This window comes from Bacillus sp. PK6-013 (genome assembly GCF_054161445.1).
The window spans coordinates 3,113,624-3,170,336 of sequence record NZ_CP096417.1; the positions used below are offsets into that span (position 1 = coordinate 3,113,624).

General features: G+C 45.7%; 58 protein-coding genes and 1 pseudogene (2 of these 59 cut by a window edge). 25 read left to right on the forward strand and 34 right to left on the reverse strand.

What is annotated here, in order from left to right:
- Positions 1–759: the 5' portion of an allantoinase AllB gene (gene allB / locus M1E03_RS15760; RefSeq protein ID WP_059231173.1), read on the reverse strand. Its footprint begins 606 nt before the window's first position; the window shows 759 of its 1,365 coding nt (coding positions 1–759); it begins with the start codon at positions 757–759; the stop codon falls past the left edge of the window.
- Between the two features lie 602 nt (positions 760–1,361).
- Here allB and M1E03_RS15765 point away from each other — a divergent pair.
- Entirely contained in the window at positions 1,362–2,975 is a 1,614-nt protein-coding gene (locus M1E03_RS15765) for a PucR family transcriptional regulator (protein ID WP_458110502.1), read from the forward strand.
- A 40-nt stretch (positions 2,976–3,015) separates the two neighbouring features.
- Here the strand turns inward: M1E03_RS15765 and M1E03_RS15770 are convergent, their stop codons facing one another.
- Positions 3,016–4,257 carry an MFS transporter gene (locus M1E03_RS15770; protein ID WP_020450834.1) on the reverse strand — a complete coding sequence of 414 codons (1,242 nt, stop codon included), beginning with the start codon at positions 4,255–4,257 and terminating at the stop codon, positions 3,016–3,018.
- A 423-nt stretch (positions 4,258–4,680) separates the two neighbouring features.
- On the opposite strand from M1E03_RS15770, the gene M1E03_RS15775 reads away from it, so the two are divergent.
- The gene (locus tag M1E03_RS15775; RefSeq protein WP_458110503.1) at positions 4,681–6,456 is read left to right on the forward strand and encodes a S8 family serine peptidase; all 1,776 of its coding nucleotides are present in this window, start codon (positions 4,681–4,683) and stop codon (positions 6,454–6,456) included.
- Positions 6,457–6,587: 131 nt separating this feature from the next.
- Here M1E03_RS15775 and lepB read toward each other — a convergent pair whose 3' ends face one another.
- Both lepB and M1E03_RS15785 read right to left on the reverse strand, forming a co-directional pair.
- Positions 6,588–7,106, reverse strand: coding sequence for a signal peptidase I (lepB, locus tag M1E03_RS15780; RefSeq protein ID WP_020450832.1), 519 nt, complete (start codon positions 7,104–7,106; stop codon positions 6,588–6,590).
- Between the two features lie 12 nt (positions 7,107–7,118).
- Entirely contained in the window at positions 7,119–7,730 is a 612-nt protein-coding gene (locus M1E03_RS15785) for a TVP38/TMEM64 family protein (RefSeq protein ID WP_020450831.1), read from the reverse strand.
- A 207-nt stretch (positions 7,731–7,937) separates the two neighbouring features.
- On the opposite strand from M1E03_RS15785, the gene M1E03_RS15790 reads away from it, so the two are divergent.
- Entirely contained in the window at positions 7,938–8,303 is a 366-nt protein-coding gene (locus M1E03_RS15790) for a hypothetical protein (protein WP_105980857.1), read from the forward strand.
- Here M1E03_RS15790 and M1E03_RS15795 read toward each other — a convergent pair.
- A complete protein-coding gene (locus M1E03_RS15795) occupies positions 8,297–8,875 on the reverse strand; it encodes a competence protein ComK (RefSeq protein ID WP_026579946.1) in 579 nt (192 codons plus the stop codon). The genes M1E03_RS15790 and M1E03_RS15795 overlap by 7 nt on opposite strands.
- Before the next feature lie 272 nt (positions 8,876–9,147).
- Here M1E03_RS15795 and M1E03_RS15800 point away from each other — a divergent pair, with 272 nt between their 5' ends.
- Entirely contained in the window at positions 9,148–9,381 is a 234-nt protein-coding gene (locus M1E03_RS15800; RefSeq protein WP_020450828.1) for an IDEAL domain-containing protein, read from the forward strand.
- A gap of 68 nt (positions 9,382–9,449) precedes the next feature.
- On the opposite strand, the gene M1E03_RS15805 is transcribed toward M1E03_RS15800, so the two are convergent.
- On the reverse strand, positions 9,450–10,307 hold the full coding sequence (locus M1E03_RS15805; protein WP_020450827.1) for an SDR family oxidoreductase: 858 nt from the start codon (positions 10,305–10,307) through the stop codon (positions 9,450–9,452).
- Between the two features lie 120 nt (positions 10,308–10,427).
- On the opposite strand from M1E03_RS15805, the gene M1E03_RS15810 reads away from it, so the two are divergent.
- From M1E03_RS15810 to M1E03_RS15825, 4 genes and pseudogenes are all read left to right on the forward strand, one after another.
- The gene (locus M1E03_RS15810) at positions 10,428–11,978 is read left to right on the forward strand and encodes an FAD-dependent oxidoreductase (protein ID WP_051303784.1); all 1,551 of its coding nucleotides are present in this window, start codon (positions 10,428–10,430) and stop codon (positions 11,976–11,978) included.
- A gap of 220 nt (positions 11,979–12,198) precedes the next feature.
- Positions 12,199–12,570: pseudogene (locus M1E03_RS15815) on the forward strand (protoglobin family protein); the annotation flags it as partial.
- A 9-nt stretch (positions 12,571–12,579) separates the two neighbouring features.
- Positions 12,580–13,377 carry a methyl-accepting chemotaxis protein gene (locus M1E03_RS15820; protein ID WP_458110807.1) on the forward strand — a complete coding sequence of 266 codons (798 nt, stop codon included), beginning with the start codon at positions 12,580–12,582 and terminating at the stop codon, positions 13,375–13,377.
- 291 nt (positions 13,378–13,668) lie between these two features.
- The gene (locus M1E03_RS15825; RefSeq protein WP_020450824.1) at positions 13,669–14,241 is read left to right on the forward strand and encodes a histidine phosphatase family protein; all 573 of its coding nucleotides are present in this window, start codon (positions 13,669–13,671) and stop codon (positions 14,239–14,241) included.
- Between the two features lie 30 nt (positions 14,242–14,271).
- Here M1E03_RS15825 and M1E03_RS15830 read toward each other — a convergent pair whose 3' ends face one another.
- The 4 genes from M1E03_RS15830 to M1E03_RS15845 form a co-directional block, all read right to left on the reverse strand.
- On the reverse strand, positions 14,272–15,294 hold the full coding sequence (locus M1E03_RS15830; protein WP_458110808.1) for a FecCD family ABC transporter permease: 1,023 nt from the start codon (positions 15,292–15,294) through the stop codon (positions 14,272–14,274).
- Positions 15,294–16,292, reverse strand: a complete 999-nt coding sequence (locus tag M1E03_RS15835) for a FecCD family ABC transporter permease (RefSeq protein ID WP_026579951.1) — start codon at positions 16,290–16,292, stop codon at positions 15,294–15,296. Before M1E03_RS15835 ends, M1E03_RS15830 begins: the two co-directional genes overlap by 1 nt.
- An 82-nt stretch (positions 16,293–16,374) precedes the next feature.
- Positions 16,375–17,352, reverse strand: coding sequence for an ABC transporter substrate-binding protein (locus tag M1E03_RS15840; protein WP_026579952.1), 978 nt, complete (start codon positions 17,350–17,352; stop codon positions 16,375–16,377).
- A gap of 109 nt (positions 17,353–17,461) precedes the next feature.
- On the reverse strand, positions 17,462–18,391 hold the full coding sequence (locus tag M1E03_RS15845; RefSeq protein WP_035339432.1) for a DMT family transporter: 930 nt from the start codon (positions 18,389–18,391) through the stop codon (positions 17,462–17,464).
- Positions 18,392–18,775: 384 nt separating this feature from the next.
- Between M1E03_RS15845 and M1E03_RS15850 the strand changes: the two genes are divergently transcribed.
- Positions 18,776–19,912, forward strand: a complete 1,137-nt coding sequence (locus M1E03_RS15850) for a S8 family peptidase (protein ID WP_023856571.1) — start codon at positions 18,776–18,778, stop codon at positions 19,910–19,912.
- Between the two features lie 57 nt (positions 19,913–19,969).
- Here the strand turns inward: M1E03_RS15850 and M1E03_RS15855 are convergent, their stop codons facing one another.
- From M1E03_RS15855 to M1E03_RS15870, 4 genes are all read right to left on the reverse strand, one after another.
- The gene (locus M1E03_RS15855) at positions 19,970–21,226 is read right to left on the reverse strand and encodes a M48 family metallopeptidase (protein WP_458110504.1); all 1,257 of its coding nucleotides are present in this window, start codon (positions 21,224–21,226) and stop codon (positions 19,970–19,972) included.
- A gap of 71 nt (positions 21,227–21,297) precedes the next feature.
- The gene (locus M1E03_RS15860; protein WP_025811755.1) at positions 21,298–21,609 is read right to left on the reverse strand and encodes an AzlD domain-containing protein; all 312 of its coding nucleotides are present in this window, start codon (positions 21,607–21,609) and stop codon (positions 21,298–21,300) included.
- On the reverse strand, positions 21,602–22,318 hold the full coding sequence (locus M1E03_RS15865; RefSeq protein ID WP_003180314.1) for an AzlC family ABC transporter permease: 717 nt from the start codon (positions 22,316–22,318) through the stop codon (positions 21,602–21,604). The genes M1E03_RS15860 and M1E03_RS15865 overlap by 8 nt, the downstream gene beginning before the upstream one ends.
- Before the next feature lie 12 nt (positions 22,319–22,330).
- Positions 22,331–22,882, reverse strand: coding sequence for a helix-turn-helix domain-containing protein (locus M1E03_RS15870; RefSeq protein WP_003180313.1), 552 nt, complete (start codon positions 22,880–22,882; stop codon positions 22,331–22,333).
- 127 nt (positions 22,883–23,009) lie between these two features.
- Between M1E03_RS15870 and M1E03_RS15875 the strand changes: the two genes are divergently transcribed.
- The gene (locus M1E03_RS15875; RefSeq protein ID WP_020450817.1) at positions 23,010–23,456 is read left to right on the forward strand and encodes a hypothetical protein; all 447 of its coding nucleotides are present in this window, start codon (positions 23,010–23,012) and stop codon (positions 23,454–23,456) included.
- On the opposite strand, the gene M1E03_RS15880 is transcribed toward M1E03_RS15875, so the two are convergent.
- The 3 genes from M1E03_RS15880 to M1E03_RS15890 form a co-directional block, all read right to left on the reverse strand.
- Positions 23,427–24,968, reverse strand: a complete 1,542-nt coding sequence (locus M1E03_RS15880; RefSeq protein ID WP_059231183.1) for a fatty acid--CoA ligase family protein — start codon at positions 24,966–24,968, stop codon at positions 23,427–23,429. The two genes, M1E03_RS15875 and M1E03_RS15880, sit on opposite strands and share 30 nt — an antisense overlap.
- 159 nt (positions 24,969–25,127) lie before the next feature.
- Positions 25,128–26,117: a lipoate--protein ligase LplJ gene (gene lplJ / locus M1E03_RS15885; protein ID WP_003180306.1), complete on the reverse strand. Its 990-nt coding sequence runs from the start codon at positions 26,115–26,117 to the stop codon at positions 25,128–25,130.
- 18 nt (positions 26,118–26,135) lie between these two features.
- Positions 26,136–26,870, reverse strand: a complete 735-nt coding sequence (locus tag M1E03_RS15890) for an MBL fold metallo-hydrolase (protein WP_458110505.1) — start codon at positions 26,868–26,870, stop codon at positions 26,136–26,138.
- A 156-nt stretch (positions 26,871–27,026) separates the two neighbouring features.
- Here M1E03_RS15890 and yhfH point away from each other — a divergent pair, with 156 nt between their 5' ends.
- The 3 genes from yhfH (at position 27,027) to M1E03_RS15905 (ending at position 29,109) form a co-directional block, all read left to right on the forward strand.
- Entirely contained in the window at positions 27,027–27,161 is a 135-nt protein-coding gene (yhfH, locus tag M1E03_RS15895) for a protein YhfH (RefSeq protein WP_003180302.1), read from the forward strand.
- Positions 27,162–27,469: 308 nt separating this feature from the next.
- A complete protein-coding gene (locus M1E03_RS15900; protein WP_003180300.1) occupies positions 27,470–28,756 on the forward strand; it encodes a cation:dicarboxylate symporter family transporter in 1,287 nt (428 codons plus the stop codon).
- Positions 28,757–28,911: 155 nt separating this feature from the next.
- Complete coding sequence (locus tag M1E03_RS15905; RefSeq protein WP_003180298.1) at positions 28,912–29,109, forward strand: hypothetical protein; 198 nt, start codon at positions 28,912–28,914, stop codon at positions 29,107–29,109.
- A gap of 78 nt (positions 29,110–29,187) precedes the next feature.
- On the opposite strand, the gene M1E03_RS15910 is transcribed toward M1E03_RS15905, so the two are convergent.
- Entirely contained in the window at positions 29,188–30,225 is a 1,038-nt protein-coding gene (locus M1E03_RS15910; RefSeq protein ID WP_458110506.1) for a M42 family metallopeptidase, read from the reverse strand.
- 106 nt (positions 30,226–30,331) lie between these two features.
- On the opposite strand from M1E03_RS15910, the gene M1E03_RS15915 reads away from it, so the two are divergent.
- Positions 30,332–31,327 (forward strand): ketoacyl-ACP synthase III, encoded by a 996-nt coding sequence (locus tag M1E03_RS15915; protein ID WP_268461578.1) that lies wholly within the window; start codon positions 30,332–30,334, stop codon positions 31,325–31,327.
- A 57-nt stretch (positions 31,328–31,384) separates the two neighbouring features.
- On the opposite strand, the gene M1E03_RS15920 is transcribed toward M1E03_RS15915, so the two are convergent.
- The 6 genes from M1E03_RS15920 to M1E03_RS15945 all read right to left on the reverse strand — a co-directional run bounded on the left by M1E03_RS15920 (position 31,385) and on the right by M1E03_RS15945 (position 40,153).
- Complete coding sequence (locus tag M1E03_RS15920) at positions 31,385–33,547, reverse strand: YhgE/Pip family protein (protein ID WP_458110508.1); 2,163 nt, start codon at positions 33,545–33,547, stop codon at positions 31,385–31,387.
- Between the two features lie 71 nt (positions 33,548–33,618).
- Complete coding sequence (locus M1E03_RS15925) at positions 33,619–34,191, reverse strand: TetR/AcrR family transcriptional regulator (protein ID WP_003180287.1); 573 nt, start codon at positions 34,189–34,191, stop codon at positions 33,619–33,621.
- A gap of 196 nt (positions 34,192–34,387) precedes the next feature.
- On the reverse strand, positions 34,388–35,800 hold the full coding sequence (gene hemY, locus M1E03_RS15930) for a protoporphyrinogen oxidase (protein WP_023856566.1): 1,413 nt from the start codon (positions 35,798–35,800) through the stop codon (positions 34,388–34,390).
- Between the two features lie 15 nt (positions 35,801–35,815).
- The gene (gene hemH / locus M1E03_RS15935; protein WP_039072633.1) at positions 35,816–36,754 is read right to left on the reverse strand and encodes a ferrochelatase; all 939 of its coding nucleotides are present in this window, start codon (positions 36,752–36,754) and stop codon (positions 35,816–35,818) included.
- A 73-nt stretch (positions 36,755–36,827) separates the two neighbouring features.
- Complete coding sequence (gene hemE, locus M1E03_RS15940) at positions 36,828–37,889, reverse strand: uroporphyrinogen decarboxylase (RefSeq protein ID WP_186439805.1); 1,062 nt, start codon at positions 37,887–37,889, stop codon at positions 36,828–36,830.
- A 125-nt stretch (positions 37,890–38,014) separates the two neighbouring features.
- Positions 38,015–40,153, reverse strand: a complete 2,139-nt coding sequence (locus tag M1E03_RS15945) for a transglycosylase domain-containing protein (RefSeq protein ID WP_023856563.1) — start codon at positions 40,151–40,153, stop codon at positions 38,015–38,017.
- 132 nt (positions 40,154–40,285) lie between these two features.
- Between M1E03_RS15945 and M1E03_RS15950 the strand changes: the two genes are divergently transcribed.
- From M1E03_RS15950 to M1E03_RS15960, 3 genes are all read left to right on the forward strand, one after another.
- On the forward strand, positions 40,286–40,789 hold the full coding sequence (locus M1E03_RS15950) for an antibiotic biosynthesis monooxygenase family protein (RefSeq protein WP_023856562.1): 504 nt from the start codon (positions 40,286–40,288) through the stop codon (positions 40,787–40,789).
- Positions 40,790–40,896: 107 nt separating this feature from the next.
- Positions 40,897–42,273, forward strand: a complete 1,377-nt coding sequence (locus tag M1E03_RS15955; protein ID WP_023856561.1) for a membrane protein — start codon at positions 40,897–40,899, stop codon at positions 42,271–42,273.
- A gap of 140 nt (positions 42,274–42,413) precedes the next feature.
- Positions 42,414–43,574, forward strand: coding sequence for a M20 family metallopeptidase (locus M1E03_RS15960; RefSeq protein ID WP_165395396.1), 1,161 nt, complete (start codon positions 42,414–42,416; stop codon positions 43,572–43,574).
- Between the two features lie 27 nt (positions 43,575–43,601).
- Here M1E03_RS15960 and M1E03_RS15965 read toward each other — a convergent pair whose 3' ends face one another.
- The 3 genes from M1E03_RS15965 to M1E03_RS15975 are packed head-to-tail and all read right to left on the reverse strand — an operon-like array spanning position 43,602 to position 46,323.
- A complete protein-coding gene (locus M1E03_RS15965; RefSeq protein WP_429717299.1) occupies positions 43,602–44,315 on the reverse strand; it encodes an EcsC family protein in 714 nt (237 codons plus the stop codon).
- A gap of 48 nt (positions 44,316–44,363) precedes the next feature.
- Positions 44,364–45,590 (reverse strand): ABC transporter permease, encoded by a 1,227-nt coding sequence (locus tag M1E03_RS15970; protein WP_020450803.1) that lies wholly within the window; start codon positions 45,588–45,590, stop codon positions 44,364–44,366.
- Positions 45,583–46,323 carry an ABC transporter ATP-binding protein gene (locus M1E03_RS15975; protein ID WP_020450802.1) on the reverse strand — a complete coding sequence of 247 codons (741 nt, stop codon included), beginning with the start codon at positions 46,321–46,323 and terminating at the stop codon, positions 45,583–45,585. Before M1E03_RS15975 ends, M1E03_RS15970 begins: the two co-directional genes overlap by 8 nt.
- A 524-nt stretch (positions 46,324–46,847) precedes the next feature.
- Between M1E03_RS15975 and M1E03_RS15980 the strand changes: the two genes are divergently transcribed.
- From M1E03_RS15980 to M1E03_RS15990, 3 genes are all read left to right on the forward strand, one after another.
- On the forward strand, positions 46,848–47,267 hold the full coding sequence (locus M1E03_RS15980) for an HIT family protein (protein WP_020450801.1): 420 nt from the start codon (positions 46,848–46,850) through the stop codon (positions 47,265–47,267).
- Between the two features lie 198 nt (positions 47,268–47,465).
- The gene (gene serC, locus M1E03_RS15985; protein WP_458110509.1) at positions 47,466–48,539 is read left to right on the forward strand and encodes a 3-phosphoserine/phosphohydroxythreonine transaminase; all 1,074 of its coding nucleotides are present in this window, start codon (positions 47,466–47,468) and stop codon (positions 48,537–48,539) included.
- A gap of 143 nt (positions 48,540–48,682) precedes the next feature.
- Complete coding sequence (locus M1E03_RS15990; protein WP_020450799.1) at positions 48,683–49,210, forward strand: tryptophan transporter; 528 nt, start codon at positions 48,683–48,685, stop codon at positions 49,208–49,210.
- A 92-nt stretch (positions 49,211–49,302) separates the two neighbouring features.
- Here M1E03_RS15990 and M1E03_RS15995 read toward each other — a convergent pair whose 3' ends face one another.
- Positions 49,303–49,494, reverse strand: a complete 192-nt coding sequence (locus M1E03_RS15995; RefSeq protein WP_020450798.1) for a hypothetical protein — start codon at positions 49,492–49,494, stop codon at positions 49,303–49,305.
- Between the two features lie 161 nt (positions 49,495–49,655).
- Between M1E03_RS15995 and M1E03_RS16000 the strand changes: the two genes are divergently transcribed.
- The gene (locus M1E03_RS16000) at positions 49,656–50,012 is read left to right on the forward strand and encodes a YtxH domain-containing protein (RefSeq protein WP_039072586.1); all 357 of its coding nucleotides are present in this window, start codon (positions 49,656–49,658) and stop codon (positions 50,010–50,012) included.
- Positions 50,013–50,205: 193 nt separating this feature from the next.
- Complete coding sequence (locus tag M1E03_RS16005; protein WP_020450797.1) at positions 50,206–50,826, forward strand: HTH-type transcriptional regulator Hpr; 621 nt, start codon at positions 50,206–50,208, stop codon at positions 50,824–50,826.
- Here M1E03_RS16005 and M1E03_RS16010 read toward each other — a convergent pair.
- Positions 50,823–51,170 carry a YhaI family protein gene (locus M1E03_RS16010; protein ID WP_023856555.1) on the reverse strand — a complete coding sequence of 116 codons (348 nt, stop codon included), beginning with the start codon at positions 51,168–51,170 and terminating at the stop codon, positions 50,823–50,825. The genes M1E03_RS16005 and M1E03_RS16010 overlap by 4 nt on opposite strands.
- Before the next feature lie 213 nt (positions 51,171–51,383).
- On the opposite strand from M1E03_RS16010, the gene M1E03_RS16015 reads away from it, so the two are divergent.
- Both M1E03_RS16015 and M1E03_RS16020 read left to right on the forward strand, forming a co-directional pair.
- Positions 51,384–51,899: a DUF3267 domain-containing protein gene (locus M1E03_RS16015; RefSeq protein WP_458110510.1), complete on the forward strand. Its 516-nt coding sequence runs from the start codon at positions 51,384–51,386 to the stop codon at positions 51,897–51,899.
- Positions 51,900–51,977: 78 nt separating this feature from the next.
- Complete coding sequence (locus M1E03_RS16020; protein WP_003180249.1) at positions 51,978–52,193, forward strand: hypothetical protein; 216 nt, start codon at positions 51,978–51,980, stop codon at positions 52,191–52,193.
- A 54-nt stretch (positions 52,194–52,247) separates the two neighbouring features.
- Here M1E03_RS16020 and M1E03_RS16025 read toward each other — a convergent pair whose 3' ends face one another.
- Both M1E03_RS16025 and M1E03_RS16030 read right to left on the reverse strand, forming a co-directional pair.
- The gene (locus M1E03_RS16025) at positions 52,248–52,346 is read right to left on the reverse strand and encodes a YjcZ family sporulation protein (RefSeq protein ID WP_020450794.1); all 99 of its coding nucleotides are present in this window, start codon (positions 52,344–52,346) and stop codon (positions 52,248–52,250) included.
- Positions 52,347–52,473: 127 nt separating this feature from the next.
- Positions 52,474–52,560 (reverse strand): YjcZ family sporulation protein, encoded by an 87-nt coding sequence (locus tag M1E03_RS16030; RefSeq protein WP_003180245.1) that lies wholly within the window; start codon positions 52,558–52,560, stop codon positions 52,474–52,476.
- 163 nt (positions 52,561–52,723) lie between these two features.
- On the opposite strand from M1E03_RS16030, the gene M1E03_RS16035 reads away from it, so the two are divergent.
- Complete coding sequence (locus M1E03_RS16035; RefSeq protein ID WP_020450793.1) at positions 52,724–53,584, forward strand: peptidylprolyl isomerase; 861 nt, start codon at positions 52,724–52,726, stop codon at positions 53,582–53,584.
- 44 nt (positions 53,585–53,628) lie between these two features.
- Here M1E03_RS16035 and M1E03_RS16040 read toward each other — a convergent pair whose 3' ends face one another.
- The 3 genes from M1E03_RS16040 to M1E03_RS16050 form a co-directional block, all read right to left on the reverse strand.
- Positions 53,629–53,862, reverse strand: coding sequence for a sporulation YhaL family protein (locus M1E03_RS16040; RefSeq protein WP_020450792.1), 234 nt, complete (start codon positions 53,860–53,862; stop codon positions 53,629–53,631).
- A gap of 68 nt (positions 53,863–53,930) precedes the next feature.
- On the reverse strand, positions 53,931–54,875 hold the full coding sequence (gene yhaM, locus M1E03_RS16045; protein WP_020450791.1) for a 3'-5' exoribonuclease YhaM: 945 nt from the start codon (positions 54,873–54,875) through the stop codon (positions 53,931–53,933).
- 49 nt (positions 54,876–54,924) lie between these two features.
- Positions 54,925–56,713 carry the 3' portion of an AAA family ATPase gene (locus M1E03_RS16050; protein WP_458110511.1) on the reverse strand. The gene runs 1,172 nt beyond the window's last position, so 1,789 of the gene's 2,961 nt are visible here — the last part of the coding sequence; its start codon lies off the right edge, out of view — the gene reads right to left on this strand; the stop codon is at positions 54,925–54,927.

The following is a 56,713-nucleotide window of genomic DNA, read 5'->3' on the forward strand; positions in this document are numbered from 1 at the left end:
TACGCCCTCTTCACAAGCTATATGAACGATGTGTACACGACATCCCGTTTCTTTCGCAAATAGAATTATTTTTCTAATCGGTTCTACTTCAGTAAATACGGGTCGAGAATCTACATAAGCACGTAAGGAGGTTTCACCATTTTTAGATGCTATTTCCCCTAACTTGTCCGTAATTGCAGCATTTTCAGCGTGTATAGATAATATTTTGCCTGTCTTCGCAATTTGTTTCATACCTTCGTAAAGGGAATAGTCATCCACATTCATGAAATCTCCTTCTATAGAACGGTCACCACATGTTGCTAAAAAACATTTATATGCAACAACACCATTGTTATCTAACTCTTGAATACCCCCATCCAAGTTAAATGGTACTAAACCGCCGTAACTCGCAACGTCTATAGATAATTTTCCTTTCCCAGCTTTAAATTTTACTTGAATAGATTCCTCATCTACCGTTGCTGGCACTTGATTTAATGGCATTTCGATGATCGTCGTGACACCGCCTTTTGCAGCGGCACGTGTTCCTGTGTCATAGCCTTCCCATTCATCACGATAGCCGCCGCCCGGCTCTGTGATATGAACATGTGCATCAACCATACCCGGAGATACAATCGATCCTTTTGCATCGATAATTTTTGCACTTTTACCCAAATCCTGACCGATTGCTGCGATTTTGCCATCTTTAATCCCTACTTCGACTTCTTGTTCACCATTTTCCAGAATGACTAATCCATTTTTGATAATTGAATCAAAATTCATTAAAATCATCCTCCTCTTTTAATGGTTGGATATAAAATACTGCCTTTCGCAACCGCCAGCATTAATCCCCCGGATAGCCAAACCACCAAAAATGCAAATCATTAAATTTAAGATAGCACTTATTTAATGTTTCACCGATAGCAAAGTTAATGATCAAGAATAATAAATGGCAACCCCGCCCCACTATCAATGAAAACGGGACGCCATATTTTGAACCTGTGTATCCGTTTGCAACAAGTCATAAGGCTATCCGACAAGTGATATCGTTGCTTGAAACGGTGATATAAAACATCACCAACAGCTATATAATCCGGAATATTATGCACTAGTCCCACCCCCAACGTTAAAAAAAGTAAATGAGGATGAAATTCTTTGTTCAAGTGATCTTCGGCATGATATCTTTGTTATAATCACACTTTTCAAAAAACGAAGAATCATGTTCAAGCATTAATGATTCTCCTTTAATATTTTTAACTAAAGGATTATACGTATAATTACCTTCAAAAACAGTGTACGATCAGATTGAAAAGTTATCCTTGTAACATCTGACATATTTCATTTTTATTTTATCTTTTTCTAACAAAGATAAGGAGGCAGCCTTTATGACAACATTAAAAGAAATATTATCTGTACTACAATTTTCAGATTTAACATTGCTGAATGAGCAGGGCGATTTGGAACGAGTGGTAGAAATGGTTGATATTACAGAAACGCCTGATATTAAAAATTTTACAACGCCGCACTCACTTATCGTCACAACAGGAATGAGCTATCAGGATGATCAATCCGGACTAATCAGTCTTATTAGTGAGTTAAATGATATACAAGTTGCTGGTCTAGGTATCAAGCTATCCCGATTTTTAAAAAAATTAGATGATGAGGTTATTGCATTTGCAAACAAATTAAAATTCCCAATTATTGAAATTCCGGAAAGTTGGAATTTAGGATCCATTACTCATCATATATCGTCATTTATCCTGGATGAAGAAACAGAAAAATTACACTTCGCATTAGATATCCAACAAGAGTTAAATGCTATGCTTATGCAAGGGTTAAGCCTGAACATGATGATTGAACGTTTAAGTAGACTTATAAAGGTTCCTGTCATGCTGCTAAATTCTTTTCATCAAGTTGAGTCAGCGAGTCATCACTTTCATCAACACTCAGAACATGTTCAAAAAAACCTCAATTATTTCCGAAGATATTTAAATTCAGAGCAAATCGAACCAAATCACAATGGTGTTTTCCAGGAAGAATATGCTATATTTAAGGTTCCTGCATTTAAATATTTTCCGTATTATCTAATGATTTCAAATGTTAATTTGCTCAACTATCCGTTTAGTTTATTAACAATAGAACAAGCAGTTAACACACTTAGTCTCACAATTTACAAAAATAGTAAAATCAAAGAAGCAGAGCAGCAGGATACGAACCATTTTTTTACATCTCTGATGTCCGAACATCCTGATAACCTTGTATCACTAACACAACACACCGACCTTTTAAAAAAATATCACATTCAACCCTCTAAATTCTACCAAGTGATGATTTGCGGGATAGACAAAGAAAAGAATGTAGAAAATAGCGCCTACTTAAATGAGCGATATCAGATGACTTTTGAGTGGTTAACGCATAAGTTTACTGGGATTGACCCTTCCATTAGTATATATATGTCTCAGGGTGAACGCAGATTTACGATACTTTTACAAAGAAGACATCATTATTATTTGGAATACTGCAGATATATCCAAAAAGAGTATCAGCTATTTTTTAATAGCTCCCTTTCATTTGGCATTGGTAATGAGGTCTCCGAGCTTTCACAATTACCACTGTCTTTTTTCGAAGCGAATGAGGCTTATGATAATAAATATGAACAAGGCGAAATAGAATTTGTAGAGCCCTATAAATCTAAAAGCGTAGAAGAATTATTACAACTCATTCCAACGAATAAATTAAAACCATTTATCATTTATACACTCGGTCCATTAGCTTATCCCCAAACAACGAAGGAAAAAGAACTAAGGTTTACGTTAAATGTCTATATGGCAAACCAATGTGATCTTACAAAGACCTCAGAGGATATTTTCATTCACCGTAATACTGTGAAATATCGTATTAAAAAATGCGAAGAAATATTAGGTCAATCTGTAGAATCTCCTGATACATCCCTGAGCATTCGATTAGCATTATTTGCTTCAGAGAAAATATCGTTGTAAATCAAAAGTAGAACCACCGGAAGTTTTCTTTTCTATTTATTTAGTTAGCTACTGTTTTATTCTGTCTTAACATAACCACAAGGAAAAATAGCAACGCTGCTGCTGCGAGAAGGATGGTTGCAATATAGAATGCTAATACTTGCGAGCCGGTTACATCACCAATATAACCAGTAAGTGTTGGTGCAATAACAGATGAGCTCATTCCAAAGAAGTTAAAGAGAGTTAATGCTCTGGCCACTCTATCTCCTGATACGGAATCAGATACATAGGTTATTAAAACTGGATCAATCGCAAGTTTACCTAATAAGCCATATAAAATTAATGCAATATACAGCACTGCAGGATTTGGTGCAAATACTGTCAAACTAATTGTGATTGCCGCAGCAATTAATAGAAATAAAATTAAACGCAGACGCAAATGTGCATGTTTATCTATGTATTTAGTAAATATCAAAGCACCAGGCACTGCAGTGACTGCAACTAGTGCAGCTACATATCCTACTGAGCCTTGAGCAAATCCTTTTTCTGCTACAAGGAAGGATGGCAGCCAAGTGACAATCATATAATAGCCATAGCATGTTGCAAAATACACAAAATATACAACTAATTGTCTTGGAGAAAATAAGCTTTCATTTAGAATCTCTGTGCTTTGTACGGCGTCTTTCTTCTCTTCAGCCACTTCCTTGTCTGATGTTTTATCTTGTTTAATAAACAACACAAACACAAATGTTACAGCTACGATAACGATAGCTGTTATAAAAAGCATATAATTCCATTGAATTTCAAAACCGCCTACTAAAACCGATGATCCGATTAGTCCAATTACCATTCCTAATGCTGATCCGCTATTTATTATCGCATTGGAAAAGCTTTTTTTATCTTTTGGCGTATGTTTGGCTGATAAGGAAAAGGCTGCACCGTAATATGAACCAGTCGAAATACCAGCCAATAACGAACCAATGTATACTTGCATGATAGTTGAACTTGTGCCAATTACAAATGCAGCCAGCGCAAAGACGATAAATGCAGGAATTAACACCTTTTTCTGTCCAAATTTATCGACAAGTGCTCCTGACGGAATTTGCATACCCGTATAGGCAAAGAAATAAATAGAAGCAACCAACCCCATTTGTGTATCACTAATATGTCCTAATGATTCTTGAATCTGTGGATATATTGGCGTAAGGATTGTACGATAAATCCAAATAGCTACCCACCCTAAACACAATGCAATAATGATCTTTTTGTAATAATCGGGGTCATGTTTCTTTGTTTTTTCCACGGTATGACACACTCCCTTTTTATTATTTAATTAAATTGTAGGTTATAAGCCAGTCAATAACATTGTTCACTTTCAACAAAAACAAAAGTAACATTATACATTTTAGACAAAAGGCATCTGCTTAAAAATATCGATGAAAGATTCATCGATAGAAACTAGTCCTATTTTTCCCAGCTCTCTCATTTCTATAAAAGCAATCAGGTAAAAAAGATGGCTCTTTTTTAAACAAACCTACAATTTATTAAAAAAAGCACTTCCCAAATAAACAGGAAGGCTCCCCAAACGTTGATATAGCAGCGTTCTTAACATTTCAAGAACTGAGTTGCACGACGAGCGCCCTTAAGATCGGCTTTCTTTCTCTTTGAAAATCCAAAAATTCTCCGATATATATAGCGAATGCCGCTAAATAAGGAGGAGAGCCGGATGAGAAAGTTATGGAAAATCGCGGTGTCCGCTGCAATGTTCGTCGGTTTTTCCGCAAATTCACCCCGCATTCAAGCGGAAAGCAATAAGCAGGAAAACGAAGTCATTGTCGTATATAAAAATGCCAGCGGAAAAGAAAACGTCATCGATCAAGCAGACACGGTAGAACACGTTTACCGGCACATTCCCGCAGCTGCTGTTACTGCGGACGACAAAACAGTGCGGGAACTTGAACAAGATCCCGACGTCCTGTATGTCGAAGACAACCTCCCAGTAGCTGCTGCCGACAGCAACGTTCTAAAAGCTGTCTCCAGCAGCACAGCGCAAACCGCCTCCGCGTTTTCACAGTGGAACATCAAGCCGATTCAAGCCGCACTGGCTTGGAATAAAGGTTTGACCGGGAAACAGGTGAAAATTGCGGTTATTGACAGCGGGATTTCCCCCCATGAAGAGCTGTCAATCGCAGGCGGTGCATCGATGGTCGGCTATACCGCTTCATACCGTGATGATAACGGCCACGGAACACATGTTGCCGGAATCATCGGAGCGAAGCATAACGGACGGGGGATCGACGGCATCGCGCCCGGCGCGCAACTGTATGCCGTAAAAGCGCTGGACCGGAATGGTTCGGGGGATCTGAAAGGCATCTTACAAGGCATCGATTGGTCGATCCAGCACGGAATCGATATCATCAATATGAGCCTCGTCGTTTCAGGCGACAGTCAAGTTCTCCACGATGCAGTAGATAGAGCATACAAACGGGGAATGATTTTAGTCGGTGCAAGCGGAAATGCCGGAAACGGAAAATCCGTTTATTACCCGGCCGCCTACAGCAGCGTCATTGCCGTCTCGGCCACCAACGAAAAAAATCAGATCGCCTCATTTTCCAACACCGGCAGCGCCGTCGAGTTTGCCGCTCCCGGCACATCGATTATCAGTACATCTTCCGACCGCGGCTATGCAATCGGAAGCGGCACTTCACAGGCAACGCCGCACGTAGCCGGAATGTTTGCTCTTTTGAAACAGCTGTACCCAACCGCTTCAAATGCTGAGCTGCGCAAGAAAATGCAGATTTATACAAGCGACTTGGGCGCTCCCGGCCGTGATCATTTGTTCGGCTATGGATTAATCCGCTTCAAAGAGATCACACAGCCGTTGGAGAAAGCGCAAAAAGCAGTCGGACAAGCGGAAAAGACAAAGAAAAAAGCGGACATTCAAACCGCGCAAAAAGCGATCGAACCGCTGCCTGCAAACGCCGATAAAACCGCTTTGAAAAAGAGGCTCGATGCTGTTAAAGAGCAGCTTAAAAAGACAGCCGAAAGCAAAGTAAAACTCGCAGAGAAGCAAAAAAAGAAAAACAATGCCGACGCAGCCCAAAAAGCGGTCAATGAACTCGACAGCGGCACTTTCAAAACGAATTTGCAAAAACGGATCAACGCGGTCCGCTCAAGCCTCTTGAACACCGCAAAGCAGGCCGTTGCCAAAGCTGAAAAAGCGGCCACAGACTCAAACTTCGGCAAAGCGCAAAAAGCGATTAATGAGCTGCCTGCCGGAAAAGACAAATCAAATCTGCAAAAAAAGCTGAACACCGCGAAAATGCAAGCCGCGTCAGCCTATAACAAAAAAGTGGCAGCGGCGAAAGCCAAAGTTAAAACGGCCGAACAAAAGAGAACGAAAAAAACAAAATCGGCAGCGCAATCAGCGGTCAGCAAGCTGAAAGCATCCGCCGAAAAAACGAAGCTGCAAAAACGAATCAATGCGATCAAACTGAAATAGCAAGAAAAAAAGCCCGGAATCCCGGGCTTTTCTTGCGAATACGTCTTTTTTGATGCTGTTCTGCTCGGACACGACAATTGCGACATCGTATTCCTTTCGGCCGGGCGCTTGCTTTCCGCCGCATTCTCCAATCACTTTTTATCAATTCTTTCCGTCACAATCCCGACGATGTCCCGGTCTGAAACAAAGCCGAAATGGCGGCTGTCAAAGCTGTGGATCCGGTTGTCCCCGAGGACGAAGTACTCATTTTCAGGCACCTTTTCCTCTCCGGTCACTTCCTTCAGCGTAAAATCCCCTGTCAAGTCCCCTCCGGCAGTGACGGCCTTTAAATCGTCCAGATAAGGCTCTTTGATCTTTTCTTCGTTGATATACAGCTGATCATCTTCATACCGGAGGGTTTCACCCGGAAGCCCGATCACCCTTTTAATGAATATATCTTTGTCAGGTCCTTTAAACAGCACGATGTCAAATCGGCTGATTGTTTTAAAGTGGTGGGCGAACCTGTTGATCAAAAGTTCGTTGCCCTCCTGAAAGGTCGGATTCATGCTGACGCCTTCTACTTTATATTCAATGAAAACGGCATTTTTGACCTGAATTCCGACGACGATGACAAGCAGCACCCCGGCTATGACCAAAAAACGCTTTTTCAATTCTGTGTCCCCCTAGTCTTTCTCTCTCTGGCTGAATCTCACGTTCAGACGATGTTCAACCCGTTTTCCGGCGTACCATAAGATCAGCATGACGATGATCACGGCAGCTGTCCGCAAAGGCTGGGTAAAAAGCGCCTTCAGATCATGGCCGACAAAGCTCACCATAAAAATCATCACGAACTTGCCGCAAAGCACCGCCAGTGAAAAAGGCAGCAGGCTGACTCTCGAAAGTCCTGCCACAACATTTACCGCAGCCGAAGGCGTGAATGGAAAGCAAAGCAGGAGAAACAGCGGACCGAAGCCCCGTTTTTCCACCCAGATCATCAGTTTTTTTACGGATGGATGCCTGCGGATAAAACCGAGTGCTCTTTGCTGGCCGAAATGGCGGATAAAAAGAAAAACTGCTATAGAGCCTAAAGATGCCCCTATCCACGTCAACAAGAACCCCTGCCATAAACCGAACGAATTTACATTGGCGACAACAAACACGAGCAGGGGTAAAAACGGGAGCAGCGCTTCAATAAACGGCAGCAGAACGGCTACAAAAGGACCAAAAGCCCTGTAGCTCTGAAAAAACTCTGTTAAATTCTCTTCTGTAAAATAGCTGAATAATTGCTCCAACATTGATTCTCCTCAGGGCGGTTGTCTACTTCTATTCTACACTTTAAATCAAAAACTTTAAATCATCCGTCTCGGTGTTTTCTGTATTAGTCTGAAACAACTTGATCATTTTAGTCATTTTTTCCCGTTCTTGATTAAAAGGCCGTCTTTCGTGTAAAATAAAAACAGAACAAACGTTCCTTATCAACAAAAGAAATGAGGAGAAAAGCCATGACAAGAATTCCCGCTGAAGCCAGGGATATGATTGAAAAGGCGATTTACCTCCCGATGACCGTCAGCATATTAAACCGGGACATGAAAATCATCCAGCAGGGGCCATTCAAGCTGAAAGACCCCTATCAGCGTCTGATCGAACAGGCGTTAAAGCTTGCCCAGCGCGATCTGTACGACGTGAAAAATGAACTGCGCCGGCGGAAAATCAAGGTGCACGAAGTGTCACGGGACGAAGCCTTTACGATGTACTCCTTTATATATGAAGGATACGAAGAAGAGCATAACTATTTTAATCCCCGCATCCGCAATCAGGTATCCGCGCTTCTTGAGTACTATTTATTCAAAGCCGCTCCCGATCAATAGCGCTTTTTCAGCTCCCTGAGGATGAATTCGTATATCAGCTGATTCCGGTCTTCCTTCGGATAAAGCATAAATTCCTGTTTCTTCTGCATGGCGTTTCCTTCAATCCGGTCGATAAATTTTGTTCTCAGCCATGCCGTTCGGTAAACCTGGTTTTCAAAAGATGTGATGGATACGGGCAGCTCCAGCGTTTCCCCGTTGACAAACGTGACAAACGTGTTGTCATACTTTGCCGCGCAAAACTCGTGAACATGCGCATGGGAAAGCCACCCGCACTGAGGACGAGTTGAGGAAAATGTGGGAAAAAGAAAAATATTGTTTGAGTGATCTACCATGATCGGCGGTTTATGGGAAACTTTAATGACCTCATATGTGCCCGCTTTTCTCCCCGCATAGCTCGACCCGAAATAGCGGCAGCTTCTTTCGATGATCTGAAACGGCTTCATATTGACGCGGAAAGTCCTGTCGGTCTCGAGTATTTTTGAGGCGGGTTTCTCCCCCTCTCCCAGAGGCAGGACAGCCATTGTCGAACTGTTTACTTCATACGTATCTTTTGTCATATCCTCTGTGCTCATCATGATCCTCCTAATCGTTAGTAAATTTATACTATTAATCTAACATTATCCTTTACAAAACGACAGGATTTTTTCCAATTAATTTGAAAATATGTTTTTAAAATGGCATTTTTATGTTTTGTTCGATTAAATCCGTGTTTCTTTGTCTAAATATACAAACTTTTATTCTCATAAACACGCATCTTCGAATAATTATCTAAAAATTATAAATACTTATTGATTTTTTGTTGCGTAATCCATATACTATAAAAAAGGCATCAGGGGGAATCTTTATGAAAGAGAAAAAGTCGTACGCTGAGCTCATGAAGTCCCGCAATACCCAAAAGGTGAAAGAACTTGATGTAACCATCACGGATATCTACATTCAAATGGTCCTTGATGAATCGCTTTTTAAACGGCGTTTGCACACGCTGAACAAGAAGATTAATGAAGCATTAGACAAAGGAGATAAGCAATCTTTCCTTGAGCTTTCAAGAGAATATACAGCGCTGAAAAAGCACGCATGACGGCCAATCCCTCCCGGATTGGCTTTTTTACGCGGAAAAAGCCGGCTTATGAAATAGTCCCGGCCTTTTTATCCGTTAATAATCGTTCCGCCGTTGACATGGAGCACTTGGCCCGTCATGTAGGAAGAATCGTCGCTGGCTAGAAACAAATAGCTCGGCGCCACTTCAGCAGGCTGTCCGGGCCGTTCCATCGGCGTTGTTGAACCGAATATTTCGACCTCTCTCTCCGTAAACGTCGATGGGATCAGCGGCGTCCAAATCGGACCCGGCGCCACCCCGTTCACACGGATGCCCTGATCGACAAGCGACAAAGCGAGCGAACGCGTAAATGATGTAATCGCTCCTTTCGTCGAAGAATAATCGATCAGCCTTTCATTGCCTGCATAAGCCGTAATCGAAGTGGTATTGATGATTGAGCTGCCTTTTTTCAAATGCGGCAGCACAGCTTTTGTCAAATAAAACATTGAAAAAATATTCGTCTGAAACGTTCGGATCAACTGATGGCTTGTAATTTTTTCGATTCCCTTTTGCGGATGCTGTTCAGCCGCATTATTGACGAGTATATCGATCGTTGGGAATGCTTCCTTTGCCTGGCGCACAATATCGTTGCAAAAAGCCTCGTCTCCGATGTCTCCTGCGATCAGCTTGCATCCGACCCCTTCTTTTTCCACATACCCCTTTGTTTCTTCTGCATCGCGGTGTTCATTTAAGTAGACAATGACAATGTTCGCGCCTTCCTTCGCAAACAAAACGGATACGGCACGGCCGATTCCGCTGTCTCCTCCCGTAATAATCGCGGTTTTCCCGGCCAGTTTCCGCTCTCGTTTCGGCCGGTCAAAAACGGGCCGGGGATCCATCAAATACTCCAATCCCGGACGCTGCGTTTGGTGCTGGGGAGGCAGTACTTTCTTCGGCTGCTTGCTCAAAACGATTCCCTCCTTCACATCGATTCAACCTTACTATTTTATGAAAACGCCCCTTTTTTATGACAAGCCGTTTCACATGCATGAATATTTCTCAATTGGGAAAATTTAAGAACAAAACAGATGGATGATGGAGGGAACTTTGTGAGCAATCAAGAACAAAAACTGCCGGACTCGCCTGAATCGTATTGGAGAAACAGTACAGATCTTCCTAAGTTCGAAGAACTGTCTGAAGATGTCAAAACAGATGTCGCCGTCATCGGCGGCGGCATGACCGGACTGACGACTGCTTATTTACTGACGAAAAAAGGCTACAGCGTCATCTTGATCGAATCCGGGCGGATACTCGACGGAACAACCGGCTATACGACAGCCAAAATCACCGCACAGCATGATCTGATCTATGATGAGCTGATCGGGCACATCGGAATGCCGAATGCGAGACTGTATTATGAAGCAAACCTCAAGGCGCTGTCCTTTATCAAAAACCTCGTGCTTGAGCAAAAGATTCCGTGCGATTTTGAAGAACAGGACGCATGCATTTACACAACTGAAGAACAATCGGTACAAAAAATCAGAAAGGAATATGAGGCATACCAAAAGCTCGGGATTGACAGGGAATTCATCAAAGATCTCCCCGTTCCAATCGATATGAAAGCAGGACTTGTTATGAAAAACCAGGCCCAGTTTCATCCGCTCCACTATTTGAAACACCTTGCAGAGGCCGTCCTGGAAGCCGGCGGAAAAATTTACGAAAACACGGCGGCTAAAGAAATCAAAGAAGGCGACCGGCCAAAAGTGCTGACAAGAAACGGGCATCAAATCTTCAGCGATTATGTCGCGTGCTGCACGCACTTTCCGTTTCATGATAAAAAAGGCTTCTATTTTGCAAGGCTTGAGCCGAGCCGGTCATACGTGCTCGCCGTCAAGCCGAAAACGCCGTATCCAGGCGGCATGTATTTAAGTATAGATCAGCCTTCACGCTCGCTCCGTTCGGTGACGATTGACGGAGAAGAAATGGTTCTTGTCGGCGGTGAAAGCCACAAAACCGGCCAGGGAGAGGATACAATCAGGCATTATCAGGCGCTTGAATCATTTGCAGAAGGCGTGTTCGGCATTGAATCGATCCCTTACCGCTGGTCAGCGCAAGATTTAATCACGCTTGACAAAATTCCGTATATCGGGCCGATCTATCCGAAAGAAAAGCGCATTCTCGTCGCCACTGGCTTTCGAAAATGGGGCATGACAACAAGCACCCTCGCCGCGCAGCTGATGACAGACCATATCGCAGGCGAAGACAATCCTTATCAAGCCGTCTTTCAGCCGGCCCGTTTCCACCCGGATCCAAGCATCAAAAAAGTCATTTCCTATAACGCGGATGTTGCAAAACACTTTGCCGAAGGAAAACTCGAACAGCCGATCAGGAAGCCGGAAGACCTTGTCAACGGAGAAGGTGCGGTCGTGTCACATGCCGGGAAACGTGCGGGTGCTTATCGCGATGAAAAAGGCGAGCTTCATCTGGTTGACACAACATGCACCCATATGGGCTGCGAAGTCGAGTGGAACGACGGAGAAAAGACGTGGGACTGTCCGTGCCACGGCTCAAGGTTTTCGGTCGACGGCGATGTCATCGAGGGTCCTGCCGTAGAACCTTTGAAAGATCCGGAAAGCTGAGGTGTACAAGTTAAAAAGTAATGAAAAATTGCCGATAAAAAGATAAATGCTGGAAATTTCATAAAAACGGCAGTTTTATCATTAACGATTACAGGGGGATACGATCGTGTTATTCAAAAAGGATAGAAAGACAGAACGATCATTCTTTGCTGAAGAAGGTCCTGACCAAACAAAAAGAATCAGGCTCAATCAGCACGCAGAATTTAAAAAACAGCTAGCAATGGTCGATTTGACGGATGAGGATCTTTGGGTGCTGAGCAGGCTGAAGCCTTTAGTCACTGAACATATCGAAACCATCGTCACCCGGTTTTACCAAAACCTTGAGCATGAAAACTCTTTGATGGAGATCATCCATGACCACAGCTCAGTTGACCGTCTCAAAAAGACATTGACGATCCACATCCAGGAAATGTTTTCAGGTGTCATCGACGAAGCCTTTTTAGAAAAAAGGATCCGGATCGCCCACGTTCATCTTCGGATTGGGCTCTTGCCAAAGTGGTATCTGGGGGCATTTCAAGATCTCCTTCTTTCCATGCTGTCAATTTTTGAAAACGCATTATCCGATGAGGAATACAGGCGGTCAGTCAAAGCCGTCACCAAAATTCTCAACATCGAACAGCAGATCGTCCTCGAGGCCTTTGAAGACGAGCATGCAAGGCTCCGCAGACTTGATGAAGAGAGCAAAAATGACCTTCACCGGCAAATCAAAGATACTTCCGGTTCTTTGTCCGCTATATTTGCCGAAACAACGGGCGCTGTACAGGAATTGGTCGACAAATCGTCCGAAATCGCCGAAACGTCAAGAGCCGGAACGAAGACAGCTGTTTCTGTCGAACAAAAATCGATCGGCGGAAAAAAGGAGCTTGAGGAGCAGGAACAGCAGCTGAATCAAATGGGAAGCAGCATGACGCAAATCGAGCAGGAAATTAAAAAGCTGGAAGAAATCGCACTGCAGATCGAAAAGATTTTCGGAATCGTAACAGGCATTGCCGAGCAGACGAATTTACTTTCGCTCAACGCCTCGATCGAATCTGCAAGAGCGGGGGAGCACGGCAAAGGGTTCGCAGTCGTCGCAAACGAAGTCAGAAAGCTGTCCGATGATACGAAAAAAACCGTCTCCACCGTATCTGAGCTCGTCAATAACACAAACGCGCAAATCTCGATCGTCACGAAGCATATTACAGATGTAAACCAGCTCGTGAACGAAAGCAAAGACAAGATGTCGGAGATCAATCATCTATTCGATGATATCGTCTCCAATATGAAAACGAGCAAAGAGCAAAGCGGCCGAATCGAAGGCGATCTGCAGGCATTTTTAAGCGGCCTTCAAGATGTGAATGCCGCCGTGTCACAAGTCGCGGTTTCAGTCGATTCTCTCGTAGAGCTGACAAAAAAATAAATCATTCCTGTACACAGGTCAACTCATGGCCTGTGTATTTTGCTTTTGCAACCTGATTCTATTACGTTATTTGAAAGTCTGCTATGCAAGTCAAAGATATATTCACAGCCATAATGGCAACGCTCAGTGATGTTTTCAAATCCGCAGAATCGGCGCTACGCTCCTGTATGAAAAAATCGTGTAAATGTTGTTCTGTGCCAGTCATATTTCGTGGTTCTGTTTTTTAAATTTAGTATAATAGCCATATCACCGAAAAACGCGAAAGCCGACATCGAAAGGAGATTTTTCAGAATGACTGCGATTTGTTTGATCCGGCATGGCGAGACAGACTGGAATGCTTTAGGAAAACTGCAGGGAAGAACCGATATCCCTTTAAATGAAACCGGTCAAAAACAGGCAAAAGAAACCGGGGCGTTTTTGAAAGGGTCCGACTGGGACGTCATCATTACAAGCCCTTTAAGAAGAGCGAAAGAAACCGCTGAAATCATCAATCAATACCTGGGACTTGAAATCATCGAAATGGAAGATTTCATCGAAAGGAATTACGGAGATGCAGAAGGGATGCCATTCGAAGAAAGAACGAGGCTCTACCCCGATAAAGAATATCCGAATCAGGAATCAAAAGAAGCGCTTGCCGAACGGCTGATGGCCGGCGTTCAAAAGGTCAGCGAGCGGTATCCGGACAAAAAAGTGCTGATCGTCGCACACGGAGCCGCGATACACGCCCTTCTGTCAAAAATCTCAAACGGCGACATCAACCTGGAAAATACGAAGCTCGTCAATGCGTGCCTAAGCAACATCAAATTCCATGAAAATAAATGGCATGTGAAGGATTACAATCTTTCACACCATTTGTCAAATTAAAAAAAGACGGCAAGGTTGATGCCGTCTTTTTTATACTCTCCCCTGCCTCGCTTCGCGGCGCAGTAAATAGATAAAATACGGACCGCCGATAATGGCTGCGATCAATCCAGCCGGTATTTCAAGCGGCGGAACAAGGCCTCTTCCGGCGGCATCGGCTATCAAAAGAACGATGCCGCCGACGAGCGCTGAAACGGGAATCAAGATCCTCGTTTCAGCCCCTGCCAGCTTTCTTGCGATATGGGGCGCCATCAGCCCGATAAAACCGATTGTTCCCACGGCGGTCACAGCCGCAGCTGTCAGTAGGACCGCACCGGCAAGCAGCAGAAATCGCGTTCTTTCGAGCCGGATGCCGAGGCCGACGGCAATCCCGTCCCCTGATTTGATGATATCGAGCGGTTTTGCCGCAAACCATATCGGAGGAATGACCAGACAACACCATATGAAAAGAGACAGTACATCATCCCAGTCTCTCCCCCACAGACTTCCATTCAGCCAAATTAATGCGTTGTTGACATTCGGGCTCCCCCTTGAAATGAGTAGCTGAATACCCGAATGGCAAAAAGCATTGACCGCGATCCCGACAAGCGCCAGCCGCACAGGAGAAATCCCGTTTCGATAAGCCAATAAATAGACGAGAGCCGCAGCCAAAACGCTTCCTGAAAAGGCGGCGCCTGTCAGCAGAAGCGGACTTTGCTGTGAAAACAAGACCGTAACGATCACAGCGCCCAATCCCGCTCCTCCTGTAATGCCAAGCGTGTCAGGGGCGGCCAGCGGATTTTTCATCAGCGATTGTGCGACTACACCTGCGATTGAAAGCGCCCCTCCGGCAAGCACAGCGAGAAGGATGCGCGGCATTCGAAATTCCATCACCAAGAAGCGGACTCCTGCATCCCCTTGCCCTGCCAGTGATTTCATTACGTCCCACAGTCCGATGTTTTCATCGCCGATCGCCAAATTGAGTACAATGAGCATCAACAAACAGGCGCATAACGCAGAGAGGACAAGCGCCGATTGCCCGCGCCGTCTTTTCATTTTTCTTTCCGCATTGTTCATCATGCCGCCCCCTTTTTCCGTCTTCTCGCCAAATAGATGAAAAACGGCGTCCCGATCATTGCCGTGACAACTCCGACCGGCGTTTGGTACGGAAAATAGACAAAGCGGGACAGAATATCAGCAAACAGCAAAAGAACGGCTCCTAGCAATGCCGAATACGGAATCACGAACCGATAGTCAGCCCCCATCAGATACCGGATCATATGAGGAACCATCAAACCGATGAAACCAATCGGTCCGGCAGCGGACACCGATGCTCCTGCCAGCGCGACAACAGTGAAAGCGATGAACAATCTGCTGAGCCATACATTTTGTCCCAGCCCATGTGACACATCATCTCCGAGACTCATGACGGAAGCCGCCCTCCCTAAGGCCAAAGCCGTCAACAAACCTGCCATGCTTACCGGAATCAACAAATGAAGCTTATCCCACGAGCTCCCCGCTAAAGAACCGGAGAGCCAAAACAATAGCGTTTCCGTCGACTCTTCATGAAAAATGAGCAGCATTTGCGTCATCGAAGCAATGATCGCCTGAATGACGACACCGATCAAGGCAAAGCTGATATCCCTGTCGTGTTCGCTGAATACTGAGGCAACCGCGTACACGACCAGCGCGGCCGCGGCACCGCCGGCAAAAGCGGCTCCCATCGCTGTCTGGGGAGCGGCAAGCGCAGGAAACATCACCGTCAAACATACGACAGCAAGAGAGGCCCCTGCATTGATTCCGAAGATGCTCGGAGATGCCAGCGCATTTCTTGTCACCGCCTGCATCAGTGCGCCCGCGGCCCCTAGATTCGCGCCGATGAATGCGGCGGCCAAGGCGCGCGGAATTCGGATGGACTGAATAATCGCGTGCAATTTTGAACCGTCGTACATAAACACAGCTGCCCAAATGTCGGGCAGCGCAATCGTTGACGAACCGATTGAAACAGAAAGCGCAAAACCCGCGAGCAAAAGAAAAACAAAAATGAGCGGTGCAAAACGTTTCATATATATCAAAACAGGTCACTCCTTTAGAAAAAAACAAGCGCATGCTTTTGTAAAAAGCATGCGTCATCCCGTCCAGCAAGCTGGCAGACTCTTAAGATTTCTTTTGATCCTCAGACAGAAGATGCTGACCGATTTCATCTATCAGCGCATCTGCTCCGTCAATACTGCGGCGGAGCGACCAGGCGAATCTGTCGGCTTCATAAACCTTGCCGTTTTTGACAGCGCTGAGCTTTTTCCAAAGAGGGTCTTTTTCAATGGGTCTTTTCCCGTCTTCATCGACTTTATCTTTTTCTCCCGTCATCAGGACAATGGTGTCGGGGTCTTTCTCAAGCAGCTGCTCAAGCGTCATTTTAATATTGACGGATTCACCGTTTTCGCCATCGCCTTTGCTGCTGTCTCTGACACCGTATGTATAGCCGATTTTCGTCAGAAGCTGAGACGTGAAAAAGTTTTCGTCGCGCACAGTGATTGCTTCATTTGTGTTTCCGAGCAGAAGAATGCTCTGTTTCCGGCTCCCGAATTTCTGTTTCAATTCATTCAGCTTTTGTTTATGTTCAGCCAACTTTTTCTCCATTGCGCTTTCTTTGCCGACGGCTTTCGCAATCGTAAGAGACGCGTCAAGCGTGTCCTGATAATCTGCATTCAAGTTTTTCAGCGCGATTGTCGGCGCAATTTTCGCCAGTTTATCATAGACACCGCTGTGCCTGCTCGAATCGGCAATTATTAAATCGGGCTTTAAAGAAGCAATTTTTTCAAAACTTGGCTGGGCGCGCGAACCGACTGAAGTATACCCTTTGATTTTTTCTCTGACCTTCTCGTTAATAAACTTAGGTTTGCCGTCGTCCGCAATCCCGACAGGCTTAATGCCCGCATCAAGGAGCGCATCAATAAAACCCAATTCAAGAACCACAACTTTTTTCGGATTGTTCTTTACTTTCGTTTCTCCTAAGTCGTGCTTAACTGTCACGGAATCCTGACTGGAGGTTTTCGTACTTTCGCTTCCCCCCGAGCAGGCTGTCAACACTGATATCATCAATAGGAATAAAATAGCAAAATACTTGTGCTTCATATGTATCTCCTTTTCTGGTAGTAGACGAAATTATTATAGCAACACTTCATACCAATGACAACGATAATCATTATCATTATAAAAAAAGAAAGGAGCCTCCTTCTCCTTTCTACACCCGTTCATTCACGGAATCCCCCGCTTTGCTTTCTCTGCTGAGGGAAAGAATGATGACCGTGATGATCACCATTACCGTACCGGCACCTTGAAAGGCATTGAACGGCACACCCAGCCAGACCGCCGACGACAAAACAGCCGCTAGCGGTTCGGCGCAGCTCAGGCAGCTCGTTTCTTTTGCGGAAAGATAAGAAAGGCTGCCGATGTATAGGGCAAACGCCAAAGCTGTGCCGCACAATACAACAAACAGAATGGCTGCCGCCTCCCCTGCCCCAATGTGCGAAAGGTCAAACCGAAACGGCGGAAACAAAAAAGAAATTCCGGCCCCTCCGACGAGCATACCCCATCCCGTAACCGTCAAAGCACCGAACGATTGAATTAATCCTCCTGCAAAAACCGTATAGAAAGCAAGCGCTCCACCGGACAAAATGCCCCAAACGGCGGCCTCGGCCGGAATATACAAACTGTCCGGCCTTCCGCCTGTCAAAAGAAGAAACACGCCGAAAAGCGCCAATAAAGTAAGTACGGCATCTTTCCCCTTAGGCGGAAGTTCTTTTTTAACATATAGGTAAAACAATACGAAAAAAGGCGCCAAGTATTGAAGAATTGCAGCAGCCGCGGCATTACCCTTTTCGATTGAAGCAAAAAACGTATATTGAACAGCAAGCATTCCAAAAATGGAAAATACTAAAATCGAACAAATATCTGTTTTTTTCTTCCATATCTGACACACATGTTGAAAACCGTTTTTCATTGAAACATATAACAAGAGAATGACTCCCGATGCCAGAAGCCTGACAGAGACAAGCGAGCCGGCTTCAACCGCTCCCCTTTCAAATATGTACTGTGCAGCGCTTCCCGATAATCCCCACAATGAAGCCCCTGCAAGCACCATCAATACACCTTTCACATGAGCTGATTTCATATCTTTCACCCGTTTCTGTATGCGATATATTGCATATTTTAATAGATGATCGACAAGGCCGCAACCTCCTTCGGCAAAAAATGATCTCATAAAATAAATGAATAGTATTTTCATAAAATGAATCAGATGGAGCAATCTCCTGTCATTCGCGGCCCTCGGGACCTCTTTCCCTGCCAGGCTGAAGCGGTCTATTCATACTTTCGAACTGAACATTTTTCTAAAACAGTTATTAATAACCAAAAAATTTTAAATTGGTCCTCCAAAAAAATAGGCCTACCATATAATTCATTTTTTTTCTATAATAAATTAACAGAATAATTGGAATAGATTATATTATCCTTCTATTTAAATTATTCTGAATAAAGAGGAGGAGAGTGAGTAATGATGAGGAAAAAGAGTTTTTGGCTTGGGATGCTGACGGCCTTCATGCTCGTGTTCACGATGGCATTCAGCGATTCCGCTTCTGCTGCTCAACCGGCGAAAAATGTTGAAAAGGATTATATTGTCGGATTTAAGTCAGGAGTGAAAACCGCATCTGTCAAAAAGGACATCATCAAAGAGAGCGGCGGAAAAGTGGACAAGCAGTTTAGAATCATCAACGCGGCAAAAGCGAAGCTAGACAAAGAAGCGCTTAAGGAAGTCAAAAATGATCCGGATGTCGCTTATGTGGAAGAGGATCATGTGGCCCATGCCTTGGCGCAAACCGTTCCTTACGGCATTCCTCTCATTAAAGCGGACAAAGTGCAGGCTCAAGGCTTTAAGGGAGCGAATGTAAAAGTAGCCGTCCTGGATACAGGAATCCAAGCTTCTCATCCGGACTTGAACGTAGTCGGCGGAGCAAGCTTTGTGGCTGGCGAAGCTTATAACACCGACGGCAACGGACACGGCACACATGTTGCCGGTACAGTAGCTGCGCTTGACAATACAACGGGTGTATTAGGCGTTGCGCCAAGCGTATCCTTGTACGCGGTTAAAGTACTGAATTCAAGCGGAAGCGGATCATACAGCGGCATTGTAAGCGGAATCGAGTGGGCGACAACAAACGGCATGGATGTTATCAATATGAGCCTTGGGGGAGCATCAGGCTCGACAGCGATGAAACAGGCAGTCGACAATGCATATGCAAGAGGGGTTGTCGTTGTAGCTGCAGCAGGGAACAGCGGATCTTCAGGAAACACGAATACAATTGGCTATCCTGCGAAATACGATTCTGTCATCGCTGTTGGTGCGGTAGACTCTAACAGCAACAGAGCTTCATTTTCCAGTGTGGGAGCAGAGCTTGAAGTCATGGCTCCTGGCGCAGGCGTATACAGCACTTACCCAACGAACACTTATGCAACATTGAACGGAACGTCAATGGCTTCTCCTCATGTAGCGGGAGCAGCAGCTTTGATCTTGTCAAAACATCCGAACCTTTCAGCTTCACAAGTCCGCAACCGTCTCTCCAGCACGGCGACTTATTTGGGAAGCTCCTTCTACTATGGGAAAGGTCTGATCAATGTCGAAGCTGCCGCTCAATAACATATTCTAACAAATAGCATATAGAAAAAGCTAGTGTTTTTAGCACTAGCTTTTTCTTCATTCTGATGAAGGTTGTTCAATATTTTGAATCCGTTCCATGATCGTCGGATGGCCGTATTTAAAAATCTTGACGAGAAACGGCGGGTTTGCCTCGCTCAGCCCGGCTTTTGAGAGTTCTTGAAACGTCGAAACCGCTGCATCGCTGTTTTGCGTCAGTTCAATCGCATACTGGTCAGCAGCTTTTTCCTGATGCCTCGAAACTGCGTTCGTAAATGGAGACGACGCGAAAGAGATGACCCCCATCAGCATCAGAAGAAGCGGAAGTGCGGCTAGATCGGATTTTCCCGCAATATGAAGGCTTCTTCCATAGCGGCCGATGATCCGCTTGTACAGCTTGTCGATCACATAAAAAACAGCAAGGGATAAAAGCAGATACCCGCCGAGTCCTATGTAAACATGCTTCATCACATAATGTCCCATTTCGTGCGCCATGATGAATAAAATTTCCGGCTCATCCAGCTTGTTCAGCGTGGTATCCCAGAGCACAATCCTTTTATTGGCGCCGATTCCTGTTACATAGGCATTTAACGCATTCGTTTTTTCAGACATGTTCACTTCATAGACGTGATTCGCAGGAATATCCGCCTGATCGGCCAGCTTCAGAATGCTTTGTTCAAGATCTTTATTTTTCAGCGGATAAAAGTCATTGTATAAAGGATCAATGACAACCGGCTGGAGAAAAAATAAAAACAGCGTAACCGGAACCGTCAGACACCAGGCATAAAACCACCAGCGTTTTTCCTGCTTTTTGATCAAATAGTAAAAGACGATCACCGCCGCAGCCGTTATCGGAAAACTGATCCAGAAGTCGATCACCTGGTCTTTGATCCAGCTCGCGGTTGTCTGGGTTGATATGCCGTAGTCAAGCGAATATTGATAGCTGATCCAGTCAAGCGGCAAAGAAACGATCGTGACGATCAGAAACAAAGCAAAAACATATGCCGTGATTTGAATGCTTCTCCTCTTCGAGGTCTGCTCCGCCCAATTTTTCATTTTCCTGGATAAACCGGCAATCAACAATATAAAAAATAAAAACCATTCAAACGGAATCCGGATAAAAAACAGAAAGTCCTTTATTTTCGAGTAATCTTCCGTCAGCACGAGTTCTCTTTCGTTCATAAATGCCGCCGGGTCTGCGCTTGTCCCTTTCAGCGCCTCAGGAACGGAGGGTTCACCGGCCATAAAGAGATACCAATAGAAAAAAAGGCCGTACAGCACATACAGGAGACCGGCTCCCGCGATCCATTTCCGCATGGCGAATCACTTCCTCTCACATAGCAGTTACTTCTATTGTAAGCTTTTCATGCGAAAGTTAGAACCAAGCCTTACAATGAGAGCAAGAGGCCGGCGCCTGCGAGCGTCAAAATCGTCCCCATCACGACGACTATGACGCTTGCTCCAAAATAGGAAAATAAAAATGCGATAAGAGCGCCGGCAAGTCCGTAGAGCATACCGCTTTGCACCAAAAAAACTCCCGGAAAAATGAGAGCCCCTAAGACGGCGTACGGCACATTTTTCAGCACGCGCTCCAAAAATCCGGGAAGCTTCAGGCTTTCAAAAGCAATAAGCGGCACCACCCGCGGCACATATGTAACGGCAGCCATGCCGATAATCATCCAGATGATCGGGCTAAACATAGTTTCTCTTCCCCTCTGTTCTAAATTGGTACAGCCATTCAATCAGGACGGCAGATAAAAGCGTAGCGCAGACGATCGACCATCCTGCCGACAATATTCCGTTCATTTGGAAAACCGTATTGAATAACGCAGCCGCCCCCGCCAGCAGCAGGACTTTTCGCTGTTTTTTCAAAGGCGGCACCAACAATCCGATAAACATGGCATAAAGGGCGATGCTCATGCTTTCCTGGAGAACAGCCGGCATGGCGGCCCCTGCAAAATGCCCGGCCGCACTCCAAAAAACCCAGCTTACATATCCGATCGAACCAAGGCCGATCATATACCCGGTCGTCAGCTTTTCCTTTCTTAGAGCAGCGACGGCAAACGATTCATCTGTCACCGCGAAAAATGAGTAAAACGCTTTTTTCCAAGGCGAATCTTTTTCTACCAATTGATTCAAAGTCGCCGAAAATAAAAAATGTCTGATATTCACAATGAACGTCGTCATAACGATTTCGATGATTCCCGTCTGAACGGCGAGCATGCTTAAAGACATATACTGGGACGCTCCTCCGAAAACAAGGGCGCTCATCAAAAACGTTTCAAAAAGCGACAGCCCCGTTGTTTTCGCCAAAAGCCCGAATGTCAAAGCGACCGGAATGTAGCCGACGGCAAGGGAAACCCCTGAACGAAGCCCGTCTAGAAAGTTGAGTGAATCGTGCTTTTCCATCTTGACACCTCTTTACGGATAATAAATGAGTGTATAACATGATGCCGTTTGTTCCGTGTTGTTTTCGTACGTATGCACGGTGTTTGCGGTGAAATGCATCGCATCGCCTTCGTTCAGGCTGCAGGTGTAATCACACGCCGTCACCGCGATCGCTCCTCTAGAGACGAGCACATACTCTTCAATTCCTCCGTGGTGAGGCTCTGATTCGTGTACACAGCCAGGCGCAAGTTCAATATAAAAGATTTCAAACTTCTTTTTCTGGTCGAAGGGAAAATGCGGAAATGCCGCGTATTTTTCTTCTCCGGCCAAAACGGGCGTTTTCTCATGCTTTCTGACGACCGTCGGCTCCCCCGCGGGCTTTTCTGCCAAGGAAGTAAATGATACTTGCAGCCCGTTTGCGATCTTCCACAAAGTTGTGATCGTCGGACTTGAAGAGCCTTTTTCAATTTGCGCGAGCATGCCTTTGCTGACGCCAGTCATCGATGACAATTGATCAAGACTGTAATTGCGGACTTTTCGCAGCCTCTTTATGTTTTCTGCGACTTGTTTTTCAATCGAATTCATCTTCTGCCTCCTCTCAATAAATTGAACATTTGTATAATTTATTGAACATTATAGCATAATTTTTTAGGATGAAAAGCCATTAAACGGAGAAAATAAATAGCCTGAGGTGATCATTCTGAAAAAAATAATGGGGATCATACTTTTTTTCGGTATTTTATCTATCACTGTCTTTTATGTATTCCACTTGATGGCGGAGCCTTTCGACTCAAGAAATGCCGAAGAAATCATCTTGAAGCAGGCAGATGACAGCGAAAAAACGGTCAGCATCAAAGATAGGCACAACATAGGCGTTCTGCTTGATACATTTAACAAAGGGAAAAGAATGAAAGAAAAGTCGGCGCATAGCCTGCCTTCTCCGGCGTATCACGGATACATCAGCATGACCGACACACATCGCGTTCACTTCACCGTCTGGCTGAAGAAAGATGAAGCCGTCATCCTGAAAGAAGAGGAGGGCACATATTTTGTTCTCCGACAAAAGGAAAAAGACGCTCTTCTCAGAGAACTGCAGAAAAGGGACGCGGCAGGCGTCCCTTTTAACGTGTCAAGATTGATTTGTCAAAATGTCTTTTAAAGCGCGCCTTAAAATTTTGCCGGTCGAATTTTTCGGTATTTCATCCATGAAGACGATCGCCGCCGGGCGCTTGTATTTGGCAAGATGCTTTTTGCAATGCGACAAGACATCATCCTCTGTCAGCGTTTTATTCTTCGGAACGACATAGCACTGGACGGCTTCTCCCGTATTCGGGTCGGGCACTCCGATCACCACCGCTTCTGCGATTTCCGGATGAAGGTAGAGCACTTCTTCGATCTCCCTCGGATAGACATTATAGCCGCCGACGATAATCATGTCTTTTTTTCTGTCGACGATATAAAAATAACCGTCTTCATCCCGTTTTGCCAAATCACCTGTATACAGCCATCCGTCTTTAATCGTATGGGCCGTTTCTTCCGGCATGTTGTAGTACCCTTTCATAACATTCGGCCCTTTAACGATCAACTCCCCGACTTGACCGGCAGGCAGCTCTTCCCCGATTTCATTGACGACTTTGTTTTTCACATTGAGAATGTTCGTGCCGATCGATCCTGGCTTGCGGCCGGTGCTGAACGGGTTAAAGCATGTAACAGGAGAAGCCTCCGACAAACCGTAGCCTTCTAAAACGAGAACGCCGAATCTTTCTTCAAAGCTTTTCAGGAGAGCGACAGGCATGGCCGCTCCGCCTGAGATGCAAATCCTGATGGATCGAAAACCGGTTTCATCCGCCCCTTCATACTGGTACAGGTAATTGTACATTGTCGGCACGCCTGAGAAGATCGTCGCCTGATGCTTTTTAATCAGCTTGAAAACCTCGGCGGGACTGAATTTCGGCACGATCAAAATCGCTGCGCCGTTCATGAGCGGCGCATTCATGCAGACCGTTAAACAAAAAACGTGGAACATCGGCAGGGCGGCGACGACAAGGTCAGATTCATTCATTGTTAGATAGCGGGCTGTATCATTTGCATTCGAAAATAGATTTTGATGTGTGAGCATCGCCCCTTTTGGTCTTCCCGTAGTTCCTGACGTATAAAGGATGGCGGCCGTATCTTCGGCGTCGATTTCAGGAAACGGCCGGACAGGAGGTTTCATAATGTTTGTAAACGATTTCAATTTCATCTTAACCTCAGTGCTTTCCGGTTCGCGAAGCGGCTCTCCCGTTTCGCAAAGCACGACGCAGCTGACTTTCGGAAGGGATTCATGCACCTTTTCGTAAAGCGGAAGCAGCTGTCCCAGAGCCACGATCACTTTTGCGTCGCCATTTGTCAGCATATAGCCGATCTCAGTCGGCGTATAGGCCGGATTGATCGGTATGACAACGGCTCCGGCCTTCAGCACACCGTAAAACGCAATCACAAAATGCGGGGTATTGCCGAGAAGCAAAGCAACATGATCTCCCTTTTCCACCCCGATTTCGCGCAGACCTTCTGCAAAGCAGTCAATTTTCTGCTGTAATCCCCCGTATGTTTCCGTCTGTTCCCCAAAAATATAAGCGGTTCTGTCAGGCTTTGATTGAGCTGTTTCCCCTAATTTTGAAACTAAATTCATTCTCCCACCCCTTAAAAATGAATGAATGACCATTCATTTTGTGATAATCAAAATCTATTCCCATTATAGTAAATGAACAGAAAACACTCAAGGGCTGTTGGAAAATATCTTCCATTCCTCTCAAGTTAAAAAGGGGCCGCGGAAACCGCAGCCTCTCTTTTAGTAGACAAGATCCAAAAATTCTTCTTTTTGAATATTGCCGAAGTAATGCTTGATGTCGACGCCTTGAAGGGCTTCTTCAATCGCTTTTCTTTCATACTGTACGCCTGTCAGCTTCTCTTCAATATCGCTGACATCGCCGACTCCGAAAAAGTCACCGAATATTTTGCACTCGCGGATCACGCCTTTTTGCACTTCCAGGCGGATGTCGACCGATCCCGCTTGAAATCGTTTTGAATGCTGAAGATTGAATTTCGGAGACTTCCCATAGTTCCAATCCCAGTTTTGATAGCGTTCCTTTGAAATTTGATTGATGATTTTCCAGTCTTTTTCAGTCAGCTTATACTCCGGTATTTCCCCTTCGGTATCAAAAATATAGCGGAGAAGCATGCTTCGGAATTCCACTGTCGTCATCTTCTGATCGAGAAATTCGCTGATATTGGCTACCCGGCTCCTGATCGATTTGATGCCTTTTGATTCGATTTTATCTTTTTTTACTTTTAAAGCCGATACGACATGTTCTATCTCAGAATCGAACAACAGCGTGCCATGGCTGAACATTCTCCCTTTCGTTGAGAACTGGGCGTTTCCCGAAATTTTCCGGCCGTTTGCCATCAAGTCGTTTCGGCCGCTCAGCTCCGCATCGACACCAAGCCGCTTTAAAGCGGCCACAACGGGCTCCGTAAACTTCTTAAAATTATGGAAGCTGTTGCCGTCGTCCTTCGTAATAAAGCTGAAGTTCAAGTTCCCGAGGTCATGGTAGACAGCTCCGCCGCCTGACAGCCTGCGAACGACAATGATCCCGTTTTCATCCACATACTTTGTGTTGATTTCCTCAATCGTATTTTGGTTTTTGCCAATGATGATCGACGGCTGGTTGATATAAAACAGCAGATACGTCTCTTCAGGATCGAGGTGCTTTAAGCAGTACTCCTCAATCGCCAAGTTGATCCTCGGATCTGTAATATTTTGATTATCGATAAACAGCATGTTTGTCAGTTCCTCCTTCTATTCTCCCCACACATAACCGGTGTGCGCCAGATCAACCGCGCCTTTATAAACGGTTTTGGCCTCTTCTGCTAGTTTTTGATGTTCCCCGAAATGCGGGAGGTGTGTCAAGAGCAGATGTCCCGCACCCGCTTCTGCAGCGATGCGTCCCGCTTCGAGGCTGTTCATATGACCGGCGCTTCTCCCATCCTGATCCGCATAAAAATTGCACTCCGAGATCAATAGATCGGCTCCTGCGCTGAACGGGATGAAAGCTTCCTGAAAGCTCGAATCGGCTGTATAAACGACAGAATGAACACCGTCCGTCACCCTCATAGCAAAGCAGTCAACAGAATGAACCGTCTTTAAAAACGTGAACGTAAACGGTCCGATTGCCAAAGACTCTTTCGGATCATAGGCCAATCCAGCGGTATGCGTTTTATATGTAAGCTTTGAAAACTGCTCTTCATCAAAAGGATGTCCATATATCGGAAGGGCATTCGCTCCCTTGCCGAGGAATGAGCCGACCAGTTTGGCAAATTGCAAAGGGCCGACATCCGCAATATGGTCGTGATGATAATGGGATAATATAACGGCATCAAGCTCCTCAACGGGCAGAAACAGCTGAAGCTTCGATAAAACGGCACTGCCGCAGTCGATTAAAACGGAATAATCCCCGGATTGAAAGAGATAGCCTGAAGTCGCTTCATTTGCAGCCGGAAATCCTCCGCAGCAGCCGATGACTGTCATCTTCATATATACACACCTCTTTTTTGTGTCTATCGTCCCCCTATTCAATATACCCATTTTTCTTAAAAATTGCATGTTTTATATTTTGTCATAAAACAGACATTGATTTCCTGGATACTGTTATAATACAATGATGACAACAAACGAATTGGGGGAATCAACATGCTCGCTAAAATCACCGAGTTCTTCAGAAATTTGCCTTCCAAAAAATGTTCAAAATGCGGTCACGATATTGATGAGCAGCACGAATGCTACGGAAACACTTGCTCTAAATGCTTAAATGTAAAAGATATATAGACGTCATTAAAAAATGCTCCGGCGGATCTCCCCGGGGCGTTTTTTTGTCATAAAGTTAGTTATAAAGAGAGAGATTCTTGTCAAAATTCATTATTTTAATAACATTTTACTATTTCACTTAGGGAAATATACACCGATGAACGTCCCGATTTGAATTTAAGCTGGGATGATCATCTCATATTTGAATTTTCAATATATTCAGACGTTATTTTTTTAATGGACGAGCTGTATTTTCTTTCGCTATACTTAATTTACGATCTCAAGTTTAATATTCTAGTATAAATTAAGCATGCGTTGGGAGGGCATCTATGAAAAGACTTAAATTCGGATTAGCCACACAAATTTTCCTCGGGCTAATTTTAGGTGTTGCAGCAGGAGCGATTTGGTTCGGAAACCCTGCGGTCGCAACGTATCTGCAGCCCGTCGGTGATTTGTTCTTAAGATTAATCAAAATGATTGTGATTCCTATTGTCGTTTCAAGCTTGATTGTCGGGGTTGCAGGGGCCGGCAGCGGAAAAAAGGTCGGCAGGCTCGGTTTTCGGACGATTCTGTACTTTGAAATCATTACGACTTTTGCGATCGTGCTCGGACTGCTCCTTGGAAATATCATTCAGCCTGGACACGGCGTAAACTTTTCTGGTGCTGAAAAACAGGATATCAGCCAATATGTAGAAACAGAAAAAGAGGCAAGCACCAAATCTGTCGCAGACACGTTCCTGCACATTGTGCCGACAAACTTTTTCCAATCGCTCGCTGAAGGCGATCTGCTTGCGATCATTTGCTTCACTGTTCTGTTCGCACTCGGAGTGTCAGCCATAGGCGAAAAAGGCAAGCCTGTGCTTTCCTTTTTTGAGGCAACGTCTCAAGCCATGTTCCACGTCGTGAACATTGTCATGAAATTCGCGCCGTTCGGCGTTTTTGCTTTAATTGGTGTAACGGTTTCAAAATTTGGTTTTTCTTCGCTTTTATCATTGGGAAAGCTCGTTTTGCTTGTCTATCTTGCTCTTGCTTTCTTCCTGATCGTCATTTTTGGGATCGTCGGCAAGCTGTGCGGTATCAATATATTTAAATTTTTGGCCTATATGAAAGATGAGCTTCTTCTTGCATACAGTACATCTAGCTCTGAAACTGTGCTTCCGCGCGTCATGGAAAAAATGGAGAAAATCGGCTGTCCGAAAGGCATTGTGTCGTTTGTCATTCCGATCGGCTACACATTTAACCTTGACGGCTCTGTCCTGTATCAGGCAATCGCGGCGCTGTTTCTGGCGCAGGTCTACGGCATCGATCTGTCCATTGGGCAGCAGCTCACGCTCATCCTTGTCCTGATGGTCACTTCTAAAGGAATGGCTGCCGTTCCCGGCACATCATTCGTCGTTCTTCTCGCGACTCTGGGCACGATCGGCGTTCCTGCTGAAGGGCTGGCCTTCATTGCCGGAGTCGACCGGATTATGGATATGGCGAGAACGGTCGTCAACCTGACCGGAAACGCTCTTGCCGCTGTGGTCATGTCAAAATGGGAAGGTGAATATGACGCCGTTAAAGGACAGACCGTCTTAAATCAAAGGGAGCCGGCAGATATGAAAATGTCCGGCTGACAGCCCGCAAAAAAACGTATGTTTCCCGCTTTTGGAGAAACATACGTTTTTTTTAAAATATGCATTTTGCTCAAGAAACCTGTCCAAACAACTTCCTTTCGTTTACATACGATGTACTGTAGTTAAATTAGAAAAGAAAACTGGAGGGAAGTTTAATGTATTTTTACCATGACCATTGCAAGAAAGATTATGACTTTGACTACCACAAGAAAGACCACGACTGCAAGAAATACTACTACTACTATTATTACTACTATTATCCATGCTATAAGAAGTATGATTATGACTATGACTACAAGAAGTTTGACCACTTTGATCACTGCAAAAAGAAAAAACACTATGATTACTGGTAAGTAAACGCCATCCTCTACGGATGGATGACTTCCACTCTTTTTTTACTCCCAAGGGACCGGGGTCCTTTGGGAGCTTTTTTATGCCATGTCAGACAGGACATAATGATACAGCAGCTTTGCCGTCTGCTCCAAGGACGACTGATGCGTCCTTTCAAACGCGTGGGATGCGTCAATTCCCGGGCCGATCAGCCCGTGGACGATATCATGGCCCGCTCTGATGGCTGCTGAAGCATCTGAGCCGTAGTACGGGTAAATATCAAGCTTATACTCGATTCCGTATGTTTCACAAAGAGTAGTCAGACGCTTGCGAAGCCCGTAGTGATATGGCCCGCTGGCATCCTTCACACAAATGGATACCGTATATTCGTCGGTTGACTGCCCATCGCCGATCGCTCCCATATCAACAGCCAAATATTCCACCGTTTCAGGCGGGATATTGGAGTTGCCGCCATAACCGATTTCTTCATTGTTGGAAATTAAAAAATGTGTTGTGTAAGGCAGTGTCATCCCTTCTGTGTTGATCGTTCTGATCAGCTCAATAAGGAGGGCGACGCTTGCTTTATCATCAAGATGACGCGATTTGATAAACCCGCTCGGTGTGATCTCAACGCGCGGGTCGAAGGAGATAAAATCACCGACATTGATGCCGAGTGCCCGGGTTTCTTCTTCACTGCGGACCGGTTCGTCAATGCGGACCTCCATATTCTTCTGGTTCCGCTCGGCTTTTCCGGCGTCTTTGTAAACATGCACTGATGTCTGATGCATTAAGATCGTGCCGGTGTAAGTTTTCCCTGATGCTGTTTCAATTTTGCAATACTCGCCTTCAATCGAGTTGTAATTGAACCCCCCGATTAAGTCAATTTTCAGCCTTCCGTTCGGTTTAATCTCTTTCACCATCGCTCCGAGGGTATCGACATGAGCGGTGAGCATCCGGTGCCGGGCTTTGTCGCGGCCCGGTATCGTCGCGATCAGGCCGCCCTTACGGTTAAACTTTGTTTCGACTCCTTCTTCCTGTAATAGGCGATTGATATAGTCTATGATGTCATACGTATTTCCGGTAGGGCTCGGGATGGAGACGAGCTCCTTGATGAGCTCCAGCGTTTTCTGTCCTGACATTGTTCATTCCTCCCAACTTGTGATGTTTATAGTATACATCAGATCAATATTTTAGTACCAGATACTAATACTAGGTGTTATAATAAAAAAAAGGAGAGTGAACTTCATGAAAACTTTATCAAAAGCGCGAATTTCCGCCATCGGCACCTATGTTCCCGAAAAGCGCATGACAAACAAAGACTTTGAAAAAATCGTCGATACTTCTGATGAATGGATCGTTCAGCGGACAGGAATGAAAGAAAGGCGAATCGCAGGAAGTCACGAATTCACATCAGATCTTTGCATAAAGGCCGTTGAAAATCTACAAAGCAGATACAACGGCACGCTGGACGATATTGACATGATCATCGTCTCTACCACAACGGCGGACTATGCTTTTCCAAGCACGGCATGCCAGGTTCAGGAGCACTTCGGATGGAAAGAAGTCGGCGCGGTGGATGTAAATGCGACTTGCGCGGGATTAACATACGGATTGCATATCGCCAACGGCCTGATCACTTCCGGACTGCACAAAAAAATTCTTGTGATCAGCGGTGAAACCTTATCCAAAACAACCGACTACACAGACCGCGCGTCTTGCATTTTGTTCGGCGACGGCGCGGGCGCCCTGCTTGTCGAACGGGACGACAATTCCCCAAGCTTCATTACTTTTGCCCAGGATACGAAAGGTGACGGAGCCCGCCATTTATACAGAACCGGCTTGCGCAGCGACCTTAAAGGGGAGCCGCTCTCAGGTGAAGGAAAAATGGTTCAAAACGGCCGCGAAGTGTATAAATGGGCGGTCAGGTCCATTCCCGAAGGCGTCAAAAAGCTGCTTAGCCAAGCTGAAATGGAGCTGAAGGATATCGATTGGTTCGTCCCGCACAGCGCGAATTTGCGAATGGTCGAATCAATTTGCGAAAAAACCGGAATTTCACTCGAAAAAGCGCTGACGAGCGTCGAATGGTTTGGCAACACCTCATCCGTATCAATCGTTCTCGCCCTTGATGAAGCCGTCAAAAACGGAAAGTTGAAAGAGGGCGATACCTTGATTCTGTTCGGTTTCGGCGGGGGTCTTACATATACAGGACTGATTGTAAAATGGGGCGCGCCAGCTTCCTGATTTCAAAAAAAAACATCTTTTCTTGCCCTTGCCGGGCTTGAAAAGATGTTTTTTCTTTTATGCGTGCTGCTCTTCAACTTTTCCTTTTCTCAGCAGCACTTTAAAATAAATCAGCGTCAAGGCCATCATGACGATCGCAACACCGCCGAGCACGGCAGCCTGCTCCCACATATACGCGTAGTCTCCGCTTGAAATCACCGCTCTGTATCCCGCAATGCTGTAGGTCATCGGCAGTGCGGAATGGATGACTTGGAAGAACTTAGGAACAAGTGCAAGAGGGAATGTTCCTCCGCTTCCTCCAAGCTGAAGCACGAGCAGAATGACGGCAATGAAACGTCCCGGATTTCCCATGGTCGCAGCCAAAAATTGAATGATCGCAAGACATGTAATGCTCATGATCATACTGAACACATAAAATCTCCAGACGCTTTGCACTTCAAGCCCGATGCCAGAGAGAATGATCGTGCAGGCGATCGCCGCTTGAAGAATCCCCACTGCAAAAAGTACGCTGAATTTACTCATAAACCAGCCGAAAGCTGATTCAGGCCGGACGGCCGGCTCTTTCACATCAAAGACGACGGTGATCATTAATGCACCGACAAATAAGCCGAGCGACAAAATATACGGGGTTAATCCTGTTCCGTAGTTGGAAACCGGATCGATTTTATCGCCTTTCACATCGACGGGATCTGAGAACATATTGTAGTTTTCGTCTCCCGCTTGAATATCGCCGGTCTGATCAGCAGCGTCAGACAGCTTGTCAAACAGCTCCCCGCTTCCGTCAGACAGCTTGCCAAGACCTTCATCAAGAGATTTAGCCCCTTCTGCAAGCTTGGAAGAACCGTCCTTCAGTTTATCAGCCGCGCTTTGCAGATCGCCGAACTTCCCGACTAACGTCTGGCTGCCTTCGGCGATTTTGGATGATCCGCTTTTCGCCTCCGCGAATTTTTCGTTGTAAGCACCCAAACCGTTTGTCATCGCATCGAGCCCTTGCTGAATCTTTTGCGATCCTTTATAAAGCTTGTTCACATCCGAAGGAACTCGCTTCAATTCCTCAAGCTTCTGTTTCAGCCCGGATAAATCGGGAAGTTCGCTTACATCGGGAATTTGCGCTTTCAACTTGTCAAACTCAGGCAGCTTCACCGTTCCCATTTTTTCATCGACTTGTTTCATAAGCGCGGCTTTCTGTTCTTGTGTCAGCATGTTGCTGGATTCAATAATTTGTTTGACTTCACTATGCTGGTTTTTCAATGCCGCTTCAAGCTCATCAATATTTTTTGAAATCTGACTGATTTCTTTTTTCGCCTTTTCGGCGTTTGAAAGTGCCGTTTCAAGCTGCTGAATCTTTTCATTTGAAATCGCTTCTTCGAGTTTGCTTATCATCTGCGCTTTTTCATTCATCTGCTCCAATCCCGCCACAATCTGAGGCATGCCTTGTTGGAGCTGTTGAGCACCGCTGTGCAGCTGGCCGCTTTTTTCCAAAAATTGCGCAAGCCCTGAATCAAGCTCATGAATTTTGTCGTTCAGCGTATTGAATGCTGTGCCGAACTTCTCCATTCCGTCTTTGTTGAACTGAATTTGGCTTTTTGCGAGCTTTTCAAGGTTCTTTTTCAGCGTTTCGCTTCCTTCTTTCGCATCTTTCAGTCCTTTATCCAGTTTTCCGGCTCCTTCGCTGGCTTCACCGAGACCTTTTGCGATTTTGCCGAAATTGTCAAAGATGACTTCAGCATATTGCTGCGTGATTTCAGAACCGACTGAATGCTGAAGCTGCTCAATCGCTTTATCGCTGATCTGGGCGCCGACATAGTTTCGTCCGGCGTTTGTATGATAAATCAGATTCAGCTTTTTCGGATGTTTATCCATCACCGTGCTGGCATCTTTCGAAAAGTATTCAGGAATTTCTACAACCATGTAGTATTCCTCATTTTGCAAGCCTCTCATCGCTTTTTCCTTCGTCGTAAAATGCCAGTCGAATTTATCGTTTTTTTTCAGTTCTTTGACAAGGTCGTCGCCGATGTGAAGGTCTTTTCCTTCATATGTCGTTCCCTTGTCGGAATTCACAACCGCTACGGGGAGCTGATCGACGTTTCCGTATGGGTCCCAGTACGCCGCCAAAAATATGCTGCTGTAAATCAGCGGTATAAAGAGAACCCCGATCACGGATATCAGTAGTTTTTTATTGGTTATCAGTTCTCTCCACTGGTTTTTGAAAACATTCATGTTGATACGCCTCCTAGTTAGTAGCCGCTCTCTATGCGGATAAGCACCCCTTTAAACAAAGAAAGGACAATCTAACGAGATAATCCTTTTAAAATATACATTTTCAGCATCTCTGCCAACTCTTCATCTTTCAGCGGTTCATGGTTTTTTTCCCAGTCAAAGATGAGCGCGATGTAAAGCTTGAAGATGACAAACGCGTTCAGCTCGGGGTCACACGGTCTAATATCGTCATTTTTAATCGCTTCTTTAATCTTTCTCTTAATATAGCTGATGACCATGCGTTCCAGCTTTTCAATCACTTCGCGGGCCGCCGGTGTGCCGAGCTCCGCACCTTCCTGAAAGATCTTAATAGTCAGCTGGTGCTTCTTTCTGTACTCCAATATCGCCATCATCGCGCGATGGGCATTTTCGTGAAAAGGCAGATCAGGATCAATCGCTTGATCAGCCGTTTGCTTCATCTCAATCAGAAGCGAAGAAAAAATGTCGTCGAACAGTTCCTCTTTATTCTTGAAAAAAGTATAAATCGTACCTTTGCCGACATTGGCAAGCTTCGCCACCAGATCCATCGTCGTCGCTTTGTAGCCGAATTGTGTAAACGATTTTGTCGCCGCTTCTAAAATCAGTGCTTTTCGATCTTTGCTCACGGTTTCTCACCCCGAAATTGACTATTTGAACATTTTGGTCAGTAAGTACAAAAAGTAATGTAACACACCTGAATATAAAATGCAATAATTTAAATGTTATCTTTTCCATAAACAAACTTTAAAATGATGAAAGCTGTAAAAAGAGTGAAATAAAAAAAGCCGCCGAATGGATTCGGACAGCTTTATTTGCTCTTCTTTATTCGAAAAGGTGTGAGAGTACATCGGCTACGGCCTGCTTGCCTTGGTCGATGCAATCCGGAATGCCGACCCCTTCAAAAGAGGCCCCCGTCATGAAAACGCCCGGATATGACGCCTGTAACCCTTCCCTGATCTCTTTCATTCTTTTCTTATGGCCGACATGGTATTGCGGCATCGCTTCATGCCATCTTGTGATGCAGGTCATTTCCGGCTCGCCGTCGATCTTCATAATCCGCCTTAAATCGTCGAGGACGATTTTCACCATTTCGTTATCTGACTGTTCGACAACGGACTCATCGCCGGCTTTCCCCACATAAGCTCTTAACAGAACTTTTCCTTCAGGCGTTGTGCTCGGCCATTTTTTGTTTGTCCAAGTACACGCCGTAATCGAAAAGTCGCTGTTCCTTGAAATGACAAAGCCTGTTCCTTGATGCTCCATTTGGACGGCTTCTTCCGGAAATCCGAGCGCCACATTGGCGACAGATGTTGACACCATATCTTCTAAACCCTTCAGCCAATCCGCTTTTGGAAACATCGCGGCAGCTGCTTTATGGGGAGCGGTGACCACGGCCGAATCAGCGTGAAGCACCTTGCCGTTGTCAAGCTTCATGCTGTAGCCCGAGCCCGCGCGCTCAATGCTGACGACCTTTGTGCCTTTATAAACCTTTGTGATATCGAGCTGCTTTTCCAGTTCTTCAACAATCGTCTGCAGGCCGGTTTTCACCGTCTGGAACTGGCCTTTCTTTTTGTTCGCAGGCTTTTTGGCGCTCTGGGCGCCGCGCGATTTTTTCATCCCGATGATCAAGCTTCTGTACTTCTGTTCTGTCTGGTAGAATTGCGGGAAAGTTGACATCAGACTGAGGCGGTCAATGTCCCCGGCATAAATGCCTGACAAAAGCGGTTCGATCAGGTTCTCCACCACTTCACCGCCGACACGCCTTCTGAAAAATTCTCCGAGCGACTGGTCTTCCTGCGGCTTGCTCGCTGGAAGCAGCAAATCCATTCCGGCTCTCAACTTCCCCGGCAAGGAAAACAAGCCGGTTGTCAGAAAAGGTCCGATTTTTGTCGGCACCCCCATCACAGCTCCTTCCGGAATCGGATAGAGCGTTTCGCTGACAAGAACATAAGACTGGCCTGTCGCGTTGTTCACGAGCAAGTGCTCCAGCCCGAGATCCTTCACGAGCTGAGGTGCGCTTTGCTTCCGTTCCAAAAATGAATCCGGCCCCCGTTCAATCACATAGCCGTCTTTGTGTACCGTCTGTATCTTTCCGCCCAGTCTCGGACTTGCTTCAACAAGCGTGACTTCGGCCGGGAGATCGTTCTTTTTGATTTCCTTCTCCAAGTAGAAGGCGGCGGCCAATCCGGTAATACCGCCGCCGATGATGACAATCTGCCTGCGTTCTCCACTCATTTACAATCGCCTTCTTTACTGTTCTTTCTCCAATTGTTTTAATACAACATCTGCTAAAGCATCGATAAACTCATGTTTTGCGTTAGGCATTTCAGGTCTGTAATAGCTTGCTCCGATATCGTCTGTGACGACTTTGCATTCATAATCGTTGTCATAAAGAACTTCCAAATGGTCAGCTACGAAGCCGACGGGAGCATAAACAAAAGCGCTGTACCCTTTTTGCTCTGACAAGTCACGGGTCAAATCCTGAACATCCGGCCCAAGCCACGGATCAGGGGTGTTTCCTTCGCTTTGCCAGCCGACGGCGTAATCTTTTACACCCGCCGCTTCGGCAATCAGCTTCGCTGATTCTTTAAGCTGTTCAGGATATGGATCACCCATTTCGACGATCTTTTCGGGAAGGCTGTGCGCCGATACAATCAAGACGGCGTTTTCCCTTTCTTCCGAAGGCATTTCGTCATAGATTTTTCTCACTTGATCCGCCCAATATGCGATGAATTTCGGCTCATCATACCAGCTGTTGATCGATGTGATCGACAATCCGCCGAGCTTTTCAGCCTCGTCTTTCGCCCGCTTGTTGTACGACTGTACGCTGAAGGTGGAGAAATGGGGCGCAAGCACGATGCTGACGGCTTCTGTAATCCCGTCTTTATGCATCTCCTGAACGGCATCCTCGATGAAAGGTTCGATATGTTTGAGACCGATATATGACTTGAATACCACATCATCCTGAAGCTCGTTTAAGCGTTTTTCCAGCTGCTTCGTCTGCTCTTTCGTGATCTTTGCAAGCGGAGAAATTCCGCCGATCGCCTTATAGCGGTCTTTTAAGTCCTGAAGCATGTCAGGCTCAGGCTTCCTGCCTCTTCTGATGTGTGTATAATAACGTTCAATGTCTTCCTCTTTGTACGGCGTCCCATACGCCATAACAAGAAGCCCCATTTTCTTTTTACCCAACGTGAACACCTCTTTAAAGATCATGATCTATACGTATTTTGACAGTTTATATTGAAAAGACCAACTGAAATGCTCATGTCATCAGGCTCGATTTTTTTGAGGCGGAATACTCATGAACAAATGCCGTCAATTTTTTCAGTGTGTCAGGACTCACTTCGGGAAAAATCCCGTGACCGAGGTTGAAAATAAACCGGTCCGTCTGCATGCCCTGATCGAGAATGGCTTTCGTCCTCTCTTCAATGACTTCCCACGGGGCGAGGAGGATCGAAGGATCCAAATTCCCCTGAAGCGTTTTTGTCAGCCCTTTATCCCTGGCTTCCTGCACGCTCATCCGCCAGTCCAACCCGACGACGTCAAGGTCAAGATCGTGCCATTCAGTCGCGAGGTGGCTTGCGCCGACCCCGAACATAATCAGCGGCACGCCTTCTTTTTTCAGCTCTTTGAAAAGAATGTCCATCGTCGGCTTGATATAGCGGCAATAATCACCGGCATTCAACGCCCCGACCCAGGAATCGAACACTTGAATGGCTTTGGCGCCGGCGCGGATTTGGGCTTTGACGTATACAGCCGCCATCTTCCCGAGCTTTTTCATCAAGAGGTCCCATGCAGCAGGCTGGCTGTACATAAACGCTTTTGTTTTATTGTAGTTTTTGGACGGGCCACCTTCGATCATATAGCTGGCCAGTGTAAACGGCGCCCCAGTAAAACCGATCAGCGGAACGTTCAGCTGTTCTTCTGTCAAGAGCCTGATCGTCTCCAGCACATATGGTATATGCTCCTCCGGCTCGAGTTCGCCGAGTTTTTCAACATCTGTGAGAGATGTGATCGGCTGATCGATGACAGGACCGATGCCGTTTTTAATTTCGACGTCAACGCCAATACCTGGAAGCGGTGTCATTATGTCTTTATAAAGTATTGCCGCATCGACACCGTACTGTTCGACGGGGAGCCTTGTCACGTAAGCGCACAGTTCGGGCTGATGCGTAATTTCGAACAGTCCGTATTTTTCCTTGAGCGCTCTGTACTCAGGCTGTGATCTTCCAGCCTGCCTCATGTACCATACCGGTACATGGGCGGCTTTTTCTCCTCGGCACGCTTTTAAGAATGTGTCATTAAAAGCCTTGTCGTTTTTCATCATGATATCCACCTTTCAAGCTGCAACCATACGTTCGCAAAATTACTCCTTCCAATATACCGTTTTTTTATTGAACGGTATACTCATGAGACTTATTGTTCAAGAAATTGATGAATTTCGGGTACCTAATGACCCGAAGGAAACACTTTCGGTTCGATATAATCAGTCCCTTTCCCCTCTGTTTTCGTCTGCGGATTGTACGGAACAATTTTATAGGAAGCATTGGAAAAGATGTTTGCATAAGGGATTGAATAGCTTCCTTTCCCCTTAACCGTATCAATGAGCGTTTCTTTTCCGTTTTTCCTTTCATATATTCGGTATTCAACCCTTTTATCCTCTTGTTCATGCCATTTTAATGACACCGTAATCAGCCCCATCGGCGTAAAGGAATAGTCTGCTTTAACACTTTCCAAATCTTCGAGGCGGATCGGCCTGTCCAGATCTTTTACACCTTCAGGCGCCTTAAATCGTTCAGGCTTATGGTTGGAGCGTTTTAAAATGTCTTTAAACAGCCTTGTCGGATAAGCGCTGCCGCCTTTTAAATAATGGGATTCATCCGTTTTATCGTAGCCCATCCAGACAGCTCCCGTCACTTCGGGCGTATACCCCGCAAACCAGGCATCTTTTGTTCCGCCCTCTTTTCCGGTATACGTGGTCGAGCCCGTTTTTCCTGCAATCTCTCCGGAAAAATCACCGGCTTTTCCCGTTCCGCTTTTCACGACCTCCTCTAGCATTCGCGTCATGTTCCAAGCGGTTTGTTTGCTGAATACCTTTTCTGATTTTTCCTCGCGGCGGAATATGACATCCCCGTTTTCGTCCGTGATTTTTTTAATAAAGAACGGCTCGGTGTATTGTCCTGAATTTGCAAAGGTCCGGTATGCCCCGGCAATCTCAAGCGGCGACACTCCTTTCTCTAAGCCGCCCAGCCCCAATGCCAGGCCCTCATCCGGCACGTTCATGCCCAAGCGGCTGAGATAAGGCTTCACCGTTTCGATTCCGATCTCATTTAGCGTCCATACGGCAGGCGCGTTTTTGCTGTAGGTCAGCGCATCCACCATAGAGACCTTGCCCTCGTACTGGCCGTCATAATTTTTCGGCGAGTAGCCGCCGTACGACAGCTGTTTATCTTCAAGCATGGAGTACGGCTTAAACCGCTTTTCTTCAAGAGCGGGGCCGTAAACGGCAAGCGGTTTAAAAGTCGAACCCGGCTGACGCGGGGCTGTTGCCCTGTTGTAGCCTTTCGGAGCGTATTCCCGACCTCCGAGAGCGGCCACTACGCCGCCTGTCCGGTTATCGATAAAAACGGCGCTCCCTTCAGCTTTATTGTCTGTTCCGGGAAAATAGCCGTCCTGCTTCATCAGCGTGTAAGCCGCTTTTTGTATCGAAACGTCGAGCGGAACACTGATTGTGTATCCGCCTTGAAGAAGCTGTTCACTCGAAATCGAATATTTGTCTTCCGCTTCTTTCATGACCAGATCAATATAGCTGTCAAGCCACGGATTTTTTGATTTTTCTTTCACGTGGAGGCCCAATGTGCTGCCTTGGGCTCTGACGGTTTCCTTTGAGCTGATATATCCCTGCTCGTTCATCATGCCGAGAATGACATTGCGTCGCTCACGACTTTTTTCCGGATTGAGAATGGGCGAATACGTGGACGGCGCTTTAGGAATGGAAGCCAACACCGCTCCCTCACTGACCGTCAAGTCTTTCACATCTTTGCTAAAAAAGTAGTTTGCAGCCGCCTGGATTCCATAGACGCCGTGCCCGAAATAAAGCTGGTTCAAATACATTTCCAAAAGCTTGTCTTTGCTGTAGTCCCGCTCCAAGTTGATCGCGATTATGACTTCTTTCGTTTTTCTTAAAAACGTTTTGTCGTGTGTCAAAAAAGTGTTTTTTGCGAGCTGCTGGGTGATCGTACTTCCACCTTCCACTTTTCCTCCCGCTAATATATCTTTATAGACCGCACGGCTCACGGATTTAAAATCGATGCCGTGGTGCTCATAAAAGCGCTTGTCTTCAACCGCGATAAAGGCATTTTTTACGCCGTCCGGCACCTCGGCAATTGAAATAGGTCTTCTGTTTTCAGTATAGAGGCTTGTGACTTCTTCTCCATTTTGGTCGACGATTTTAGAAGAAGCATGGAAAATCAGTTTCTTTTCATCAATCACATAATCCCCCAGAAACAAAATCGTAATATATCCGATTAACGATAAAAGGAATATCGCCGCTGTAATGATGATTGGAATGAAAAATCTCTTTCTCATATGGGTCACCTCATTCCTTTCTATAGCTAGTATGGGAATTTTTTCTTCAAATTATGTTGCAGCATTTATAGCGGGTAATAGATAGAATTTTAAATCGTCCTTTTGTTATACTATCAAAAAGGGGTGATAAAATTGAATTTTTACATTACATACGGAACTGTCGAGTTTTTAAAAAAGCTCGCCAAACAGCACGGTCTTGAAAACATGTTATTTATGAAAAGCCACGATTCCGCCATTCTCTTTCACGAAACCGACGGAGAAAGCGTCTTTCATTCTCCTCACCGCTACGAAATCATCGATCAGTCGGGAACTTTGGAACATTCCGGATTCGCCGTCCTCAACAACATCCCTGTCACACCGGAAGGAAGACCGCTTTTCGAAACCCGTTTTAAAAACAGAGCCGGAAAAATCGAAAATCAGCCTGGCTTTAAAGCCCTCAGGGTGCTGAGGCCGAAAGACAGCGATACGTATATCGTACTGACGCTGTGGGACACAGAACAGTCGTTTCAGGACTGGAAAAGCTCCAAATCGTTCGGCGAAGCCCATCAAAAGAAGGAATCTTCAGCTGGAATCAACCAAGGCGGAACGATTTTTTCCCGCCCATCCTATATTTCTTCGTATCATTCTGTCGAATAACTGCCTTTTAAGGCAGTTTTTTATTTCCGAGGAAATGAGCCCTTCCTTCACACTCTGACAGCCCAGGAATAAGCTGTATGAGGTTATGTTAACGGGGGGATCGGGAAATGGAAATTGAATTAACGTCCGTTCACTTTATATATTTGGGCTTTATCGCTGCAATTCTCGCATTTATGCTTCTTCGTCTTGATACCACCTTTATATCGCTTGCCGGGGTTTTTTTCATTTCATTAGCGGCGACCCATTCTGCCATTGCCTCTGTGATGGGCCTGTTCAACAGCTTAATCTACGCCGCCGGAGAACTTCTCCCGACCATTTTCATCATCTGCTTTACCGTTTCGATGAGCGAACTGCTGGCAAAGACCGGCGTTAATGAAGCAATGGTCACTCCGATCGCCAAATGGATGAAAGGTCCTGCCTTGGCCTACTGGATCACCGGAGCTTTAATGTTTATCATTTCTTCATTTTTTTGGCCCTCCCCGGCTGTCGCATTGATCGGCGCCGTCCTCCTGCCTGCCGCGCTGAAAGCCGGCCTCTCCCCGATAGCGGTAGCGTGCGCCATGAATTTGTTCGGCCACGGTTTCGCTCTATCAGGCGATTACATCATCCAGGCGGCGCCTAAATTGACCGGAGATGCAGCCGGACTGTCCGTTGCAGAAGTGATGTCTGCAAGCGTTCCGCTCGTCCTGATCATGGGCTTTTCGACAACGGCGGCAGCCTTTTTTATGCTCAGGAAAGAGAAAGACAATCAAGCAGCCGCAAACAGTGAGCGGCGGCAAAGCGAGCCTGAATGGCTTCTTCCCCCAGCCCCAAGAAAATGGCTCGCACTGATGATTCCGGTCATTTTTTTAGGGGATATCGCCGCGATGCTGATCCTGGAATTGCAAGGAGACGAAGCGACGGCGCTTGTCGGAGGAACAGCTGTCTTCGTCATGATTCTCATTCATTTTATCGTCCACAAACACCGTCGTCTTGAGAAAATCACCGGTTATTTCATTCGCGGATTTCAGTTCGGCTTTAAAGTGTTTGCCCCCGTCATTCCGATCGCCGCCTTTTTTTACTTGGGCGACGCGGGTTTCGAAAAAGTACTGACAGCCGAGATACCCGGTTTTTCTAATAGGATCGTGCAGGACCTCGGTTCAGCTTTTGCCCACAGCGTCCCGCTCTCTCCAGAACTCGCCGCAGTGGCGCTCACTGTCACGGGAGCGGTGACCGGTCTTGACGGCTCCGGTTTTTCAGGAATATCTCTAGCCGGATCAGCTGCTTCGATGTTTGCTGCGGCTGTTGACGGCAACCCGGCCGTTCTGACCGCACTCGGCCAAATCTCAGCCATTTGGGTCGGCGGCGGTACGCTTGTGCCATGGGCGCTCATTCCGGTAGCAGCGATTTGTAAAGTGGACCCGTTCGATCTTGCCAGAAAAAACTTTATTCCTGTAGCAGCCGGATTAACTGTCACAACGATTGCCGCCATTTTTCTTCTATAAAACGTGACAGCAAGGTTGAACAGCGGCTTCAGTTGTCATAAAATTATAAAAACTTGTCATTCCTAAAAGGAGGAATTTTTTTGAGCGCATCCGCATTCATCCGACAAATTAATGAGCAGCTTGATGCACACTACGATGAAATGGTCAAATTGAGGCGTCATTTTCATCAGCACCCGGAGCTTTCTTTTCAAGAAAAGAAAACAGCCGCATTTATCGCTTCTTACTATGAAGCGCTCGGTATTCCTATCCGCACCAATGTCGGCGGGGGCGGAGTTCTCGCGCACATCGAAGGCGGATCGCCCGGCCCCGTCATTGCGCTTCGAGCCGATTTTGACGCGCTGCCCATTCATGATGAAAAAGATGTGCCTTACCGGTCGACGGTGCCGGGAGTGATGCATGCCTGCGGACACGACGGGCACACGGCCACCCTGCTCGTCCTCGCGAAAATTTTGAACGAACATGCCGACCGTTTAAAAGGAAAGATCGTCCTCATCCATCAGCACGCCGAGGAATATTCCCCGGGTGGAGCCAGGCCGATGATTGAAGACGGCTGTCTTGACGGTGTTGACGTGATTTTCGGAACCCATTTGTGGGCTACTGAGCCGACGGGAACCGTTCAATATCGAACAGGACCGATCATGGCCGCTGCGGACCGTTTTACGATTACGATTAAAGGCAAAGGCGGGCATGGCGCACAGCCTCATAAAACAAAAGACGCCGTGTTGATCGGATCGCAGATCGTCGCTTCACTCCAGCAGATTGTCAGCCGCAGGCTCGATCCGACTCAGCCGGCAGTCGTTTCGATAGGTTCATTTGTTGCCGAAAACTCCTTTAATGTAATCGCTGATAAAGCCGTTTTAATCGGGACGGCGCGTTCCTTCAATGATGAAATCCGCACCTTGATTGAAAACGAAATTGAACAGATTGCAAAAGGTATATGCGGCATGCATGGCGCTGACTGTGACTATTCCTTTGAAAGGGGCTATCCGCCTGTCTGCAATCATCCGGAAGAAACGGCTTTTCTCGCAAAAATCGCCAAACAGACAGAAGGCGTCGAAAACGTTGAGGAAAGCGGCATGCAAATGGGCGGGGAAGATTTCGCTTACTACCTAGAGCGCGTCAAAGGGACATTTTTCTTTACAGGCGCCCGTCCTGAAAATCCGGACGCGGTGTTTCCCCACCACCATCCGAAATTCGATCTTGATGAAAAAGCGCTGCTGATCGCAGCCAAGGTGCTGGCAAATGCCGCTGTCTCCTATCAGGAGAAAGAGCAGTCGCTCCGCGAAACGCCTGCAATGTAACAACCGAAAAAGCAAAAAACAGCCGGATCAACAATATCCGGCTGTCTCATGTATCAACCTCATATGGAAAACGTGTCTCGCTGTTTCCCCAAGATGCCCAAGCAGCTTATAGTTAGCCGTTCCGCCTATGACCGCGCCGAAGCCCGGCACAAGCTGAAACAGCTTTACAAGATCGAGATAGTCCCGGTATTCCTGCTGAAATGCCAGCCAATCGATTTCGCGCTTTTCGGTTTCCCAATGTTCAATCATACGGAAAATTTCTTTTCGGTGAGCTTCCCCTGAGAAGGCGAGCTGAAAAATATACAGAAGAAACATCCGCTCTTCTTTTTCCTTGATATCGTATCCGTAAATCGACGCCAATTCAAACAGGCATTTCATTTTGATGCCGAGCAAAAGCGGAAAGTCCGCCAGTCCGAGAAAAATCCCGCCTGCGCCTGTTCCGATCCCTTCAACGGCAGCCGCCTTTTGATACTGGGCGATCGTCTTCTGAGCCAGCTCATCTTTTTCCCTTAGTGAAAGCGTGCCTGTTTTCTTGTCAAAAGTCGTCAAATTCGAGCCGAGCAAAGTGGCCTCGACCATCTTTTTAATGCTTTCTGTTATCGCTTTATGAACTTTGGCGGGAATGCGGGCATTGATTTTCGACTGCACGCCTTTCGACATCCGCTCAGCCATCGACGGCTTTCTGAGAAACTTCATTTTCCAGCGGATCGCTTCCTCCAAATAAAGCTGGTTTTCATTCATGCGCCTCTCACCTCTTCTTTCATCATACTTGCTTAAAAAGAAAAGGATTCATGATCTCTTGGCATTTTTCTTCAATCTGCTGTTGAAATAAGGCTTCAAAATTACAAATATAAGCAATGCGGAGCCGGCCAGTCCGGCAAGCATCCCGGTCCACTGCATCATGGCTCCGGCAACGGCAGACAAAACAAGCGCCTGGACGCTCAGAACAATGTGAAGCAGACCGAAAAAGCTCTTCCGCTTTTCTGCAGCTTTGACGGGATAAAGCTCCTGCAAGGACAAATGTGAAAAATGATCAAACAGCGGCGTCAGCTGAATTCCTGTAATGAATACGGTAAAGACGATGAGCGCCGCAGAAACCCACTCATATGTCGAAAAATAAGCGATGATGATACCAAAAATTGCGGTCAGCCTGACGACGATACCGAAATAGTCGTTTGATCTGATAAAGGCCCTTCCGTACATATATGTAAATGTCCGGCGCTGTTCATACGGAATAAACCGGAGCATCCAATCGAGATATGCTCTTCTTTTCGCCTGCTTTCTAAGATGGGGAACGTCTGTGAATAGGTTCGCAATTCTGTAGAACCGCTGCTTTCTTCTGATTTCGTCTTCAATATGCAGCTCCCATTTAAACGATTTTTTCTTATCGATCATTTTAAAATACACATACAGAGCGGCCATGATCAGGTAGACAGCTGCTGCAAATCCGTATGAAGACGCTAAAGCGAAATAGATCGCGATCGTGTTGAGAAGCAGTCTGACAATCCAGTCGGTGACCCTCATGTTTTTTTCGCCGAAAAACGTCATCCGCCATTGCATCGCTGTGTTCCATCCTTTTAAGACGAGCAGCTGAATCAGCAAGATGAAGTACGCGGAAAATGCCTGGCCGCTCGCTTCAAAATAGAGCGGTGCCAAAGCGAGGGCCGCGGCGGCCAGCGGAAAAAGCTGCGTCAACAAACTGAATCGGAAAGCCTGCTGAAAATACGGCTCCATCTTTGCTTCGAGCGGCAGCAAAAAGACGAGATCCGCTTCTTTAATTAGCGTGCGGACGTATGAGCCTGTCAAAATGAACGAAAAGATGACGGCCATCACCCAATAGGCGGGAAAACCTTCGGGCATCTCTTTCAGCCATTTGCTGTACCAGCTCGCAGCTCCTGCAAGGAAAAAAATCATGACGATGACAAGGTGGTCATTCAGCATGTATTTCAAATATGATCTTGTTTCTTTGACATACTCCTCAATTCTTGTCTTCCAAATCCCCAGAATGCTATTCATAGCTCTCTTCCTTCGTCAGTTCAAGATACAGGTCGTCGAGGCTCGCTTCTTCCATCGAAAACTGCTCTCTGAGCTCATCAAGCGTTCCTTTCGCCCGCACTTCGCCGTTATGAAGAATAATGAAGGAGTCACAATACCGCTCTGCCGTTGCCAAAATATGCGTCGACATCAAAACGGCCGCGCCGTTTTTCTTCGCTTCGTTCATCCGCTCGAGAAGGGCATTGATCGCCAGCGGATCAAGACCGAGAAACGGTTCGTCTATAATGTACAGGTCGGGTTCGACAAGGAAAGCGCACATGATCATAACCTTCTGCTTCATACCTTTTGAAAAATGGGCAGGGAACCATTTCAGGCGCTTCTCCATTCTGAATTCTTTCAAAAGCGGCGGAAGCCTTTTCTCGAACGTTTCCTTCGAAAGGCCGTACGCCATCGCCGTCAGCTCCAAATGCTCCTTCAATGTCAGCTCTTCATATAAAATCGGCGTTTCCGGAATAAACGTAAATTGGGAACGATAGCTTTCCGGATCGTCCATGAACGTTTTGCCGTTCAATTCAACCGATCCTTTGTGCGGTTCCATTAAGCCGATGATATGCCGGATCGTCGTGCTTTTCCCCGCTCCGTTCAAACCGATCAGCCCGACGATCTGCTCCCGTTCAATCGCAAATGAAACATCGCGCAGCACCGGGTTTCTTGTATACCCTCCAGTTAACTCATTAACAGTCAGTAGTGACATACGTTCGTTCCTTTCCTGCATTTTTCTTAATAGTACCAAAAACAAGAATGTATTTGAAACGTTTTCCCTCCCGCTTTTCGGCCTTAAAATAAAACGAATAATCGAATGCGCATCAGGACATTCTAATTCTTGAAGAAGGGAAAGCTTATCAACTCTGGCGAATGAGGTGTTTGTCAAAGACAAAATCGGCAAGAGTTCCTGAGTATGAAACATGTCAAGCTTAGAAATTTCTTTCATCCACTGAATTGAGAAAGCACCTGCTTTATTTGACATCTCCGTCATATAAAAAAGGTGTGACGATCAAATGAGGTGTTTGTCGCAGGAAATGTATAGGCGTTACAAGCTTTCATTTTGACGAAAATGGGGTGCTTGCAAAAGGCAGTTAACGTTTCTTCATTAAAGCGTACCTTCTTCAGGCAGGGTGAACGTTGGAGCCGTTCATCCTGTTTTTCGTGTTTTCGCGCAAATTGTGGTAATATGTTGCTTATACATAACCTTTCCCTGATGGAAAAAGGAGGAAAAGTATGAGCGACTGTATTTTCTGCAAAATCATAAACGGAGAAATCCCTTGTGCAAAGGTATTTGAAAATGAACATGTACTGGCTTTTCTCGACATCAGCCAAGTCACAAAAGGGCATACGCTTGTGATTCCAAAAGTTCATAAAACCAATATTTACGAAATGACACCTGATGTTTCAAGGGAATTTTTTGAAGCGGTTCCGAAAATCGCCCAAGCTATCAAAGACGAATACGAGCCGATCGGCTTAAACCTTCTGAATAACAATGGCGAAAAAGCGGGGCAGTCCGTCTTCCACTATCACATGCACATCATCCCCCGCTACGGCAAAGGAGACGGATTCGGAGCCGTCTGGAAAACACATGCGGACGACTATTCACCGGAAGACTTGCAGAACATTGCAGCTTCCATCAACAAGCACCTGTAATCGAGACATTGTCCAAGGGCGCCGGCAGCTGCCGGCGTCTTTTTTTCGTTCAAAAAAACTCCACATTTATCAGATCGCCCGGCACGACTAAATAGACTTTGTTCTATATTTCACACAATTCAAATTTTTTATGTATAACCGGAACCTTTTGTGATAGGATGGTTTTATATTTTTATACATGAACAGGGAGCGATTGTGATGATACGTACAACGAACTTTAACGCAGGACCGGCAGCACTGCCTTTAGAAGTACTGCAAAAGGCGAAAGACGAATTTCTTGATTTCAACGGTGCGGGGATGTCCGTGATGGAGCTGTCCCACCGCAGCAAAGAGTATGACGCCGTTCATCAAAAAGCGAAAGCTCTGTTAAAGGAACTGATGGACATACCTGATGATTATGAAGTCATGTTTCTGCAAGGCGGAGCAAGCCTTCAGTTCTCAATGATTCCGATGAACTTCCTCTCCAAAGACAAAACGGCGCACTACATAATGACAGGCGCCTGGTCTGAAAAAGCGCTCGCCGAAGCGAAGCTCTTCGGAAACACATCGATCATCGCGTCCAGTAAAGAAAATACGTACAGCTATATTCCCGAAGTACCGGAGATTCCGGCAGACGGTGCTTACCTCCACCTGACTTCCAACAACACGATCTTCGGAACGCAGTGGCAAAAGTTCCCTGACGCTCCGATTCCGGTTGTCGCTGATATGTCCAGCGATATTTTAAGCAGAAAAATCGATGTTTCCCAATTTGACATCATCTATGCCGGCGCTCAGAAAAACCTCGGACCGTCAGGGGTGACCGTTGTCATCATGAAAAAAGACTGGCTCGGCAAAGAAAACGAGCAAGTTGCCAAAATCCTGAAGTACTCAACACATGCCAAAGCGGATTCTCTCTACAATACCCCGCCGACTTTTGCGATTTATATGCTGTCTCTCGTGCTGGAGTGGCTCAAGGAAAAAGGCGGCCTCGATGCCATTGAGAAACGCAATCGAGAAAAGGCCGGTATTTTATACAACGCGATCGACGAAAGCGGCGGATTCTACCGCGGCCATGCGAGAGAAGACAGCCGCTCAAACATGAACGTCACCTTTACGCTCAAAAATGATGAGCTGACAGCATCATTCATCGCAAAGGCAAAGGAAGAAAAAATGTCAGGGCTTGGCGGACACCGTTCGGTCGGAGGCTGCCGCGCTTCGATTTACAATGCCGTATCTGTTGAAGACTGCGAAATGCTGGCAGCCTTTATGAAGAAATTCCACGAAGAAAACTGATGGTTTATCCTGATGATGGAAGATGGCGAAAAAGGCTTCCCCATTCCTTCGAAAGTTTGATATACTACTAGAAAGCTTTCGCAATAAATGACGAGCATATTATTGGAAAGCGTAAAAAGAGCCTAGATGAGGAGAGAATAGACATGAAAACAAAAGAATTAGTGGCTATGGCCCTGTTTGTCGCCATTGGAGCGGCGCTTCACGCTGTGATTCCGCCTTTTTTCTACGGAATGAAGCCGGATATGATGCTGATCATGATGTTTATGGGAATCCTTTTGTTCCCTAGATTGCAAAATGTTCTTGTCATCGGAATCGTGACAGGCGTCATTTCCGCGTTGACGACGGCTTTTCCGGGAGGACAGCTGCCCAACATCATCGACAAACCGCTAACAGCCTTGATGTTCTTCGGCGTATTTCTGCTTGTGAAAAAGCTGAACAGCAAAACGCTTGCCGCCGCCGGATTAACTGCTGCAGGAACGGTTCTTTCCGGAACCATTTTCCTTACGGCTGCGCTGTTCATCGTCGGCCTGCCTGGAAACCAGGGGTTCATTACCCTGTTTTCTGTTGTCGTTTTACCTGCTGCCTTGATCAACACGATCGCCATGGCGGTCATCTTCCCGATCGTGCAGTCGATCATGAAGCGCTCAAGGCTGATTGAACAAGTCAAATAAAACCAGAACCTCTTCTTGAAAAGGGTTATCCTTTTTTTGAAGAGGTTTTTTTTCATTTTGATGGTCAAAAAAAGGGGAATCCGCCCGATATTTTATATAAGAAGCTGAATAAAAAAAAGGAGCAGGAGCGCCAATCCTGCGCTTCCCGTGCAAAAAAGCGCTTTTTGTTTAAGAATGCGTTTCGGCGGGTAAGATGCAGAATATCCGAGAAGCCTTAAATAATAAAAGGAGCCGGCGGTAAACACAGCGCTTAAAATTGTCAAAACAATGATAATGACAGACAACCCTCTCCCTCCTTTTTTTAAAAGTATGCTAAAATAAAGCAAGCTATGCAGAAGTTTCTAAGAAGAGAAACGGATGGCCCGGCTCGAACGCCAGTATCTAATCATGAGAAGACGGGCGCCTGCCAAGCCTGATCTTTAAAAATATAACCGGGGTGATGTACATGTCAAAAGGCCGATCTTTAGCAGCTGGACTGATTGTAGGCGGTGTTATTGGCGGTGTTGCAGCATTGCTGACCGCGCCGACTTCAGGAAAAAACTTGAGAGGACAGCTAAAAGCCAACTGCGGTAAATGGGAAGACACCGTCAAAAGGCTGAAAAACGACGGAATCGCATTAAAAGAGCAATTCGTCAAAACCGCCATAGAAGGCGCGGAAATCATCAAAGACGTCGGCAGCGAACTGCAAACGTCCATCCAGGAATGGCGCGATGAAATCAAACCTCACCAGCAGGACTTAAAAAAGGAAATCGCTGAGATTGAAGAAAAGATAAAACAGCTGGAGAAAACCTTACAAAACTAATATACTCAGCGAAAAAAATGAACCTTAAAAAAGGGGTGTGAATGGAAAATTTTCACGCTCTTTTTTTGGGTAAAATCCTGATTTCACACCGTAAAGCTGGATTTTTTAAAAATTTCGTAAATTTACATCTTTATTAATCTTTATTTTATTGGCATAATAGAAATTATAAGATAAAGAGAAGCAGGTGAAGTGAATGAATCGAGCGGAAGAGCCCTATACGGTGAAAGAAGCCCTTTTATTCAGTCAAAGAATGGCACAGCTTAGCAAGGCGCTTTGGAAGTCAATAGAAAAGGATTGGCAGCAGTGGATTAAACCTTATGATCTGAACATTAACGAGCATCATATTTTGTGGATCGCCTACCAGCTGAACGGTGCATCCATTTCGGAAATCGCCAAGTTCGGCGTCATGCACGTATCCACAGCGTTTAATTTTTCAAAAAAACTTGAGGAAAGAGGTTACCTGGAGTTTTCCAAAAAGTTGAATGACAAACGAAACACTTACATTCAGCTGACTCCGAAAGGTGAAGACGTTTTCCTTAAAATCCTCGAGTCTTACGATCCGACCCGGAATGCCGTCTTAAAAGGCGCTCAGCCCCTTCATCAGCTGTACGGGAAGTTTCCAGAAATCGTCGAGATGATGTCGATCATCCGCCATATTTACGGCGATGATTTCATGGAAATTTTCGAAAAATCGTTTTCAAACATCGAAAGTGAATTTACGAGCGAAGAGGGCAAAATGAAGAAAAAACAAGAAGCAAAAGAAGCCGGGGAATCGATAGAGATGGACAAACCGCTTGAGCCTCTTAAAAACTAAGCCAGATCGTATTGCCTGATAATGCTGATGAATTCGCTCATCAGCGGTTTGTACAGACCCTGTCTGTGAAGGGCGAAAATCGTTTCGTGCACTTCAAGTTTTTCATTTAACTGTCCCGCAAAAAGCGTGAGGAGATGATCGAACATCACATATCCTTGCGCTTTTTGTGCTTCAAGCTCCTTTGAGAGCTCTTCGCACAGCTTTTCCGTTTCCTTTGCTTCTTCCTCTGATAAGCCCTTTTCGATCAACATTTTATAATACGGATACTCTTCCATATCCGCATTGTTCAATAACAGTTTGATGTAATATTCCAGCCGCTCAAGGCGTTGCTCCATAGAGTTCATATTTGTCCCTTCTCTCCCTTTCTCTTATTTTAGCCGATATTCCCTTTTGATGAAAGTTCAACACGGGAGATTTCTGTTCCTTTTACACCCTTCTAAATTCTTTGGAAAATGACGAAATTTTTTTCGAAAAAGGGATTGATTTTTCTCATCCAGAGGAGTAAATTATTCTGAGGATTTCATATAACAGTTTGTTGAAACGGAAGGATGTCATTTATGAGTTGCTGGAAAACCATCAATCTCGTTAAAGATTATGGAGGCATGCGCATCGTGCTTACTGCCGTCAGTTTAATGATTTTATTTTTTATTCCCGAATATTTAGCGATGCAACTGATTCATCCGCAAACTGTTCAGAGAGGCGATCACGCCCTTTTGTTTGCAGGACTATTGGTTGCGGCTATAATTGCCCATAAAATTCTTCATATCTTGCCGTTGATCAGCAAGAAAAAAATAGAAAAAAAGATTTATTGGTTGAAAATGAGAACATGGAGAGAAGTTCCAAAAAACACGATGCTTGCCTCTCTTCTCTGCCCTTTTTTCGTCATCACGCCTGCTTTATTTTACGCGGGGGCTGTGATGCCGAGCTTTGCTCATTATTTCTGCATCATTTCAAGCATTCATTTCGGCTATTGTCTGCCTGATTTTCTGTTTGCCTGGAAACTGATCAAAGCGCCTAAAAACTGCTATGTCGATCAGGAAGCCGACGATTTTGATATTTTAATACAAAAATAATCCAGCCGCTCGGCACTTGGAAAATCCTTTTTTTCAGTCTATTTTCTATCTTTTTTAATAAATATTTGGTAATGTAGTATGGAGCAGAAACAGAGAGGGGGATCTCCTATCATCCTTTTTTATTTCATCTTGTTTGCGGTTTTTACTGTCTTCAACATAAACAAGCTTACAAACTCTTTATGCCTTGTCAGAGAGATTCCTGAAGAACGGCAGGATAAGGTGTTTAGAATGATTAATGTGCTGATCTTAATTTTATTGATCTCATCATTCATTGAGATTTCCTTTACGGTGTAAAGAAAAAAAGGATAGCTGCCGATCGTATTGATCCGGCAGCTATCCTTTTGTTGATTAGCATATCCAAGAAGCACCAATAATAATTAATAAGATGAACAGTACCACAAGCAGCGCAAAGCCGCCAGCGAAACCTCCTGTATAACCGTCGCCCATATTGACACCTCCTCTGCCCCAGTCGTTACATTAGTGTATGCACGAATGTCATGAAACGATTAGGCTATCGTCCAAAAGAAAAGAACCGCCTGAAAAAATGACGGTTCTTTTCTCATTTTCTAAGGTTTTAGTACAGATAAGCTGCACCAACGATGATTAATAAAATGAACAACACGACCAATAAAGCAAAACCGCTTGAGTATCCTCCGCTCATGTTATTGACCTCCTTTTCTTGATCAATATATTTGTATGAGCGGAAAGAAAATTTGACTAGACGGATGCCCCTCTGTTGAAAATCTTTTTACAGCATGTCAGAATATGATATGATACAATTCAAAGGAAAGTTTAAACTGTTATGATTAGGAGTGTTTGCATTTATGAAGAAGATTGCAATTGCGGCGATTACAGCGACAAGTGTGCTGGCTCTCAGCGCATGCAGCGGAGGAGACTCTGAGGTTGTTGCAGAAACAAAAGCTGGAAATATTACAAAAGAAGACCTTTATCAAACATTAAAAGACAATGCCGGAGCGGACGCACTGAACATGCTCGTTCAGCAAAAAGTACTCGATGATAAATACAATGTCTCCGACAAAGAAATCGACAAAAAGCTGAACGAGTACAAAAAGTCGATGGGTGACCAGCTCAACCAGCTCATTGAGCAGAAAGGCGAAGACTTCGTCAAAGAACAGATCAAATACGAACTTCTCATGAAAAAAGCCGCAAAGGATAACATAAAAGTAACCGATGATGACGTAAAAGAATATTATGACGGCCTAAAAGGCAAAATCCACTTGAGCCACATTCTTGTGAAGGAAAAGAAAACGGCTGAAGAAGTTGAGAAAAAGCTGAAAAAAGGCGAAAAATTCGAAGACCTTGCAAAAGAGTATTCAACTGACGGAACAGCCGAAAAAGGCGGCGACCTCGGATGGGTCGGCAAGGAAGATAACATGGACAAGGATTTCGTCAAAGCTGCGTTTGCTTTGAAAACCGGCGAAATCAGCGGCCCTGTGAAATCGCAATTCGGCTATCACATCATTAAGAAAGACGAAGAGCGCGGCAAATATGAAGACATGAAAAAAGATCTCAAAAAAGAGGTCCAAGAACAAAAGCAAAACGATCAAACTGAACTGCAATCTGTTATCGACAAACTTGTCAAAGATGCTGATCTAAAAGTAAAAGACAAAGAGTTGAAAAAACAAGTCGACCAGCGCCAAGCTCAGACAAGCAGCAGCAGCTGACGCCAAAAAAGCTGTCCTCCCCTCGCGGGGCCGGACAGCTTTTTTTATGCGATGGAATGACTGTCAGCCGATTTTTCATGCTGTTCTTGATCTTCATCCAATGAACGCTTCATGCGCTGTGCTTTTTCTTTTTCCATCCGTTCGATATAAATGCGGCCTTCTTTTTCGATAAAAGCCTGATCGATCTTTTCCTCTTCCTTTGCCGTCGTCATCAGCTTATAGGCGCTGAAAATAATGCCGACGATGCAAAGGTACACCCACCACGGAAACAGCAGCACGGCTTTTCCCCCTTTTTTGAATAAACTGTATATCAGACATTATGCAAAAGGGAGACAAGTTATGACGCTTATTTGTGAAAAACAGGCTTGTAAAAGGAACGATTATCCAATGCAAAGACGCGTTCGGTATACTCTCCCGGCTTGACCCGTTCGAGCGCTCTGTCCATCATATTGATCTTCGCGTCAAGGTTGTCGATATAGTGAAGAATTTCCGCTTCCTTGACCATCGGCGGCTTTGGACTGCCCCATTCGGGTTTGCCGTGATGGCTTAAAATCAAATGCTGGAGAATCAGCACTTCTTCTGAATCAATTTGAAGCTCTTCGGCTGCTTTTGCAATTTCTGTCACCATAATCGAAATGTGCCCCAGCAGATTCCCTTCGACAGTATAGGTCGTGGACACCGGTCCGGATAGTTCTTTTACTTTTCCAAGGTCATGCAAAATAACACCTGCGTACAATAGGTCGCGATCGAGCGACGGATACAGGTCTGCGACCGATTTGGCCAGGTTCAGCATGGAGACAACATGGTATGCGAGACCTGATACGAACTCGTGGTGATTTTTCGTCGCAGCTGGATAATCAATGAATTCCTTGCCGTATTTTTTGACGAGGTGCCTCGTGATTCGCTGAATACTCGGGTTTTTCATTTCAAAAATATATTGAGTGACCGCATCCATCATTTCGTTTTTGGGAATCGGTGCAGTCTCAAGAAAGTCATCGATTTTGACATTGTCATTGTCGCCCGCAGGTCTGATGTTTCTCAGCTTCAGCTGATTCCGCCCGCGGTAATGATGAATGTCGCCGACCACTTTCACGATCGTCTGCGGGCCGTAGGTCACTTCGTCCTGCTGTTTGGCGTCCCAAAGCTTCGCTTCTATATCTCCGGACTGATCCTGGAGCATCAGCGTTAAAAACGGTTTCCCATTGCTCGCGATTCCTTTCGTTGACGATTTAATGAGCAAATACAAATCAACCTGCTCGCCAACTTCGTGCAGCATGATACCTTTTGCCATGATAAAGCTCCCTCCGTTTTCCTACATAAAATCATTATAGCACACACTTTTATTTGTTAGTTATACCCTTTACTTCCACGTTTTTCATGACGGGAGGCAGCAGGATCACATCTTCGTCGTGAAAAGCTTCTCTTACATGTTCATGACACGTAAAATACAAGATTTGCTGTTCTTCGCCTGAAAGCTTTTTTAAGATGTTCAGCACTTGTTTAAACCTCTCCTCGTCAAAGTGGACAAAGCTGTCATCCAGCTGGAACGGCAATTTGACTTCCTTTTGATGGGAGAGGGCCAGAGCGAATCGGATCGCTAAATAGAGCTGTTCACAAGTTGCCTGGGACAGTTCGTGGGCGTAAAAAACAGCCCCGTCTTTCCGCATGACCATCATGGATTCATCTGTTTCAGAAAAATAAATTTTTTCGTATTGCCCGGCAGTCAATGGGTTCAGTAATGTTTCAGCCGTTTGTAACAGCTTCGGAAGCCGAACCTTCTTATGTTCATCGATCTTGTTTTTGACCGCCTGCCGGATCAGCTTGACGGCTGCCCACTTTTTGGCCAGTTCGGCGACCCGCTCTTTTTGCATTCCGGTCTGATAGGCGAGCTCGGATACCGCTCCCGATTCCTCAAGTCTGACCAGTTCCGCATGGACATTCGCCGCCTTTTGTCTTTCTTCTGCAAGCTTATTTTCTATACGGGCTCTTTTTTCCTGCGCCTCGGCCAGCTTTCCTTTCAGTTCTGCAAGAGAGTGTTCTGATGCAAGCATGACGGCCTTCTCGTCCTGCCTGCCGAGCTCTCTTTTGAGCTGCCCGAGCCTTGCCGTTAATTCTTTTTTGGCTTGGTCGCGCTTCGCCAGACCGATGAACATCTCACGGCCGTCCGCCCCTGCTTTTTGAAAGAGTTCGCCAATTTGGGATTGGAAGTATTCCGTCTCTTTTGTCAGCTCTTTGATTTGTTCGGCGGTATGCTTTAAAGACACGTCCGCTTCCTGTTTTTGCCGAAGTTTTTCTTTTTGGGAACCAAGCGCGCTTTTCAGTAGAAACACCTGCTCTTGGACGCTTTCGCCAGCGCGGCCGAGAGATGAGACAAGCTTTCTCAATTCCGATTCAAAGGATGCTTTTTTAGCCTGAAGGCGGCTCAGCTCTTGCTCGATATCCCGCTTTTTCAACATTTCCTCTCGGAGTTCCTTGATCAAAGCGTACGCATCGGCTAAAAATGACGGGTCGATTGACAGGTTCAGCTCTCTCAAATAGCGTTCGGTCTTCTCCTGATACGGACGGATATCCTTTTCCCACGCTTCGAACTTCTGAATCGCTCTTTCATATTCCGCTTCTCTCTGTCTGAGCTCTGCTTGTTTTGCGATAAGGAGCTGCCGGGTTTGGTCGTCCTTCCACAGCTCTTCCCTCAAAGCGTTGTCACTCACTCCGTTTTTTGTACCGCTGCGATCAATGTCGTCCAGCTGTTTTTGAATAAAAGCCGATGCCGCGGAAGGCTCGGGCTTTTTTAGAACAACAGCGGCAAATATGAGCAAGATCGGCACGAGTAAAGCGCCCGGGAACCACTCCTTGAAAAAGAGCGCCGCACAAGCTGCCGCAAAAGCAGCACAAAGCGCTACTGCAAAAGCGGTCTTTCTTCTTTTCATCCGAACCTTTTGTTCTTGCTTCAGATAGGACAGCTGAAGGAGCAGCTCTTCCCGCCTTCCGGCATGGCCGCCGGCGGACGCAAGCCGGCTGAGGGTTTCCTCCTTTTGCTTGCGGACATCTTCCGGCATCACTTCATTGCTGAGAGCGGCGTGGGCCTGTTCAGCTTCCTCCAGATCAGCTCTCGCCTGCTCAAAGCGTTCG

Bases quoted from the DNA above. Each gene is read 5' to 3' on its own strand.
- yhfH (WP_003180302.1), top strand. From the start codon at position 27,027: ATGCTCGCTAAAATCACCGAGTTCTTCAGAAATTTGCCTTCCAAAAAA.
- M1E03_RS16015 (WP_458110510.1), top strand. From the start codon at position 51,384: ATGAGTTGCTGGAAAACCATCAATCTCGTTAAAGATTATGGAGGCATG.
- M1E03_RS15965 (WP_429717299.1), bottom strand. From the start codon at position 44,315: ATGAATGAAAACCAGCTTTATTTGGAGGAAGCGATCCGCTGGAAAATG.
- M1E03_RS15810 (WP_051303784.1), top strand. From the start codon at position 10,428: ATGGATGATGGAGGGAACTTTGTGAGCAATCAAGAACAAAAACTGCCG.
- hemE (WP_186439805.1), bottom strand. From the start codon at position 37,889: ATGAAAAACGACAAGGCTTTTAATGACACATTCTTAAAAGCGTGCCGA.
- M1E03_RS15855 (WP_458110504.1), bottom strand. From the start codon at position 21,226: ATGCGGAAATGGATCGCGGGAGCCGGTCTCCTGTATGTGCTGTACGGC.
- M1E03_RS15790 (WP_105980857.1), top strand. From the start codon at position 7,938: ATGACAAGAATTCCCGCTGAAGCCAGGGATATGATTGAAAAGGCGATT.
- M1E03_RS16020 (WP_003180249.1), top strand. From the start codon at position 51,978: ATGGAGCAGAAACAGAGAGGGGGATCTCCTATCATCCTTTTTTATTTC.
- M1E03_RS15865 (WP_003180314.1), bottom strand. From the start codon at position 22,318: ATGGAAAAGCACGATTCACTCAACTTTCTAGACGGGCTTCGTTCAGGG.
- M1E03_RS15955 (WP_023856561.1), top strand. From the start codon at position 40,897: ATGGAAATTGAATTAACGTCCGTTCACTTTATATATTTGGGCTTTATC.
- M1E03_RS15785 (WP_020450831.1), bottom strand. From the start codon at position 7,730: ATGTTGGAGCAATTATTCAGCTATTTTACAGAAGAGAATTTAACAGAG.
- M1E03_RS15860 (WP_025811755.1), bottom strand. From the start codon at position 21,609: ATGTTTAGCCCGATCATCTGGATGATTATCGGCATGGCTGCCGTTACA.
- M1E03_RS15915 (WP_268461578.1), top strand. From the start codon at position 30,332: ATGAAAACTTTATCAAAAGCGCGAATTTCCGCCATCGGCACCTATGTT.
- M1E03_RS15970 (WP_020450803.1), bottom strand. From the start codon at position 45,590: ATGAATAGCATTCTGGGGATTTGGAAGACAAGAATTGAGGAGTATGTC.
- M1E03_RS15990 (WP_020450799.1), top strand. From the start codon at position 48,683: ATGAAAACAAAAGAATTAGTGGCTATGGCCCTGTTTGTCGCCATTGGA.
- M1E03_RS15960 (WP_165395396.1), top strand. From the start codon at position 42,414: ATGGTCAAATTGAGGCGTCATTTTCATCAGCACCCGGAGCTTTCTTTT.
- M1E03_RS15840 (WP_026579952.1), bottom strand. From the start codon at position 17,352: ATGAAGCACAAGTATTTTGCTATTTTATTCCTATTGATGATATCAGTG.
- M1E03_RS15905 (WP_003180298.1), top strand. From the start codon at position 28,912: ATGTATTTTTACCATGACCATTGCAAGAAAGATTATGACTTTGACTAC.
- M1E03_RS15880 (WP_059231183.1), bottom strand. From the start codon at position 24,968: ATGAATTTAGTTTCAAAATTAGGGGAAACAGCTCAATCAAAGCCTGAC.
- M1E03_RS15920 (WP_458110508.1), bottom strand. From the start codon at position 33,547: ATGAATGTTTTCAAAAACCAGTGGAGAGAACTGATAACCAATAAAAAA.
- M1E03_RS16000 (WP_039072586.1), top strand. From the start codon at position 49,656: ATGTCAAAAGGCCGATCTTTAGCAGCTGGACTGATTGTAGGCGGTGTT.
- M1E03_RS15900 (WP_003180300.1), top strand. From the start codon at position 27,470: ATGAAAAGACTTAAATTCGGATTAGCCACACAAATTTTCCTCGGGCTA.
- lplJ (WP_003180306.1), bottom strand. From the start codon at position 26,117: ATGCTGTTTATCGATAATCAAAATATTACAGATCCGAGGATCAACTTG.
- M1E03_RS15830 (WP_458110808.1), bottom strand. From the start codon at position 15,294: ATGAACAATGCGGAAAGAAAAATGAAAAGACGGCGCGGGCAATCGGCG.
- M1E03_RS15775 (WP_458110503.1), top strand. From the start codon at position 4,681: ATGAGAAAGTTATGGAAAATCGCGGTGTCCGCTGCAATGTTCGTCGGT.
- M1E03_RS15975 (WP_020450802.1), bottom strand. From the start codon at position 46,323: ATGTCACTACTGACTGTTAATGAGTTAACTGGAGGGTATACAAGAAAC.
- M1E03_RS15825 (WP_020450824.1), top strand. From the start codon at position 13,669: ATGACTGCGATTTGTTTGATCCGGCATGGCGAGACAGACTGGAATGCT.
- hemY (WP_023856566.1), bottom strand. From the start codon at position 35,800: ATGAGTGGAGAACGCAGGCAGATTGTCATCATCGGCGGCGGTATTACC.
- M1E03_RS15910 (WP_458110506.1), bottom strand. From the start codon at position 30,225: ATGTCAGGACAGAAAACGCTGGAGCTCATCAAGGAGCTCGTCTCCATC.
- M1E03_RS15980 (WP_020450801.1), top strand. From the start codon at position 46,848: ATGAGCGACTGTATTTTCTGCAAAATCATAAACGGAGAAATCCCTTGT.
- M1E03_RS16035 (WP_020450793.1), top strand. From the start codon at position 52,724: ATGAAGAAGATTGCAATTGCGGCGATTACAGCGACAAGTGTGCTGGCT.
- M1E03_RS15875 (WP_020450817.1), top strand. From the start codon at position 23,010: ATGGGGATCATACTTTTTTTCGGTATTTTATCTATCACTGTCTTTTAT.
- M1E03_RS15795 (WP_026579946.1), bottom strand. From the start codon at position 8,875: ATGAGCACAGAGGATATGACAAAAGATACGTATGAAGTAAACAGTTCG.
- M1E03_RS15890 (WP_458110505.1), bottom strand. From the start codon at position 26,870: ATGAAGATGACAGTCATCGGCTGCTGCGGAGGATTTCCGGCTGCAAAT.
- M1E03_RS16005 (WP_020450797.1), top strand. From the start codon at position 50,206: ATGAATCGAGCGGAAGAGCCCTATACGGTGAAAGAAGCCCTTTTATTC.
- M1E03_RS16025 (WP_020450794.1), bottom strand. From the start codon at position 52,346: ATGGGCGACGGTTATACAGGAGGTTTCGCTGGCGGCTTTGCGCTGCTT.
- M1E03_RS15850 (WP_023856571.1), top strand. From the start codon at position 18,776: ATGAGGAAAAAGAGTTTTTGGCTTGGGATGCTGACGGCCTTCATGCTC.
- M1E03_RS16010 (WP_023856555.1), bottom strand. From the start codon at position 51,170: ATGAACTCTATGGAGCAACGCCTTGAGCGGCTGGAATATTACATCAAA.
- M1E03_RS15870 (WP_003180313.1), bottom strand. From the start codon at position 22,882: ATGAATTCGATTGAAAAACAAGTCGCAGAAAACATAAAGAGGCTGCGA.
- M1E03_RS15765 (WP_458110502.1), top strand. From the start codon at position 1,362: ATGACAACATTAAAAGAAATATTATCTGTACTACAATTTTCAGATTTA.
- M1E03_RS15845 (WP_035339432.1), bottom strand. From the start codon at position 18,391: ATGAAATCAGCTCATGTGAAAGGTGTATTGATGGTGCTTGCAGGGGCT.
- M1E03_RS15945 (WP_023856563.1), bottom strand. From the start codon at position 40,153: ATGAGAAAGAGATTTTTCATTCCAATCATCATTACAGCGGCGATATTC.
- serC (WP_458110509.1), top strand. From the start codon at position 47,466: ATGATACGTACAACGAACTTTAACGCAGGACCGGCAGCACTGCCTTTA.
- yhaM (WP_020450791.1), bottom strand. From the start codon at position 54,875: ATGGCAAAAGGTATCATGCTGCACGAAGTTGGCGAGCAGGTTGATTTG.
- M1E03_RS15800 (WP_020450828.1), top strand. From the start codon at position 9,148: ATGAAAGAGAAAAAGTCGTACGCTGAGCTCATGAAGTCCCGCAATACC.
- M1E03_RS16030 (WP_003180245.1), bottom strand. From the start codon at position 52,560: ATGAGCGGAGGATACTCAAGCGGTTTTGCTTTATTGGTCGTGTTGTTC.